This is a genomic window from Streptomyces echinoruber, assembly GCF_014651135.1.
GTDB classification, from domain to species: Bacteria; Actinomycetota; Actinomycetes; order Streptomycetales; family Streptomycetaceae; genus Streptomyces; species Streptomyces echinoruber.
The window spans coordinates 1-57,671 of sequence record NZ_BMWH01000010.1; the positions used below are offsets into that span (position 1 = coordinate 1).

At 73.0% G+C, this 57,671-nt stretch carries 44 protein-coding genes and 1 tRNA gene (1 of these 45 running past the window's edge); 29 read left to right on the forward strand and 16 right to left on the reverse strand.

Going from position 1 to position 57,671, the window contains the following annotated elements:
• Positions 1-172: 172 nt before the first annotated feature.
• Positions 173-847: a DegT/DnrJ/EryC1/StrS family aminotransferase gene (locus tag IE225_RS14100; protein WP_190057960.1), complete on the forward strand. Its 675-nt coding sequence runs from the start codon at positions 173-175 to the stop codon at positions 845-847.
• 40 nt (positions 848-887) lie between these two features.
• A tRNA-Thr gene (locus IE225_RS14105) sits at positions 888-963 on the forward strand.
• 116 nt (positions 964-1,079) lie between these two features.
• Here the strand turns inward: IE225_RS14105 and IE225_RS14110 are convergent.
• Positions 1,080-3,830 carry a SpoIIE family protein phosphatase gene (locus tag IE225_RS14110; protein WP_190057832.1) on the reverse strand — a complete coding sequence of 917 codons (2,751 nt, stop codon included), beginning with the start codon at positions 3,828-3,830 and terminating at the stop codon, positions 1,080-1,082.
• A gap of 371 nt (positions 3,831-4,201) precedes the next feature.
• On the opposite strand from IE225_RS14110, the gene IE225_RS14115 reads away from it, so the two are divergent.
• The 8 genes from IE225_RS14115 (at position 4,202) to IE225_RS14150 (ending at position 18,388) form a co-directional block, all read left to right on the forward strand.
• A complete protein-coding gene (locus tag IE225_RS14115) occupies positions 4,202-9,667 on the forward strand; it encodes a HAMP domain-containing protein (RefSeq protein WP_190057833.1) in 5,466 nt (1,821 codons plus the stop codon).
• 275 nt (positions 9,668-9,942) lie between these two features.
• Positions 9,943-10,623 (forward strand): response regulator, encoded by a 681-nt coding sequence (locus IE225_RS14120; RefSeq protein WP_190057834.1) that lies wholly within the window; start codon positions 9,943-9,945, stop codon positions 10,621-10,623.
• A gap of 306 nt (positions 10,624-10,929) precedes the next feature.
• Positions 10,930-13,704, forward strand: a complete 2,775-nt coding sequence (locus tag IE225_RS14125) for a DNA translocase FtsK (protein ID WP_190057835.1) — start codon at positions 10,930-10,932, stop codon at positions 13,702-13,704.
• A gap of 390 nt (positions 13,705-14,094) precedes the next feature.
• Positions 14,095-14,937, forward strand: coding sequence for a helix-turn-helix domain-containing protein (locus IE225_RS14130; RefSeq protein ID WP_190057961.1), 843 nt, complete (start codon positions 14,095-14,097; stop codon positions 14,935-14,937).
• Positions 14,938-15,029: 92 nt separating this feature from the next.
• Complete coding sequence (gene rimO, locus IE225_RS14135; protein WP_190057836.1) at positions 15,030-16,514, forward strand: 30S ribosomal protein S12 methylthiotransferase RimO; 1,485 nt, start codon at positions 15,030-15,032, stop codon at positions 16,512-16,514.
• A complete protein-coding gene (gene pgsA / locus IE225_RS14140) occupies positions 16,511-17,353 on the forward strand; it encodes a CDP-diacylglycerol--glycerol-3-phosphate 3-phosphatidyltransferase (RefSeq protein ID WP_190057837.1) in 843 nt (280 codons plus the stop codon). Before rimO ends, pgsA begins: the two co-directional genes overlap by 4 nt.
• The gene (locus IE225_RS14145) at positions 17,350-17,895 is read left to right on the forward strand and encodes a CinA family protein (RefSeq protein ID WP_190057838.1); all 546 of its coding nucleotides are present in this window, start codon (positions 17,350-17,352) and stop codon (positions 17,893-17,895) included. The genes pgsA and IE225_RS14145 overlap by 4 nt, the downstream gene beginning before the upstream one ends.
• Before the next feature lie 109 nt (positions 17,896-18,004).
• Positions 18,005-18,388 carry a helix-turn-helix domain-containing protein gene (locus tag IE225_RS14150; RefSeq protein ID WP_190057839.1) on the forward strand — a complete coding sequence of 128 codons (384 nt, stop codon included), beginning with the start codon at positions 18,005-18,007 and terminating at the stop codon, positions 18,386-18,388.
• 951 nt (positions 18,389-19,339) lie between these two features.
• Here the strand turns inward: IE225_RS14150 and IE225_RS14155 are convergent.
• Together IE225_RS14155 and IE225_RS14160 are read right to left on the reverse strand one after the other, a co-directional pair.
• On the reverse strand, positions 19,340-20,182 hold the full coding sequence (locus IE225_RS14155; RefSeq protein WP_190057840.1) for an Fpg/Nei family DNA glycosylase: 843 nt from the start codon (positions 20,180-20,182) through the stop codon (positions 19,340-19,342).
• 155 nt (positions 20,183-20,337) lie between these two features.
• Positions 20,338-25,260 carry an ATP-dependent helicase gene (locus IE225_RS14160; protein WP_190057841.1) on the reverse strand — a complete coding sequence of 1,641 codons (4,923 nt, stop codon included), beginning with the start codon at positions 25,258-25,260 and terminating at the stop codon, positions 20,338-20,340.
• A gap of 396 nt (positions 25,261-25,656) precedes the next feature.
• Between IE225_RS14160 and IE225_RS14165 the strand changes: the two genes are divergently transcribed.
• From IE225_RS14165 to IE225_RS14175, 3 genes are read left to right on the forward strand one after another with little or no spacing between them, the layout of a single operon-like run.
• On the forward strand, positions 25,657-26,607 hold the full coding sequence (locus IE225_RS14165) for an AraC family transcriptional regulator (RefSeq protein WP_190057842.1): 951 nt from the start codon (positions 25,657-25,659) through the stop codon (positions 26,605-26,607).
• Between the two features lie 23 nt (positions 26,608-26,630).
• Positions 26,631-27,377, forward strand: coding sequence for an AzlC family ABC transporter permease (locus tag IE225_RS14170; protein ID WP_190057843.1), 747 nt, complete (start codon positions 26,631-26,633; stop codon positions 27,375-27,377).
• Positions 27,374-27,682, forward strand: a complete 309-nt coding sequence (locus tag IE225_RS14175) for an AzlD domain-containing protein (protein ID WP_190057844.1) — start codon at positions 27,374-27,376, stop codon at positions 27,680-27,682. Before IE225_RS14170 ends, IE225_RS14175 begins: the two co-directional genes overlap by 4 nt.
• Positions 27,683-27,797: 115 nt before the next feature.
• Here the strand turns inward: IE225_RS14175 and IE225_RS14180 are convergent, their stop codons facing one another.
• Positions 27,798-28,850 carry a hypothetical protein gene (locus tag IE225_RS14180; protein WP_229879543.1) on the reverse strand — a complete coding sequence of 351 codons (1,053 nt, stop codon included), beginning with the start codon at positions 28,848-28,850 and terminating at the stop codon, positions 27,798-27,800.
• Positions 28,851-28,928: 78 nt separating this feature from the next.
• On the opposite strand from IE225_RS14180, the gene IE225_RS14185 reads away from it, so the two are divergent.
• Together IE225_RS14185 and IE225_RS14190 are read left to right on the forward strand one after the other, a co-directional pair.
• Entirely contained in the window at positions 28,929-29,123 is a 195-nt protein-coding gene (locus IE225_RS14185; protein ID WP_190057845.1) for a DUF3046 domain-containing protein, read from the forward strand.
• Between the two features lie 123 nt (positions 29,124-29,246).
• Positions 29,247-30,713: an AI-2E family transporter gene (locus IE225_RS14190; protein ID WP_190057846.1), complete on the forward strand. Its 1,467-nt coding sequence runs from the start codon at positions 29,247-29,249 to the stop codon at positions 30,711-30,713.
• A 112-nt stretch (positions 30,714-30,825) separates the two neighbouring features.
• Here IE225_RS14190 and IE225_RS14195 read toward each other — a convergent pair whose 3' ends face one another.
• On the reverse strand, positions 30,826-31,629 hold the full coding sequence (locus IE225_RS14195; protein WP_190057847.1) for a hypothetical protein: 804 nt from the start codon (positions 31,627-31,629) through the stop codon (positions 30,826-30,828).
• 334 nt (positions 31,630-31,963) lie between these two features.
• On the opposite strand from IE225_RS14195, the gene recA reads away from it, so the two are divergent.
• Positions 31,964-33,091, forward strand: coding sequence for a recombinase RecA (recA, locus tag IE225_RS14200; protein ID WP_190057848.1), 1,128 nt, complete (start codon positions 31,964-31,966; stop codon positions 33,089-33,091).
• 3 nt (positions 33,092-33,094) lie between these two features.
• A complete protein-coding gene (gene recX / locus IE225_RS14205) occupies positions 33,095-33,961 on the forward strand; it encodes a recombination regulator RecX (RefSeq protein WP_190057849.1) in 867 nt (288 codons plus the stop codon).
• Positions 33,962-34,268: 307 nt separating this feature from the next.
• On the opposite strand, the gene IE225_RS14210 is transcribed toward recX, so the two are convergent.
• The 8 genes from IE225_RS14210 to IE225_RS14240 all read right to left on the reverse strand — a co-directional run bounded on the left by IE225_RS14210 (position 34,269) and on the right by IE225_RS14240 (position 40,871).
• Positions 34,269-34,679, reverse strand: a complete 411-nt coding sequence (locus IE225_RS14210) for a rhodanese-like domain-containing protein (protein ID WP_229879546.1) — start codon at positions 34,677-34,679, stop codon at positions 34,269-34,271.
• Positions 34,676-35,269 carry a cupin domain-containing protein gene (locus IE225_RS14215; protein WP_190057964.1) on the reverse strand — a complete coding sequence of 198 codons (594 nt, stop codon included), beginning with the start codon at positions 35,267-35,269 and terminating at the stop codon, positions 34,676-34,678. Before IE225_RS14215 ends, IE225_RS14210 begins: the two co-directional genes overlap by 4 nt.
• Positions 35,270-35,355: 86 nt before the next feature.
• Positions 35,356-35,460: a putative leader peptide gene (locus tag IE225_RS34000; protein ID WP_373303186.1), complete on the reverse strand. Its 105-nt coding sequence runs from the start codon at positions 35,458-35,460 to the stop codon at positions 35,356-35,358.
• A gap of 70 nt (positions 35,461-35,530) precedes the next feature.
• Positions 35,531-37,159 carry an FAD-dependent monooxygenase gene (locus tag IE225_RS14220; protein ID WP_190057850.1) on the reverse strand — a complete coding sequence of 543 codons (1,629 nt, stop codon included), beginning with the start codon at positions 37,157-37,159 and terminating at the stop codon, positions 35,531-35,533.
• A 185-nt stretch (positions 37,160-37,344) separates the two neighbouring features.
• Positions 37,345-38,331, reverse strand: a complete 987-nt coding sequence (locus IE225_RS14225; protein WP_190057851.1) for an amino acid ABC transporter permease — start codon at positions 38,329-38,331, stop codon at positions 37,345-37,347.
• The gene (locus tag IE225_RS14230; RefSeq protein WP_190057852.1) at positions 38,328-38,993 is read right to left on the reverse strand and encodes an amino acid ABC transporter permease; all 666 of its coding nucleotides are present in this window, start codon (positions 38,991-38,993) and stop codon (positions 38,328-38,330) included. Before IE225_RS14230 ends, IE225_RS14225 begins: the two co-directional genes overlap by 4 nt.
• 78 nt (positions 38,994-39,071) lie before the next feature.
• Positions 39,072-39,902, reverse strand: a complete 831-nt coding sequence (locus IE225_RS14235) for a glutamate ABC transporter substrate-binding protein (protein ID WP_190057853.1) — start codon at positions 39,900-39,902, stop codon at positions 39,072-39,074.
• Positions 39,903-40,094: 192 nt separating this feature from the next.
• Positions 40,095-40,871, reverse strand: a complete 777-nt coding sequence (locus IE225_RS14240) for an amino acid ABC transporter ATP-binding protein (RefSeq protein WP_190057854.1) — start codon at positions 40,869-40,871, stop codon at positions 40,095-40,097.
• 285 nt (positions 40,872-41,156) lie between these two features.
• Between IE225_RS14240 and IE225_RS14245 the strand changes: the two genes are divergently transcribed.
• Together IE225_RS14245 and IE225_RS14250 are read left to right on the forward strand one after the other, a co-directional pair.
• Complete coding sequence (locus tag IE225_RS14245; protein WP_190057855.1) at positions 41,157-41,843, forward strand: response regulator transcription factor; 687 nt, start codon at positions 41,157-41,159, stop codon at positions 41,841-41,843.
• A gap of 12 nt (positions 41,844-41,855) precedes the next feature.
• Complete coding sequence (locus tag IE225_RS14250) at positions 41,856-43,322, forward strand: sensor histidine kinase (protein WP_190057856.1); 1,467 nt, start codon at positions 41,856-41,858, stop codon at positions 43,320-43,322.
• Here the strand turns inward: IE225_RS14250 and IE225_RS14255 are convergent.
• Positions 43,301-44,296: a TAXI family TRAP transporter solute-binding subunit gene (locus tag IE225_RS14255; protein WP_190057857.1), complete on the reverse strand. Its 996-nt coding sequence runs from the start codon at positions 44,294-44,296 to the stop codon at positions 43,301-43,303. The two genes, IE225_RS14250 and IE225_RS14255, sit on opposite strands and share 22 nt — an antisense overlap.
• 61 nt (positions 44,297-44,357) lie before the next feature.
• Here IE225_RS14255 and IE225_RS14260 point away from each other — a divergent pair, with 61 nt between their 5' ends.
• From IE225_RS14260 to IE225_RS14275, 4 genes are all read left to right on the forward strand, one after another.
• On the forward strand, positions 44,358-44,762 hold the full coding sequence (locus IE225_RS14260) for a pyrophosphohydrolase domain-containing protein (protein ID WP_190057858.1): 405 nt from the start codon (positions 44,358-44,360) through the stop codon (positions 44,760-44,762).
• Positions 44,763-44,985: 223 nt separating this feature from the next.
• A complete protein-coding gene (miaB, locus tag IE225_RS14265) occupies positions 44,986-46,518 on the forward strand; it encodes a tRNA (N6-isopentenyl adenosine(37)-C2)-methylthiotransferase MiaB (protein WP_190057859.1) in 1,533 nt (510 codons plus the stop codon).
• Positions 46,519-46,547: 29 nt separating this feature from the next.
• Entirely contained in the window at positions 46,548-46,814 is a 267-nt protein-coding gene (locus IE225_RS14270) for a hypothetical protein (RefSeq protein ID WP_190057860.1), read from the forward strand.
• A 136-nt stretch (positions 46,815-46,950) separates the two neighbouring features.
• On the forward strand, positions 46,951-47,685 hold the full coding sequence (locus IE225_RS14275) for a class III extradiol dioxygenase subunit B-like domain-containing protein (RefSeq protein ID WP_190057861.1): 735 nt from the start codon (positions 46,951-46,953) through the stop codon (positions 47,683-47,685).
• 169 nt (positions 47,686-47,854) lie between these two features.
• On the opposite strand, the gene IE225_RS14280 is transcribed toward IE225_RS14275, so the two are convergent.
• Complete coding sequence (locus IE225_RS14280) at positions 47,855-48,247, reverse strand: antitoxin (protein ID WP_190057862.1); 393 nt, start codon at positions 48,245-48,247, stop codon at positions 47,855-47,857.
• A 156-nt stretch (positions 48,248-48,403) separates the two neighbouring features.
• Between IE225_RS14280 and miaA the strand changes: the two genes are divergently transcribed.
• The 6 genes from miaA (at position 48,404) to hflX (ending at position 57,170) form a co-directional block, all read left to right on the forward strand.
• On the forward strand, positions 48,404-49,345 hold the full coding sequence (gene miaA, locus IE225_RS14285) for a tRNA (adenosine(37)-N6)-dimethylallyltransferase MiaA (RefSeq protein WP_190057863.1): 942 nt from the start codon (positions 48,404-48,406) through the stop codon (positions 49,343-49,345).
• Positions 49,346-49,451: 106 nt separating this feature from the next.
• Positions 49,452-49,985: a hypothetical protein gene (locus IE225_RS14290; protein ID WP_190057965.1), complete on the forward strand. Its 534-nt coding sequence runs from the start codon at positions 49,452-49,454 to the stop codon at positions 49,983-49,985.
• Between the two features lie 90 nt (positions 49,986-50,075).
• A complete protein-coding gene (dapF, locus tag IE225_RS14295; protein WP_190057864.1) occupies positions 50,076-50,948 on the forward strand; it encodes a diaminopimelate epimerase in 873 nt (290 codons plus the stop codon).
• A gap of 313 nt (positions 50,949-51,261) precedes the next feature.
• Positions 51,262-53,451: a RelA/SpoT family protein gene (locus IE225_RS14300; protein ID WP_190057865.1), complete on the forward strand. Its 2,190-nt coding sequence runs from the start codon at positions 51,262-51,264 to the stop codon at positions 53,449-53,451.
• A 223-nt stretch (positions 53,452-53,674) separates the two neighbouring features.
• Positions 53,675-55,372 carry a M1 family metallopeptidase gene (locus IE225_RS14305; RefSeq protein ID WP_190057866.1) on the forward strand — a complete coding sequence of 566 codons (1,698 nt, stop codon included), beginning with the start codon at positions 53,675-53,677 and terminating at the stop codon, positions 55,370-55,372.
• Positions 55,373-55,667: 295 nt separating this feature from the next.
• Complete coding sequence (gene hflX / locus IE225_RS14310; protein WP_190057867.1) at positions 55,668-57,170, forward strand: GTPase HflX; 1,503 nt, start codon at positions 55,668-55,670, stop codon at positions 57,168-57,170.
• A gap of 236 nt (positions 57,171-57,406) precedes the next feature.
• Here the strand turns inward: hflX and IE225_RS14315 are convergent, their stop codons facing one another.
• A protein-coding gene (locus IE225_RS14315) for a trypsin-like serine peptidase (protein ID WP_190057868.1) crosses the window boundary here: on the reverse strand, positions 57,407-57,671 show its 3' portion. The gene runs 980 nt beyond the window's last position; 265 of the gene's 1,245 nt are visible here — the last part of the coding sequence; its start codon lies beyond the right edge, outside the window; the stop codon is at positions 57,407-57,409.

Sequence of the window (57,671 nt, forward strand, 5' to 3'; positions counted from 1 at the left end):
CTTACAGCGCCGATGGTACTGCAGGGGGGACCCTGTGGGAGAGTAGGACGCCGCCGAACAATTATTCAGAGGGTCGGACCCGAACTTCGGTTCAGGGTCCGGCCCTCTTTTTTTGTGCGTCACCTCGTGTTCACGTTCCGCAACCAGCATCCCCGCCATGGGTACTGCTGCAATGCTCGCAACCGCCGGCGTCGGAGTCGGTGACGAGGTCGTCGTGCCGGCGTTCGGGAACGCCGAGGTGGCCGAGGCCGTGGCGCAGGTCGGCGCGGAGCCGGTGTTCGCGGACATAGATCCGGTCACGTACTGCCTCGACGCGTCCGCGGTGGAGGCGGCGGTGACCCCGCGTACGGCGGCCGTGGTCGTCGTCCACCGCTTCGGGCGGACGGCGGACATGGCGGGGCTGCGCGCCGTGGGGCAGCGGCACGGGCTTCTGGTGCTGGAGCAAGGGGAGTCGGCGGCGCCGTACGACGAGGTGGCGCAGCGCCGGCAGCGGGCCGCGTACCTGGACGCACGGCTGAAGGGCGTGCGGACGCCCGAGGGTGGGGACGGGCACACCTATCAGCAGTACGTCGTGCGGGTGCCCGGGAACGGGCGGCCGGATCGGGACGCGTTCGCACGGGCTCTGCGGACCAGGGGAGTTGACTGCCGGGTGCCGGTCAAGACGCCCGTGCACCGGCTGCCGGAGTTCCGGCGGTGGGTGTCGTTGCCGGAGACCGAGCGGGCCGCGGACGAGACGCTGGCGCTGCCGGTGGACGCTTCGTTGACCAGGCGGGAGATGCAGCGGATCGTGTCGGCGTGCAACGCGCTCGGAGGTCTGGTTGGGAGCACGGCTGTGTTCGGGGTATGATCTATTCCGTTGCCGCGGGGAATCCCGCGAAACGCAACCGGCCCCTATAGCTCAGTCGGCAGAGCGTCTCCATGGTAAGGAGAAGGTCAACGGTTCGATTCCGTTTGGGGGCTCCAGCAGTGAAGAAGACCCCGCCCTTTCGGTCGGGGTCTTCTTCGTTCCTCGCTCTCCGGTTCTCCGGGGGAACTCCCGGGTTTTCCGGAGCTTTTCGGAGCCTCTCGGATCTTCTCGGTCAGTCCTGCTGGATGCCGGCCACGCGCATCGCCAGGATCGCCATGTCGTCGGACGGGGCGTCCGACGCGAAGCGCTCCACCGCGCGCATGACGCGGGCGGCGACCGCGCCGGCCGTGAGGCCCGTGCAGGTGGTGAGCACGTCGGCGAGGCCGTCGTCGCCGAGCATGCGGCGGCCCTCGCGGCGCTCGGTGACACCGTCCGTGACGCACAGCAGGACGTCGCCGGGGTCGAGGACGACCGTCTCCTCGTACAGTTCCAGGTCGTCCATGACGCCGAGCAGCGGCTGCGGTTCGGCGGCCGGTTCCACGGTGCCGTCCTGGCGCAGGCGCAGCGGCAGCGGGTGGCCGGCGCAGACGACCTTCAGGACCGCGCTGCCGTCCTGCTGCGGTCGTACCTCGCCGTAGAGCAGGGTGAGGAAACGGCTGCGTTCGCCCTCGTCGAGGATGGCCGAGTTGAGGCGCTCCAGGACCGCGGGGCCGCCGAAGCCCTCGCGGGCGAGAAGGCGCAGGGCGTGCCGGGCCAGGCCGGTCACCGCGGCCGCCTCCGGGCCCGTGCCGCACACGTCGCCGATGGCGAAGCCGTAGGCGCCGTCGTGGATGGGGAAGACGTCGTAGAAGTCGCCGCCGACCTCGTTGCCCTCGCCGGCCGCGCGGTAGATGACCTCCACCTCGACGCCCTCGATCTCGGGGAGTTCCGGCGGCAGGAGGCTGCGCTGGAGGGACTGGCTGATGGCCGTGCGCTCGGAGTAGAGGCGGGCGTTGTCCAGGGCGAGAGCGGCGCGGCGGCTCAAGTCCTCGGCGAGCTCCAGGATTTCCTGGCGGAAGTGCTCGTCGGTGGGCTTGCCCAGGGTGAGCATGCCGATGACGCGGTTGCGGGCGACCAGCGGCAGGACGACCGTCTCACCGCCCACCGCCTGGGCGGTGGCCAGGGTCGGGCCGACCGTGGCGCCGACGCGGTGGGGGGAGTCGCCGAGGCTGAGGCTGTGCATGGAGCTGCGCAGTGCCGACTGGCGGGCGGCTTCGCCGGGGGCGCTCCACAGGCGGGCGCCGGGAGTGGGCACCGGGTCCGGGGGCGGGATCTTCGACAGCAAGGACTTGATGCCGTCGATGAGTTCCTCGTCCTCGTGCAGAACGTACGACAGATACGGTTCGGAGGCCTGGTCGGCGATCGTGTAGACCGCGCACCAGGTGGCCAGGGTGGGGACCGTCATCTGGGCCATCAGCGCCAGCGTCTGGTCGCGGTCCAGGGTGCCGGCGAGGAGGTCGGAGGCCTCGACGAGGAAGCTGAGCGAGCCGCGGCGCAGGCGTTCCAGCTCACCGAGACGGGCGGACTCGACGGCGAGCGCGATGCGGTCGGCGGCGAACTGCAGGCGCAGCGCATCCTCGTTGGAGTAGCGGCCGGGGGCTTCGGCGGCGACGCCGAGGGAGCCGGTGAGGCGGCCCTCCACCTTGAGCGGGACGGTGACGACCGAGCGCATGCCGGTGCCGGCGAGCAGGGGTACGGCGCCGGGGACGGCGGTGAGGTCGTCGTGGACGGCGGGCATGCGGGCCGAGCCGTAGCGGCCGGGGCCGGCCTCGACGGGGACGCGGGCGAAGCGCTGGCGGGCGGAGGGCAGACCGGTGGAGGCGCGGACCTCCAGCTCCGTCTCGTCGTCGGTCGCCAGCAGCAGGAAGGCGGCGTCACCGTCGAGCATGTCGCGGGCGCGCTCGACCGTGCGCTGCAGCAGGCCGTCGAGGTCGTCGGGGGCCGGGGAGCCGATGAACACCTCGAACGGGTCGCTGCTCTGGCTGTCGGAGGTGGACTTCTGGTCGGCGGAGGTCAGGCGCACCGGCGTCTGCAGGACGGCCCGTTCGTGGTCGCGGACCAGGAGGCAGACGGTGGAGGGCTCGCCGTCGGTGTCGCGGACCCGCAAGTGGGAGGCGTAGACGGGGATGACGCGGCCGGTGGCGGCGCGGATGCCGTAACTGCCCTCCCAGCGGGAGAGCTGGAGGGCCTCGGCGATGCCGGTGCCGGTGCCGGGGGTGTGCGGCCAGGCGGCGAGGTCGGTCAGGGGCTTGCCGATGACCTGGTCGGCGCCGTGGCCGAACAGCTCCTCCGCGTCCTCGTTCCAGGCGGTGATGGTGCCGGCGCGGTCGATCTGCACGACGGCGACGCGGACCCGGCCGTCGGCGAGGGGGAGGAGATCGGCGGGCAGCGGCGGGCCGGCGGCGCGGGTGCCGACCGGGCGCTGCGGAAGGTCGAGTTGGAACCAGACGTTCTTGTGGGTGGGGGTGTACTCCACGCCCCAGCGGCCGGCCAGGGCGGCGCACAGCTGCAGGCCACGGCCGCCCTCGCGGTCGGGGCTGCCCATGTTGACGGCGGTGGACTGGACGGGGATCTCGCGCTCGGGGTAGCGGTCGGAGACCTCGATGCGCACGCCCTCGTCGCTGCGCAGGCAGCGCACCTCCGCGGAGGTGCCGGCGTGTACGACGGCGTTGGTGACCAACTCGCTGGTGAGGACCACCGCGTCGTCGACGATGTCGGCGAAGCCCCAGCCCTGGAGGGTGTCGCGGACGAAGGATCTGGCGCTTGCGACCGATCGGCCGACGGGCTCGAAGGTGGCGGCCGCGCGCGCGGTGATCACAGAACTCCTCGACCGGTTGTCGACGTGCAGGGCTTCCGGACCGACCGGCTCGCGCCGCTGTTCCGGCAGTGCGTCCGTCGGCCGGGGGTCCGAGGGCTGGTCCCCCGGGATCAGTCCGGTGGTCATTGCGGCCGCCCCTCCGATGCCCGCTCGTTCCCGTGCCACCGCCCAGGCCGGACGAACCGGCGCGGCTGGACAGCCGCATGCAAGGTTACTTACCTTCGCCGTCCGAGCGGATGCCGGTCACCGGTGTTTTCCGTTCCGAGGGTGTGCGGACGATGTGCGAAGCTGCCGAACTGTTATGGCCTGGTTCGGCCGGGATGAAACACTGGGCAGGCTTCCGGTAAGGCCAGGGCGGCCTGCGTGCGGCCCGCGCGCGGCGGGCAGGGGCCCGGTGGGGCCCATGGGCCGGACCGGGAGTACGCGGCAGCGAACGGATGCCCGAGCAGTGGTACCCGAACACGGCAGTAACGGTCGATCCCTGCGGGAGGGACACAGTGGAGTCTGGCACAGCGACGCGGAGCACGAAGACGCGCGCGAAGGGCGGACCGTCCCTGGAGAGCCGGCGTGCCCAGCGCGCGGGGACCACCGTGGTGGAGACGGCCGCCCTGAACCGGCTGCTGGCCGCTCTGACGGCGATGCGGGACGGCAACTTCCGCAAGCGGCTCACGGTGTCCGGGGACGGCGTGATGGCGGAGATCGCGGCGGTCTTCAACGAGGTGGCCGACCGCAATCTGCACCTGACGGGCGAGCTGTCGCGGGTGCGCCGCATGGTGGGCCGTGAGGGAAAACTCACAGAACGGCTGGAAACGGGCGCCTGCGAGGGGTCGTGGGCGGCGGCGATCGACGCCTCGAACGCGCTCGTCGACGATCTGGTGTGGCCCGTCAGCGAGGTCGGCCGGGTGCTGTCGGCGGTCGCCGAGGGCGACCTGTCCCCGCGGATGGACCTGCGCACCCAGACGCCGGAGGGGCCGGGGCATCCGCTGCGCGGCGAGTTCCTGAAGGTCGCGCGGACCGTGAACAACCTCGTCGACCAGCTGTCGACGTTCACCGACGAGGTCACCCGGGTGGCCAGCGAGGTCGGCACCGAGGGCAAGCTCGGCGGGCAGGCGCGGGTGCGCGGCATGTCCGGGTCGTGGCGGGACCTGACGGACGCCGTGAACACCATGGCGTCCCGGCTGACCGCGCAGGTGCGCGACATCGCCCTGGTGACCACCGCCGTGGCCAAGGGCGACCTGTCCCGCAAGGTCACCGTGCACGTCGAGGGCGAGATGCTGGAGCTGAAGAACACCGTCAACACGATGGTGGACCAGCTCTCCGCGTTCTCCTCCGAGGTGACCCGGGTGGCGCGCGAGGTCGGCACCGAGGGCATCCTCGGCGGTCAGGCGCAGGTGCCGGGCGTGGCCGGGGTGTGGAAGGAGCTCACCGACTCCGTCAACACGATGGCGGGGAACCTCACCTCCCAGGTGCGGGAGATCGCCGAGGTGACGACGGCCGTCGCCAACGGCGATCTGTCGCGGAAGGTGACCGTGCCGGCCCGCGGCGAGGTGGCGCAGCTCGCCGAGACGATCAACCAGATGACCGAGACGCTGCGCATCTTCGCCGACGAGGTCACGCGGGTGGCCAACGAGGTCGGCGCCGAGGGGCGGCTCGGCGGGCAGGCGAACGTGCCGGGCGCGGCCGGCATCTGGAAGGACCTGACGGACTCGGTCAACACCGTGTTCCGGAACCTGACCACGCAGGTGCGCGACATCGCCGCCGTGACGACGGCGGTGGCCAACGGCGACCTGTCGCAGAAGGTCACCGTCGACGTGGCCGGCGAGATGCTGGAGCTGAAGAACACCGTCAACGGCATGGTGGACCAGCTCCAGGCGTTCGGTGCCGAGGTCACGCGCGTGGCCCGCGAGATCGGTGTCGAAGGCGAGCTGGGCGGTCAGGCGCAGGTGCCGGGCGCGGCCGGTACGTGGAAGGACCTGACGGACTCCGTCAACACCGCGTTCCGCAACCTCACTGGTCAGGTACGCAACATCGCCCAGGTGACGACGGCGGTGGCCAACGGCGACCTGTCGCAGAAGGTCACCGTGGACGTCTCCGGCGAGATGCTGCAGCTGAAGAACACCGTCAACACGATGGTGGACCAGCTGTCGTCGTTCGCCGACCAGGTGACGCGGATGGCGCGGGACGTGGGCACCGAGGGCCGGCTGGGCGGTCAGGCCGTCGTCCCCGGGGTCTCCGGCACCTGGAAGGAGCTGACGGACTCCGTCAATTTCATGGCGGGCAACCTCACCAACCAGGTGCGGCAGATCGCGCAGGTGACGACCGCGATCGCCAAGGGCGACCTGACGAAGAAGATCGACATCGACGCGCGCGGGGAGATCCTGGAGCTGAAGGACACCATCAACACGATGGTCGACCAGCTCTCCGCGTTTGCCGAGCAGGTGACCCGGGTCGCGCGCGAGGTGGGCACCGAGGGCCGGCTGGGCGGTCAGGCGCAGGTGCCGGGTGTGGCCGGCGTGTGGCGGGACCTGACGGACTCGGTGAACGGCATGGCCGGCAACCTCACCGCGCAGGTCCGCAACATCGCGCAGGTCGCCACCGCCGTGGCGCGCGGCGACCTGTCGCAGAAGATCACCGTGGACGCGCGCGGGGAGATCCTGGAGCTGAAGAACACCATCAACACGATGGTGGACCAGCTCTCCTCGTTCGCCGAGGAGGTCACCCGGGTGGCCCGCGAGGTCGGCACCGAGGGCCGGCTGGGCGGCCAGGCGGAGGTGCAGGGGGTCTCCGGCACCTGGAAGGACCTCACGCAGTCCGTGAACGGCATGGCCAACAACCTGACCATGCAGGTGCGCAACATCGCCGAGGTGACGACCGCGGTCGCCAAGGGCGACCTGTCGAAGAAGATCACCGTCGACGCCAAGGGCGAGATCCTGGAGCTGGTCACCACCGTCAACACGATGGTCGACCAGCTGTCGTCGTTCGCCGAGCAGGTCACGCGCGTGGCCCGCGAGGTGGGCACCGAGGGCATCCTGGGCGGCCAGGCGCACGTGCCGGGCGTCACCGGCATCTGGAAGGACCTCAGCGACAACGTCAACCTGATGGCCAACAACCTGACCATGCAGGTGCGCAACATCTCCCAGGTGGCCGCGGCCGTCGCCAACGGCGACCTGACGCGGACGGTGACGATCGAGGCGCGCGGCGAGGTGGCGCAGCTCGCCGACACCTTCAACACCATGGTCAAGACGCTGAGTTCGTTCGCCGACCAGGTCACCAAGGTGGCCCGCGAGGTGGGCACGGACGGCATCCTGGGCGGTCAGGCGTACGTGCCCGGGGTGGCCGGCACCTGGAAGGACCTCACCGAGTCGGTGAACCAGATGGCGTCCAACCTGACCGGGCAGGTGCGCAACATCGCCATGGTCACCACCGCGATCGCCAAGGGCGACCTGACGAAGAAGATCGACATCGACGCGCGCGGCGAGATCCTGGAGCTGAAGACCACGATCAACACGATGGTGGACCAGCTCTCGTCGTTCGCCGAGGAGGTCACCCGGGTGGCCCGCGAGGTGGGCACCGAGGGACGGCTCGGCGGGCAGGCGCGGGTGCGGGACGTCGACGGCACCTGGCGGGACCTGACGGAGTCCGTGAACGAGATGGCCGGGAACCTCACCCGGCAGGTGCGGGCCATCGCGCGGGTGGCGACCGCGGTGACCCGCGGCGATCTGAACCTGAAGATCGACGTCGACGCGGCCGGCGAGATCCAGGAACTCCAGGACTACATCAACAAGATGATCGCCAACCTGCGCGACACCACGATCGCCAACAAGGAGCAGGACTGGCTCAAGGGCAACCTGGCCCGCATCTCCCAGCTGATGCAGGGCCGCCGCGATCTGGAGGACGTCGCCTCGCTGATCATGAGCGAGCTGACGCCGGTGGTGTCCGCGCAGCATGGCGCGTTCTTCGTCGCGATGCCGCTGGTCGACGGCGAGGACCTCGACGACGACACCGACTACGAGCTGCGGATGCTGGGCTCGTACGGCTACTCGATGGGCTCCATGCCGACGTCGTTCCGGCCCGGCGAGGCGCTGATCGGGACGGCCGCGCAGGAGAAGCGCACGATCCTGGTGGAGAACGCGCCCAGCGGCTACCTGAAGATCGCCTCCGGGCTCGGCGAGGCGCCGCCCGCGCAGGTCATCGTGATTCCGCTGCTGTTCGAGGGCAAGGTGCTCGGCGTGATCGAGCTGGCGTCCTTCACACCGTTCACCCAGATCCAGAAGGACTTCCTCAGCCAGATCGCCGAGATGATCGCCACCAGCGTCAACACCATCTCGGTCAACACCAAGACCGAGCGGCTGCTGAAGCAGTCGCAGGAGCTCACCGAGCAACTGCGCATCCGGTCGGCCGAGTTGGAGCAGCGGCAGAAGGCCCTGCAGGCGTCCAACGCCGAACTGGAGGAGAAGGCCGAGCTGCTGGCCCGGCAGAACCGCGACATCGAGGTGAAGAACACCGAGATCGAGGAGGCGCGGCAGGTGCTGGAGGAGCGTGCCGAGCAGCTCGCGGTCTCCATGCGCTACAAGAGCGAGTTCCTCGCCAACATGTCGCACGAGCTGCGCACGCCGCTCAACTCGCTGCTGATCCTGGCCAAGCTGCTCGCCGACAACGCCGAGGGCAACCTCACCCCGAAGCAGGTGGAGTTCGCCGAGACCATCCACGGCGCCGGTTCCGACCTGCTGCAGCTCATCAACGACATCCTCGACCTGTCCAAGGTCGAGGCGGGCAAGATGGACGTCTCCCCGACGCGCATCGCGCTCGTCCAGCTCGTCGACTACGTCGAGGCCACCTTCCGGCCGCTGACCGCGGAGAAGGGCCTGGATCTGTCCGTACGGGTCTCGCCGGAGCTGCCCGCGACCCTGCACACCGACGAGCAGCGGCTGCTGCAGGTGCTGCGCAACCTGCTGTCCAACGCGGTGAAGTTCACCGACTCCGGGTCGGTGGAGCTGGTCATCCGGCCGGCCCGGGACGAGGTGCCGCAGTCGATCCGGGAGCAGCTGCTGGAGTCCGGTTCGATCAGCGACCCGGACGCGGAGCTGATCGCGTTCTCGGTGACCGACACCGGCATCGGCATCGCGGCCAGCAAGATGCGGGTGATCTTCGAGGCGTTCAAGCAGGCCGACGGCACCACCAGCCGCAAGTACGGCGGTACGGGCCTGGGGCTGTCCATCTCGCGGGAGATCGCGCACCTGCTCGGCGGCGAGATCCACGCGCAGAGCGAGCCGGGGCGCGGCTCGACGTTCACGCTCTACCTGCCGCTGCGCCCCGGCGACCTGCCGCCGCAGGGGTCCCCGCAGGCCGCGGAGCCGGAGGGCGAGGAACTGGGCATGCTGGACGCGCTGCCCTCGCAGCTGTCCGGGGCGCAGGTCGAGACGCCGGCCGAGGTGAAGTCGTACCAGGAGACGCAGAACGGCCCCGCGGCGCTCTTCCGGCGCCGCCGCCGGGCCGCTCTGCCGCCCGCCGAGCAGCGCACCGGGCACGACGAGTTGTCGGCCGCCGAGCAGGACACGGCGCCGCAGCCGCACCGCGGGATGCGGTTCAACGGCGAGAAGGTGCTCATCGTCGACGACGACATCCGCAACGTGTTCGCGCTCACCAGCGTCCTCGAACAGCACGGCCTGTCGGTGCTGTACGCCGAGAACGGCCGGGAGGGCATCGAGGTGCTGGAGCAGCACGAGGACGTGGCGGTCGTCCTGATGGACATCATGATGCCCGAGATGGACGGGTACGCGACGACCACGGCGATCCGCCGGATGCCGCAGTTCGCGGGGCTGCCGATCATCGCGCTGACCGCGAAGGCGATGAAGGGCGACCGGGAGAAGGCGATCGAGTCGGGCGCCTCCGACTACGTGACCAAGCCGGTCGACCCCGACCACCTGCTGACGGTGATGAAGCAGTGGATGCGGGGCGAGTGACGTCGTGTCCCCCGTGCATGTGAAGGTGCCGGCGAAAGGGGCGGAGGTCGTGTAGAAGGACGGGATCCGGGGAACCTTCTGGTCTCCCGCTGCGTTTCTGCTACGTGCACAGTGACATCGCGGTGACAGGGTGTGGCGACAGGCAGGGTGCGGCTACGATGACCGGCACAAGGACGGGCGGCGCAAGGGAGTCGTCCCCTGGGGCCGCACCCGCCGGTGCGTCCCCAGGTCCTGCGGACAGGGGCGGCCCCAAGCCGGGTCGAGGAGGGCGGGCCATGGTGCAGAAGGCCAAGATCCTCCTGGTCGATGACCGGCCGGAGAATCTGTTGGCGCTGGAGGCCATCCTCTCTGCGCTGGATCAGACGCTGGTGCGTGCATCGTCCGGGGAGGAAGCGCTCAAGGCACTGCTGACGGACGACTTCGCGGTGATTCTGCTCGACGTCCAGATGCCGGGCATGGACGGGTTCGAGACGGCCGCGCACATCAAGCGGCGGGAGCGGACCCGGGACATCCCGATCATCTTCCTCACCGCGATCAACCACGGCCCGCACCACACCTTCCGGGGATACGCGGCGGGCGCGGTCGACTACATCTCCAAGCCGTTCGACCCGTGGGTGCTGCGCGCGAAGGTCTCGGTCTTCGTCGACCTGTACATGAAGAACTGCCAGCTCAAGGAGCAGGCGGCGCTGCTGCGGCTGCAGTTGGAGGGCGGCAAGGGCGGCTCCGGCGAGGGCAAGGACTCCGCCGGCCTGCTCGCCGAGCTCTCCGCCCGCCTCGCCGCCGTCGAGGAGCAGGCCGAGGCCCTCTCCAAGCAGCTCAACGACGAGTCCGCCGACGCGGCCGCGGTCGCCACGGCGGCCCATCTCGAACGCAAGCTCACCGGCCTGCGGCGGGCCCTGGACGCCCTGGAGCCCGGCACGGGCAGCGCGTCGTCGCTGCCGTCGCAGAACACCTGACGAGCAACTGACGAACACCTGACGGCGACCGGGGACGGGGTGCGCGCCACCGGCCGCACATCCCGGACGGCGCCCCTTCCGCCGCGGGGGCGGCCGGGCGGTGCCTGCGGCGCTCCTGTCCCCGGGTACGCCCGAGGGCGGGGGCGGGAGTCCGTGCCGTGGGCCCGTCCCCGGGAGCGTGCGAGGTGCGCCCGCGCCGGCCGGCGGTGAGGCGGCGTCAGTTCGCGGGCCGGACACGGGCGACACGAACGGGTGAAGCTGTGGGCACACGTGTCCACCGGGGCCTGCGCAGGTAACCTCACACCCATGGCCTCACGTCCCTCCGCAGCCAAGAAGCAGCCCGCGAAACGGGCTGCCGCTCCCGCGAAGGCTCCGGCGAAGAAGGCCCCCGCCAAGAAGGCGCCCGCGAAGAAGGCCCCGGCCAGGAAGGCCGTGGCGAAGAAGCCCGCCCCGAAACCGGCACCGAGCCCCACCGGGGGCGTGTACCGGGTGGTCCGCGCCCTCTGGCTCGGCCTGGCGCACGCCGTCGGCGCCGTCTTCCGTGGCATAGGGCAGGGCGCGAAGAACCTCGACCCGGCGCACCGCAAGGACGGCGTCGCGCTGCTGCTGCTCGGCATCGCCCTGATCGTCGCCGCCGGCACCTGGGCCGACCTGCGCGGCCCGGTGGGCGAGCTGGTGGAGATCCTCGTCACCGGCACCTTCGGCCGGCTCGACCTGCTGGTGCCGGTGGTGCTGGCGGTCATCGCCGGCCGCTTCATGCGGCACCCGGAGCAGCCGGAGGCCAACGGCCGTATCGTCATCGGCCTGTCCGCCCTCCTCGTCGGCGTGCTCGGCCAGGTCCACATCGCCTGCGGCGCGCCCGCCCGCAGCAACGGCATGCAGGCCATAAGGGACGCCGGCGGCCTCATCGGCTGGGCCGCGGCCACCCCGCTGACGTACGCCCTGGGCGAGGCGCTCGCCGTGGCGCTGCTGGTACTGCTGACGGTCTTCGGGCTGCTGGTGGTCACCGCCACCCCGGTCAACGCCATCCCGCAGCGGCTGCGCCGGCTCGGCGTCGGCCTGGGCATCCTGCACGACCCCGCGGACGACGAGGAGTTCCCGGCCGAGGAGCAGTACGACGACGAGTGGCGCGCGGCGCAGCCCGCCCGGTCCCGCCGGCGCCACCCGGCCGCCCCGGCGTCCGGCCAGGCGTACGACCCCGACAGCGCCGAGCAGGAGGCCCTCGCCCGGCGCCGCGGCCGGCCCCGGCGCTCCGCCGTGCCGCAGCCCGAGATGGGCCGTCCGATGGACGCCGTGGACGTCGCCGCGGCCGCGGCCGCCGCGCTCGACGGCGCCGTCCTGCACGGCATGCCGCCCTCTCCCGTGGTCGCCGACCTCACCCAGGGCGTCGGCACGGGCGAGCGCGAACCGACCACCCCGGTGCCCGCCCCGTCCGCCGTACCGGCCGCCCGCCCCCAGCAGGAGCGGCTGCCGCAGGAGACGCCGCGGAGGAACGGCGAGCCGCAGCAGGCCCCGGCCGAGCCGGCCGTCCCCGACCTCACCAAGAGGCCGCCCGCCGAGCCGCGCGACCTGCCGCCGCGTGCCGAACAGCTCCAGCTCTCCGGCGACATCACCTACGCCCTGCCGTCGCTGGACCTGCTGCGGCGCGGCGGACCCGGCAAGGCGCGCAGCGCCGCCAACGACGCCATCGTCGCCGCGCTGACCACCGTCTTCACCGAGTTCAAGGTGGACGCGCGCGTCACCGGCTTCACGCGCGGGCCGACGGTCACGCGCTACGAGGTCGAGCTGGGCCCCGCCGTGAAGGTCGAGCGGATCACCGCGCTCACCAAGAACATCGCCTACGCCGTCGCCAGCCCGGACGTGCGCATCATCAGCCCGATCCCGGGCAAGTCGGCGGTCGGCATCGAGATCCCGAACACCGACCGGGAGATGGTCAACCTCGGCGACGTGCTGCGCCTGGCGGAGTCGGCCGAGGACGACGATCCGATGCTGGTGGCCTTCGGCAAGGACGTCGAGGGCGGCTACGTCATGCACAGCCTGGCGAAGATGCCCCACCTGCTGGTGGCCGGCGCCACCGGCTCCGGCAAGTCGTCCTGCATCAACTGCCTGATCACCTCGATCATGATGCGGGCCACCCCGGAGGACGTCCGGATGATCCTCGTCGACCCCAAGCGGGTCGAGCTCACCGCGTACGAGGGCATTCCGCACCTGATCACGCCGATCATCACCAACCCCAAGCGGGCCGCCGAGGCGCTGCAGTGGGTCGTACGCGAGATGGACCTGCGCTACGACGACCTGGCGGCGTACGGCTTCCGGCACATCGACGACTTCAACGCGGCCGTGCGCGCGGGCAAGGTGAAGCCGCAGGAGGGCAGCGAGCGCGAACTCCAGCCCTATCCCTACCTGCTCGTCATCGTCGACGAGCTCGCCGACCTGATGATGGTCGCGCCGCGCGACGTCGAGGACGCCATCGTGCGCATCACCCAGCTCGCGCGCGCGGCCGGCATCCACCTGGTGCTGGCCACGCAGCGGCCGTCCGTCGACGTGGTCACCGGTCTCATCAAGGCCAACGTGCCCTCGCGGCTGGCGTTCGCCACCTCCTCGCTGGCCGACTCGCGCGTCATCCTCGACCAGCCCGGCGCGGAGAAGCTGATCGGCAAGGGCGACGGGCTGTTCCTGCCGATGGGGGCGAGCAAGCCGGTGCGCATGCAGGGCGCCTTCGTGACCGAGGAGGAGGTCGCGGACGTCGTCGCGCACTGCAAGGCGCAGATGACACCGGTCTTCCGGGACGACGTCGTCGTCGGCACCCAGCAGAAGAAGGAGATCGACGAGGACATCGGCGACGACCTCGACCTGCTGTGCCAGGCGGCCGAACTCGTCGTCTCCACGCAGTTCGGGTCGACGTCGATGCTGCAGCGCAAGCTGCGCGTCGGCTTCGCCAAGGCGGGGCGCCTGATGGACCTGATGGAGTCGCGCGGGATCGTCGGCCCCAGCGAGGGCTCCAAGGCGCGGGACGTGCTGGTGAAACCCGACGACCTGGACGGCGTGCTGGCGATGATCCGGGGCGAGACCGAGGGATGAAAGAGGGATGACCGAGGGCTGGGCGGGCGGAGCCGGGGACGGACGGGGCGCGGCGGGGGCCGGACGGGCCGGGCACGCGGGCCGGGCGGGGCGGAGGCGGGGGACGAACGGGACGGACACGGGGGAAAGAGGGATAGGACGGGCCCGGTGCGGGCAGGCGCGGACTGTGACCCACCCGTTAGAGAGCGCCGAGCAACCGTTTCCCTTTGGCATACGTCAAGTTGAGCGAAACGCCAGCCGCGGGCCGCACCCTGGCCCGTGGCCCCCGCCCTCGGAGTGTCCGGCCATTCCGATGGCGTACAAAGTGCCACCGCCCGCTTGCCCCACCCTTTCGTACCCCGCCTAGACTGAGTCTCCAGCATGGCGGCCATACGCTCGAAAGGCGCCCCCGTGTCCATCGGCAACTCCCCTGAAGACGAGCGTCCGTTCGAAGACGACCGCGAGGAAGTCCGCCCCTCCGTCGGCCATGCCCTCAAACAGGCGCGTATCGCCGCCGGCCTGACCATCGACGACGTCAGCACCGCCACCCGGGTCCGCATCGCCATCGTGCGCGCCATCGAGGCGGACAACTTCGCTCCCTGCGGCGGGGACGTCTACGCCCGCGGACACATCCGCACCCTGGCCCGCGCCGTGCACCTGGACCCGGCCCCCCTGATCGCCCAGTACGACGCCGAGCACGGCGGCCGCCCGGCCCCGACCCCGGCCGCGCCCCTGTTCGAGGCGGAGCGGATCCGGCCCGAGCGGCGCGGCCCCAACTGGACCGCCGCCATGGTCGCCGCCATCGTGGCCGTCGTCGGCTTCGTCGCCTTCACCGCGTTCAAGGGCGGCGACGACGGCCACGGCACCCAGGCCCAGGTCGCCGAGGGCTCCACGCCCACCGGGAGCAAGCCCGCCTCGCCGACCCCCAAGAGCAGCAAGCCCGCCGACCAGAAGGCCGAGCCGTCCGACAGCGCCATCGCGGCCGCGCCCCAGGACAAGGTGACCGTCCAGGTCAGCGCCGCCAACGGACGCAGCTGGATCTCCGCCAAGGACCACAACGGGCGGCTGCTGTTCGACGGGCTGCTGAAGAAGGGCCAGACCAAGACCTTCCAGGACGATTCCAAGATCAACCTGCTGCTCGGCGACGCGGGCGCCATCGACCTGTACGTCAACGGCAAGAAGATCGAGGACGACTTCCGGCCGGGGGCCGTGGAGCGCCTGACGTACACCAAGGGCGACCCGCAGGTCGGATAATCGGGCGGGAAGCGCGCAGGGCGGTACGGGCCGGTCAGGCCGGGCCAACCCGTCGACCGGGGACGTCGGCGGGACGAAGTAGTCTTGAGCCCATGCCTGAACGCCGTACCGTCGCCCTCGTCACGCTCGGCTGCGCCCGTAACGAAGTGGACTCCGAGGAGCTCGCCGGCCGTCTGGAGGCGGACGGCTGGCAGCTCGTGGAGGACGCCGCGGACGCGGATGTCGCAGTCGTGAACACGTGCGGCTTCGTCGACGCCGCCAAGAAGGACTCCGTCGACGCCCTCCTGGAGGCCAACGACCTCAAGGGCCACGGCAGAACCAAGGCGGTGGTGGCCGTCGGCTGCATGGCCGAGCGGTACGGCAAGGAACTCGCCGAGGCCCTGCCGGAGGCCGACGGCGTGCTCGGCTTCGACGACTACGCGAACATCTCCGACCGGCTGCGGACCATCCTCAGCGGCGGCGTGCACGCCCCGCACACCCCGCGCGACCGGCGCAAGCTGCTGCCGATCAGCCCCGTGGAGCGGCAGAGCGCCGGCGCGCAGGTCTCCCTTCCGGGACACGGCCCGGCCGACCTGCCCGAGGGCGTCGCCCCCGCCTCCGGACCCCGCCCGCCGCTGCGCCGCCGCCTGGACGGCTCCCCGGTCGCCTCCGTCAAGCTCGCCTCCGGCTGCGACCGGCGCTGCTCCTTCTGCGCCATCCCCTCCTTCCGGGGCTCCTTCATCTCCCGCCGCCCGGCGGACGTGCTGGGCGAGACGCGGTGGCTGGCCGAGCAGGGCGTGAAGGAGATCATGCTGGTCTCCGAGAACAACACCTCCTACGGCAAGGACCTCGGCGACATCCGCCTGCTGGAGGCGCTGCTGCCCGAACTCGCCGAGGTCGACGGCATCGAGCGGGTGCGCGTCAGCTACCTGCAGCCGGCCGAGATGCGCCCTGGCCTGATCGACGTGCTGACCTCCACCCCGAAGGTCGCCCCCTACTTCGACCTGTCCTTCCAGCACTCCGCGCCCGGCGTGCTGCGCGCCATGCGGCGCTTCGGCGACACCGACCGCTTCCTGGAACTGCTCGACACCATCCGCTCCAAGGCCCCGCAGGCCGGCGTGCGCTCCAACTTCATCGTCGGCTTCCCCGGCGAGACCGAGGCCGACCTGGCCGAACTGGAACGGTTCCTCAACCACGCCCGCCTCGACGCCATCGGTGTCTTCGGCTACTCGGACGAGGAGGGCACGGAGGCGGCGACGTACGACAACAAGCTCGACGAGGACGTCGTCGCCGAGCGCCTCGCGCATATCTCCCGGCTGGCCGAGGAACTCGTCTCCCAGCGTGCCGAGGAGCGCGTCGGCGAGACCGTGCACGTCCTCGTCGAGTCCGTCGACGACGAGGAGGGGGTGTACGGCCGCGCAGCGCACCAGGCGCCCGAGACGGACGGCCAGGTGCTGCTCACGAGCGGCGAGGGCCTGGACGTCGGCCGTATGGTCGAGGCGAAGGTGGTCGGCACCGAGGGAGTCGATCTGGTGGCCGAGCCGCTGCGGGACCCCTTCGAGGACCGGGCCGCGGGCAGTGAGGAGGCGGGCAGATGACCGGAGTCCCGGCTTCCGCGGCGGGGGGCTCCTCCGGCGCGCACGGAGCCGCCGCGGGCGCGGCGTCCGGCGCCGTCGCGGGGACCGCCGGCCGTGCGGCGCCGGGGGCTTCCCACAGCCACGGCGAGCAGAGTGCGACGACGGGCGCGGCGGGACGGACCGGCCCGGCGGACGCCGCGGACGCGGCGACGGGCGGGCAGGCAGCGGTGAAGCCCGCGCGGGGCGGGAAGCTGGCGGCCGCCGCGGTGAACCAGGCGAGCGTGTGGAACGTCGCCAACCTGCTGACCATGCTCCGGCTGGTCCTGGTGCCCGGCTTCGTGGTGCTGATGCTGGCCGGCGGCGGTTACGACCCGGCCTGGCGCTCGCTCGCCTGGGCGGCCTTCGCCATTGCCATGATCACCGACCTGTTCGACGGTCACCTGGCCCGCAGGTACGACCTCGTCACCGACTTCGGCAAGATCGCCGACCCCATCGCCGACAAGGCGATCATGGGGGCGGCGCTGATCTGTCTCTCCGCCCTGGGCGACCTGCCGTGGTGGGTGACGGCGGTGATCCTGGGGCGGGAACTCGGGATCACCCTGCTGCGTTTCCTGGTCATCCGCTACGGCGTGATCCCCGCCAGCCGCGGCGGCAAGCTGAAGACACTGACGCAGGGCGTCGCCGTCGGCATGTACGTGCTGGTGCTGACGGGGTGGCTGGCCACTGTGAGGTTCTGGGTGATGGCCGTGGCGGTCGTCCTGACCGTGGTGACCGGGCTCGACTATGTGAAACAGGCCATTGTGCTGCGCAGGCGAGGAATCGCCGGGAGCGGAAAAGCGTTGGAGGAGTCGGAAGGGTGAGTTCCGCGGCCACCGAACTGGTGCGACTACTGACGGTGAGAGGCGAGACGGTCGCCGTCGCCGAGTCCCTCACCGGTGGCCTGGTCGCGGCGGAGATCACCTCGGTGCCGGGGGCCTCCAAGGTCTTCCGGGGCTCGGTCACCGCCTACGCCACGGAACTCAAACACGAACTGCTCGGTGTGGACGCCGCCCTGCTGGCCACTCGAGGAGCGGTGGATCCGCAGGTCGCGGCCCAGATGGCGGCCGGTGTGCGCAAGGCGCTCGACGCCGACTGGGGCCTGGCGACCACCGGGGTCGCCGGCCCGGACCCCCAGGACGGACAGCCGGTGGGCACGGTCTTCGTGGCCGTGGACGGACCCTTTGGGGCGGACTCCGGAGTCGCCGAAGGCGGGAAAGTGACCTCGCTGCGGTTGAACGGCGACCGGGCGGAAATTCGTAGAGAGAGTGTACGGAGCGTGCTCGCACTGCTCACGGAGCGGATTGCGGGCGAACAGACCGGGAATGAGCGGGCACAGGATACGGAACGGAACGGGGGGTTTTGATGTTTGCAGCCCTGAGTGAACACAGCATCGCTCCCCGCACGGCCGCGGCGCGAGGCGGTACGGTGGGGCGTGAAGGATGCGGCTACGCGGTCCGAGGAGGGAGCCACCGATGATTCTGCTCCGTCGCCTGCTGGGTGACGTGCTGCGTCGGCAGCGCCAACGCCAGGGCCGTACTCTGCGCGAAGTCTCCTCGTCCGCCCGAGTCTCACTCGGCTATCTCTCCGAGGTGGAGCGGGGGCAGAAGGAGGCTTCCTCCGAACTGCTCGCCGCGATCTGCGACGCGCTGGACGTACGGATGTCCGAGCTCATGCGGGAAGTGAGCGACGAGCTCGCCCTCGCCGAGCTGGCCCAGTCCGCTGCGGCCACCCCCAGCGAGCCGGTGCCGTCGGGACCGGTCCGTCCGATGCTGGGCTCCGTGTCGGTGGCCGGCGTCTCACCGGAGCGGGTGACCATCAAGGCGCCCGCGGAAGCCGTGGACGTCGTCGCCGCCTAGCGGTCCCCGCCCCCCGTACGCGGCCTGTGCGGGTCGCGCACCGAACGCCAACCGAAGACGTGTGCAGAAGGCTCCGGTCGGGGCCTCTCCGGTGAGACCCGGAGGGGCGCGGCCGGGGTCTTTTGCGCCTCTTTGGGCTGGTGCGTTCCCTGGGTACCGCTGTTGCTGCTGGGTGCTGCTGTGCGTCGCCGGTCGTGCTTTGCGCTCGGCGCCCTGTCGGGGTCCGGTGGTGCTCGGTGCTCGGTGCTCGGTGCTCGGTGCGCGGTGCGCGGTGCTTCGTGTGCTCCGTGCGGTCCGGTTGTGCTTTGTGCTTCGCATGTTTCGCGCGGTCCGGTTGTGCTCCGTTTGCCGGTGGGGAGTGGGGCGGTCATGGTGAAGGGACGCGGTGCGGGCGGTTCCGGGGCCGCGCGGTCCCCTTCCGGCGGGCGGATGGTGTGTCGGGTGTCCGTCGTGCGGTGTCCTGCCCGGCGGGGCGGCGTGCGGTGTCCGGCGTTCGGCTGGAGGTGGCTGCCATGGCGGGGCGGACGGTGCGCTGGGGGACGGCCGCGGGGCTCGGCGCGGTGTGGTGGTGGGCCGTGCTGCGGCTGGCGCTGGTGCGCGACGCGGGAGCCTGGGAGGGGGCGGTGGCTGCCGGGGGGTGGGGGTTGAGTCTGTTGCCGGTGCACTGTGTGCCGAAGGAGCGCGCGGACGGTGCCGTGAGCGCCGGGAGGTGGGTCCGGGCGGTGCGGACGGTGTTGGGGCCTGCGTTGCCGGGTGGGGACGGGGACGTGGGGCGCGGTGAGAGGCGCGGGACGGGGGGTGAGGAGTCGCGTCGGGGGCGGGATGAGACGTGGCCGGAGTGAGGTGCGTCGCGGCGGACGGCGATCACGGAGCTGACAGGGCGGTGAGGAAAAGGAGCGGCTGGGGGAGAACGTCCGGTGGCTCGGTGGTTGCCCGGTGGTGGCCCGGGCGTCAGCGGGGTGTGCCGGGGCGGAGACGGCGGGGCGCGGAGGTGCCCGGGGCGGGGGCCGGGCCGGGTTGGCAGGTCGGGCACCAGTACGTGGGGCGCTCGCGGGTGCCGTCCCCCTGGTCGGCCACGCGGATCGGCGTGCCGCAGCGCAGGCAGGGGCGGGGTGCGCGGCCGTAGACGAAGAGGTCCGAACCGCGGCGGAAGGTGGTGGTGCGCACCGGGCGGTCGCGGTTGGCCTCCAGCAGCCTCCTGGCGAGCCCGGGCAGCCGCGCGGCACGGTCGGCGGGGAGGGCGCCGACGGGCAGCCAGGGGGTGACACCGAGCAGGAAGCACAGCTCGCACTTGTAGATGTTGCCGATGCCGGCGAGGTTGCGCTGGTCGAGCAGGGCCTCGCCGAGTGGGCGGGCGGGGTCGGCGAGGAGGTTGGCCAGGGCGCGGTCCGGGTCCCAGTCGGGGCCCAGCAGGTCGGGACCGAGGTGGCCCACGGCCCGCTCCTCGTCGCTCGTGCGCATCAGCTCCAGGACCGGGAGGCGGTAGCCGACGGCCGTGTGGTCCGCGGTGCCGAGGATCGCCCGGATCTGGTGTCCCGGGCCGCCGCTCCAGCGCTGCCCGGTGGCGTACACCTTCCAGGCACCGTCCATCCGCAGGTGCGAGTGGAGCGTCAGGCCGCCCTCGACCCGGGCGAGCAGGTGCTTGCCGCGGGGGGTGACGTCCAGGACCCTGCGGCCGGTCAGGTCCGCGGTGGCGTACCGGGGGACCCGCAGGTCGCTGCGGGTCAGCACACGGCCCGCGAGCGCGCCGTGCAGCCGCTTCGCGGCCTGCCAGACCGTGTCACCTTCGGGCATGGGTCAAGGGTCGCACGATGGCGGCACGGAGGTGGCGGGCCGGTGAAGGACGGCGGTGGACGTACGGCGGCCACCGCGCAGGCGCTGCCGGGGACGCCGTGTCCTGGGGTGCCGGCCGTCCGGGCCGTCGGCCATCGAGGCCGCCGGCCGCCCGGTCACGCCCGGATGCGCAGCCCGCGCGGGGTCGGGACGAAGCCGGCTGCTTCCAGGAGGGCGCCGAACGGGGAGGTCAGGGCGGAGACCCCGTTGACGCGCTCCACCGTCACCGTGCCCAGGGCGCCCTCGCGGGCCGCGGCGGCGAGGGCGTCGGCGGCCGCTCTCAGCCGGGGATCGTCGGCGACCCCGGCAGCGGGATCGGAGGGCCAGGCCAGCAGGGTCTTGCCGCCGCGCTCCATGTACAGCGTCAGCTCGCCGTCGACCAGCACCACCAGCGAGCCCGCCTTGCGCCCCGGCTTGTGCCCGGCGCCGGTCGGCGGTTCGGGCCAGGGCAGGGCGGCGCCGTAGGCGTTCGCAGGGTCGGCGGCGGCCAGAACGACGGCCCCGGCGCCGGCGGCGGCACGGCGGCCCGCCGGGCCGTCGCCGTACGGGGTGCGCGAGGTGTACGGGGTGTACGGGCCGTGGGCACCGTAGGGGTTCGGCGACGGGTGGTCCCGCGGGGAGACGTAGGCGTCCCGGGAGGCGGGCGATGCGGGACGGGCACCTTGTGGGCCGGGGCCGAAGTCCTCGTCGAAACCGGCCGGCGCGGGAAGGCCGTCCGGTGAGCCCGGGGCGTCCGCCGGCCACGGGCCGTCGTCCCCGAAGCCGCCGGGGGCGTGCGGTGCCGGCAGCGGCTCCCCCCGCTCGCGCGCGTTGGCCACGGCGCGCAGGCGGTCGACCGCGCCGTCCATGGCGAACTGCGCCGCTCCGAGTCCCTCGACGACGTAGCCGCGCCGGGCCTGGCCGCTCTCCTCGAAGGCGGACAGGACGCGGTACATCGCCGAGAAGCCGCCCTCCACGCCCTCCGCGGCCACGGCCCCGCGGGTGACCACGCCGTGGCGGTCGAGCAGGGTGCGGGCCAGGGCGTGGGCGCGCACGGTGGTGTCGGGTTCGCGCTGCGGCAGCAGGGACCAGCGGCCGGCGACGGTCGGCGGGCCGCTGCGGGAGGCGGGGCGGGCGGCGGCCGTGAGGCCGCCGTAGCGGCCGCGCGGGACGGTGCGCCGGGCGCGGTGGGCCGTGGAGCCGGCGGTGCGGCCCGAGCCGAGGAGGGAGCGCAGCGGCGCGAGGGTGTCATTGGTGAGACGGCCGGACCAGGCCAGGTCCCACAGGGCGTCGGCGAGTTGGGGATCGGTGACGTCGGGATGGGTGGTGGCGCGGACCCGGTCGGCGACCTGACGGAAGAACAGGCCGTAGCCGCCGGAGAGCGCTTCCAGGACCGACTGGTGCAGGGCCGTGAGCTCCAGCGGGTGCGGAGGCGGCAGGAGGAGCGGGGCCGCGTCCGCGAGATAGAGGGCGACCCAGCCGTCCTTGCCGGGCAGCGCGCCCGCGCCCGCCCACACCACCTCGCCGGCGGCGGTCAGTTCGTCGAGCATCGAGGGCGTGTAGGAGGCGACACGGGACGGCAGGACCAGTTTCTCCAGTGCCGAGGCGGGCACGGGGGCGCCCTGGAGCTGCTCGATGGCGCGCACCAGCCCGTCGACGCCGCGCAGGGCGTGGCCGCGGCCGATGTGCTGCCACTGGGGCAGGAACTGGGCGAGCGCGGCGGGCGGCACCGGTTCCATCTCGTGCCGCAGTGCGGCGAGGGAGCGGCGCCGCAGCCGGCGCAGGACGGTCGCGTCGCACCACTCCTGGCCGATCCCCGCCGGGTGGAACTCGCCCTGGACGACCCGGCCGACGGCCGCGAGCCGCTGCAGGGCGCCCTCGGTGACGGCCACGCCGAGCCCGAACCGGGTCGCCGCCTGCGCCGAGGTGAACGGGCCGTGGGTGCGGGCATAGCGCGCGAGGAGGTCGCCGAGCGGATCCTTCACCGGCTCGGTGAAGGCCTCCGGCACACCGACGGGCAGCGCCGTGCCCAGGGCGTCGCGCAGACGGCCGGCGTCCTCGACCGCCGCCCAGTGCTCGACGCCGGCGATCCGCACCCGGATGGCGCGGCGCGCGGCGGCCAGCTCCCCGGCCCAGCCCGGCTCGGCGCCGCGCTCGGCCAACTCCGCGTCGGTGAGCGGCCCGAGCAGCCGCAGCAGGTCGGCGACGCCCTCGGTGTCCTTGACCCGCCGGTCCTCGGTGAGCCACTGCAGTTCCCGCTCGAGCTCGGCCAGCACCTCCGCGTCGAGCAGTTCGCGCAGCTCCGCCTGGCCCAGCAGCTCGGCCAGCAGCCGCGAGTCCAGGGACAGCGCGGCGGCGCGGCGCTCGGCGAGCGGCGAGTCCCCCTCGTACAGGAACTGGGCGACGTACCCGAAGAGCAGGGAGCGGGCGAAGGGGGAGGGCTCGGGGGTGGTGACCTCGACCAGGCGGACCCTGCGGGACTCGATGTCGCCCATCAGCTCGACGAGTCCGGGGACGTCGAAGACGTCCTGCAGGCACTCGCGGACCGCCTCCAGGACGATCGGGAAGGAACCGAACTCGCTGGCCACCTGCAGCAGTTGGGCGGCGCGCTGGCGCTGCTGCCACAGCGGGGTGCGGCGGCCGGGGTTGCGGCGCGGCAGCAGCAGGGCGCGGGCGGCGCACTCGCGGAAGCGGGACGCGAACAGGGCCGAGCCGCCGACCTGGTCGGTGACGACCTGTTCGATCTCGCCCTTGTCGAAGACGACGTCCTGGGCGCCGACCGGCGCCTGCTCCGCGTCGTACTCCGTACCGCCCCGCATCGGGTCCTGGTCCAGCAGGTCCAGACCCATCAGGTCGGCGTCGGGCAGCCGCAGCACGATGCCGTCGTCGGCGTGCATGACCTGCGCGTCCATGCCGTACCGCTCGGAGAGGCGGGCGCCGAGCGCGAGCGCCCACGGGGCGTGCACCTGGGCGCCGAAGGGGGAGTGGACGACGACCCGCCAGTCGCCCAGCTCGTCACGGAAGCGCTCGACGACGACGGTGCGGTCGTCGGGGACGTGGCCGCAGGCCGCGCGCTGCTCGTCCAGGTACGACAGGACGTTGTCGGCGGCCCAGGCGTCGAGCCCGGCGGCCAGCAGCCTCAGGCGGGCGTCCTCCTTGGGCAGGGACCCGACCTCGCGCAGGAACGCGCCGACCGCGCGGCCCAGTTCGAGGGGACGGCCCAGCTGGTCGCCCTTCCAGAAGGGCAGCCGTCCGGGCACGCCCGGGGCGGGGGAGACCAGGACGCGGTCGCGCGTGATGTCCTCGATGCGCCAGGAGCTGGTGCCGAGGGTGAAGACGTCGCCCACGCGGGACTCGTAGACCATCTCCTCGTCCAGCTCGCCGACCCGGCCGCCGCCCTTCTTCGGGTCGGCCCCGGCGAGGTGGACGCCGAACAGGCCCCGGTCGGGGATCGTGCCGCCGGAGGTGACGGCGAGCCGCTGGGCGCCGGGGCGGCCGGTGACGGTGCCGGCGACGCGGTCCCACACCACGCGCGGGCGCAGCTCGGCGAACGCGTCGGACGGGTAGCGGCCGGCGAGCATGTCGAGAACGGCCAGGAACGCCGACTCCGGCAGTGAGGCGAAGGGCGCGGCACGGCGGACCACGGCGAGCAGGTCGTCGACCTGCCAGGTGTCCATCGCCGTCATCGCCACCAGTTGCTGGGCGAGCACGTCCAGCGGGTTGGAGGGGATCCTCAGCGACTCGATGGCGCCGGAACGCATCCGCTCGGTGACCACGGCCGCCTGCACCAGGTCGCCCCGGTACTTCGGGAAGACCACACCCTTGGACACGGCGCCGACCTGGTGTCCCGCGCGGCCGACGCGCTGCAGGCCGGAGGCCACCGACGGCGGGGACTCGACCTGCACGACCAGGTCCACCGCGCCCATGTCGATGCCCAGCTCCAGGCTGGAGGTGGCCACCACGGCGGGCAGCCGGCCGGCCTTCAGGTCCTCCTCGACCAGGGCGCGCTGCTCCTTGGAGACCGAGCCGTGGTGGGCGCGGGCGAGGACGGGCGGGGCTCCCCGGGCGGCACCGGAGCCGCCCATGAGCTGCGCGGGCGCATGGTGCTCGGCCGGCGCTTCGCCGGTGGCCCGCTCGTGGGCGATCTCGTTGAGCCGGTTGCACAGCCGCTCGGCGAGGCGGCGGGAGTTGGCGAACACGATCGTCGAGCGGTGCGCCTGCACCAGGTCGGCGATCCGCTCCTCCACGTGCGGCCAGATGGACGGACGCTCGGCGCCCTCGGTGCCGTCGGCGACGGGGGAGCCGCCCAGTTCGCCGAGGTCCTCGACCGGGACGACGACGGACAGGTCGAACTCCTTGGCCGCCTCGGGCTGGACGATTTCCACCTTGCGGCGCGGGGAGAGGAAGCGGGCGACCTCGTCGACCGGGCGGACGGTCGCCGACAGGCCGATGCGGCGAGCCGGCCTCGGCAGCAGCTCGTCCAGCCGCTCCAGGGACAGCGCGAGGTGCGCGCCGCGCTTGGTGCCCGCCACCGCGTGCACCTCGTCCAGGATCACCGTCTCCACGCCGGTCAGGGCGTCCCGCGCGGCTGACGTGAGCATCAGGAAGAGCGACTCGGGCGTGGTGATGAGGATGTCCGGCGGGCGCGTGGACAACGCGCGCCGCTCGGCGGGCGGGGTGTCGCCGGAGCGGATGCCGACCTTCACCTCCGGCTCGGGCAGACCCAGGCGGACGGCCTCGTGGCGGATGCCGGTCAGGGGGCTGCGCAGGTTGCGCTCGACGTCGACCGCGAGGGCCTTGAGCGGAGAGACGTACAGCACCCGGCAGCGTTTCTTCGGGTCGGCGGGCGGGGGCGCCGACGCCAGTTGGTCCAGGGCCGCGAGGAAGGCCGCCAGGGTCTTGCCCGAGCCGGTGGGGGCCACCACCAGCACGTCCGAGCCCTCCCGGATCGCCCGCCACGCGCCCGCCTGGGCGGCGGTGGGCGCGGAGAAGGCCCCCGTGAACCAGCCGCGGGTCGCGGGGGAGAAGCCGTCGAGGGCCTGGTGGGCGGAGCTGACCATGCGTCCATCGTGCACCCACCCACTGACAATGGGCCTGACCTGGGCATTCGTCCGCGACAGGCGGGTTCGGTGGTGACGGAGGGTGACCAGGTGGTGGCCGAGAGGCGGTCGGGAGGCGGTCGGCGGGACCGTTTGGGGCCGGTCGGAGTGGTGGACTGAGGGGTTGATGGGACGGGCCCGTCGAGTCGGGGCCGCCAGAGGTGGAGTGCGAGCGGCCGGTGGGACGGGTCCGCCGGGGAGGGGCCGCCAGTGGGGGACTCCCCGGACCAGGGACGGCCGGTCCGTCCGGTCCGCGGATAGGGGCCCGGTCCGCGGATAGGGGCCCGGTCCGCGGACGGGGGTCCGGTCCGCGGACGGGGCGGACCGGCTGCCCCAGCTCTGGCGCACAATGGCCGCATGGCGGGTTCGACCACGGAGCAGGCACGGCACTGGTGGTACCCGGACCTGCCGGGGGTGGACCTGCTGCGCGCCCGCTACGTCCGCAAGACGTTCGTCCGGCACACCCACGAGAACTTCGTGATCGCCGCCATCGCCGACGGCGTCGAGGTCTTCCACCACCGCGGGGCCGACCAGTACGCCGGGCCGGGAGCGCTCGCGCTGATCAACCCCGACACCCCGCACACGGGCCGGGCCGGGGTGCCCGAGGGCTGGCGGTACGGCGCCGTCTACCCCACGCCCGAGGTGGTCGCCGGGATCGCCGCCGAGACCACCACGCTGCGCGGGACGCCGGGCTTCGTCAGCCCCGTGCTCGACGACCCGTACGCCGTCGGCCTGGTCCATCAGGTGCTGCGCGCCACCGACGAGGGCAACGCGCTGGCCGCCGACACGCTGCTGCGGGTCGTCGTGACCCGGCTGCTGCGGCTCAACGGCGGCCCGCTGCCGCGCCGCGAGGTGCGCACGGCGGGCGCGCGGACCGCGGCACGCGCGCGTGCGGTGCTGCTGGAGCGGATGGCCGCTCCGCCGAGCCTGGAGGAACTGGCCGCGGGCGTCGGCACCAGCCCTTTCGCGCTGCTGCGGGCTTTCCGGGACGCCTACGGCATGCCGCCGCACACCTGGCTGACCGACGCCCGCGTCCGCCGGGCACGCCGGCTGCTGGATACGGGGACGCCGCCCGCCGAGGTCGCGGTCGCCGTCGGTTTCACCGACCAGCCGCACCTCAACCGCCACTTCACACGCATCGTGGGCGTACCGCCCGGCGTCTACCAGCGCGAGCGCCTCGACCGGCCCGCGCGTCTCGACCAACCCATGCGTCTCGACCAACCCACGCGTCTCGACCAGTCCGCGTCTCTCGATCAGTTCACACGTCTCGATCAGCCCGCGCGCAAGAACGTACAAGACCCGACCTGAGGCCGGCTCCTAACGTCTTGGTCGTGCCAGAACAGACAGCTTCCCCGGACATCCGCACCGAAGACGTGGAACGGCCCGACGCGGCCGTGGTCCGCGACGCCCTCGGCGTCGGGATCGCCGTAGGACTCTCCGGATTCGCCTTCGGGGTGACCTCGGCCGGCAGCGGACTCTCGCTCGCGCAGACCTGCGCGCTGAGCCTGCTCGTGTTCACCGGTGCCTCGCAGTTCGCGCTCGTCGGCGCGCTCGCGGCGGGCGGCACCCCGCTCACGGCAGCCGCCGGGGCGTTCTTCCTCGGCGTGCGCAACGCCTTCTACGGGCTGCGCCTGTCGCAGTTGCTCGCCCTCCCGCGTGCGCTGCGCCCCCTGGCCGCGCAGTGGGTCATCGACGAGACCTCGGCGGTGACACTCGCGCAGCCCACCCGGCGCGCCGCCCGGATCGGCTTCACCGTCACCGGACTGAGCCTGTACGTGCTGTGGAACCTCACCACGCTGCTCGGCGCGCTGGGCGCCCAAGCACTCGGCGACACCGACGCCTGGGGGCTCGACGCGGCCGGACCCGCCGTCTTCCTGGCGCTGCTCGCGCCCATGCTGAAGACCACCACCGAGCGTGCCACCGCCGCGCTCGCCGTCCTCCTCGGGCTCGGGCTGCTGCCCGTGCTGCCCGCCGGGGTGCCGGTGCTGGCGGCCGCGCTCGCGGCGCCGGCGGTGCTGTGGGCCGAAGGCCGCCGCAGGAACGGTGGCGGCGACCACGCGCGCGAGGAGGGCCGGTGAACACCTGGATCGCCATCGCGGTGACCGCACTGGGCTGCTACGCCGTCAAGCTCGCCGGGCTGCTCGTCCCCGCGGGCCTGCTGGAACGGCCGCTCGTCCGCCGGCTGGCCGCCCTGCTGCCGGTCTCCCTCCTCGCGGCGCTCACGGCCCAGCAGACCTTCTCGCACGGGCACGTCCTCGTCCTGGACGCCAGAGCCGCCGGGCTCGCGGCGGCGGCCCTGGCGCTGGTGCTGCGCGCTCCGTTCCTGCTCGTCGTCGCGGCGGCCGTGGTCGTGACGGCCGGGGCGCGGGCCATGGGCGCATGACCCGCGCGGGAGGCGGTTCACGTGTGCGCGAGGCGGCTTGCGTGAGATCGGCGAGTACCGCGAGCGGAACCAGGCGGCTCACGCGTGCGCGAGGCGGCTGCTCACGCGCGGGGGCTCAGCCGATCCGGCGGCCGTACGCCCGGAGAGTGCGCAGTGCCTCGATCGTCACCGCGGGGCGCGCCTCCAGGGCGGGGCCCGGCGCCCACTGGCGCCAGGTCACCGGCCAGCCGCCGTCCGGGCGCTGCTCGGCCGCCAGGAAGTCCAGGGAGCGCGCCATCTCCTCGTCCGTGAACCACGCGCGCGCGAGGGAGTCGGGGGTGCGGGCGTAGTCGTGCGGGAAGTGGTGCTCGCCGGGTGCGTAGCCCGGTGCGACGGGCCAGGTGTCCCGGCGCTCCGGGTCCAGGACGGCCAGCCGTTGCTCGCGCACCAGGCGGCCGAGCCGGTCGGCGGCCGCCTCTGCGCGCGGGCGGTCGGGCACGCCGTCCAGGAAGGTCACGGCGGCCTCGACCTCGTACGGGTGCGAGGTCTCCAGGGACTCCACCGCCTGCCAGCAGAACTCGGTGGCGCGGAACAGCCAGGCGTGCCACACGTTGTTGCGGTGCAGCAGGCCCACCACCGGTCCGGTGGCCAGGAGGGAGGCGGGCGGGTCGTCCACGACCGGCACGAAGGGCGCCGCCGGGTAGCCGCGCTGGCCGGGCAGGACCGCCGGCAGGGCGCCCTCGCGCGTGGAGACGGAGGTCAGGTAGCCGCACACGCGCTCCACCCGCTGCCCGCCGCAGCGCCCGATGAGGTCCAGGACGTGCAGGGCGCGCCCGGTGTGCAGCGGCTGGCTCACCGGGCCGCGCAGATCGGGTTCCAGGGCGTGGCCGAAGCCGCCGTCGTCGGTGCGGTAGGCCTCCAGTGCGGTCTCCACCGGGTCCGGGCGGCCGTGCAGGAACAGGTACGCGAACAGGCGCTGCTCCAGTACGCGCGCGGTGAGCCACACGAACTGCTCGGCGTGCAGGAGCGGGGAACGTTCCGAGGGCTCCTTGGACTCTTTGGACCCCTTGGACTTTTTGGGCTCCTTGGATTCGGCGGGCTCCTTGGACTCGGCGGGCTCCTTGGACTCCGAGGGCTCCGAGTGCGGCGGGGGTGTCGGGGGAAGGGCGGAAGCTCCTGTTTCGGCCATGGGGCGACCGTAGGGTGGAAAGCGGTCTCGAGCGGTGGCCCGGCCATCGGTCACCCCCGCGGGCGGGATACTGGGGGCATGCGGTTGACGGTCTTCTGGCAGCGGATGGCGGAGCACTTCGGTCCGGCCTACGCCGACACCTTCGCGCGCGACCACGTCATGTCCGAGCTGGGAGGGCGCACCGTGCATGAGGCGCTGGCGGCCGGCTGGGACGCCAAGGACGTGTGGCGGGTGGTCTGCACCGTGATGGACGTGCCGCCCGAGAAGCACTGAACCGGCTCCGCGGACGACGCCGCGGATTCGTTCGGCAGCGGGACGGGCGCCCGCGGACCACAAGGATCCACGAAGATCGCCCGGCGGGCTCCGAATGTCGGTGACGTGGGCGAGACTTGCACCGTGACACCCACTGACGAAACCGGGCAGCCGGCCCAGCACGCGACCCCGTTCGGTACGACGCCGCCCACCCGGCCCCCGGCCGGCCGCGGCGCCGGACCGGGCGCGCGCATGCCGCGCTGGCTGCCCCGCGCCATGGTGCTCGCGCTCGCGCTCATCGCCGTGTTCCAGCTGGGCAGTTGGGTCTTCCACCGGCTCACCGGCCTGCTGATCAACATCCTGATCGCGTTCTTCCTGGCGCTGGCCATCGAGCCGGCGGTGAGCTGGATGGCCGCCCACCGCATCCGCCGGGGCGCCGCCACCTTCCTGGTCTTCCTCGGGCTGACCATCCTGGCGGCCGGATTCGTCACCCTGCTCGGCTCCATGCTCGCCGGGCAGATCATCAAGATGGTCGAGGGCTTCCCGGACTACCTCGACTCGGTCATCCACTGGATCAACACGACCTTCCACACCGACCTGCGGCGCGTCGACATCCAGGAGGGTCTGCTCCACTCCGACTGGCTGCGCAGGTACGCGCAGACCAGCGCCGCCGGTGTGCTGGACGTGTCCGCCACAGTGCTCGGCGGCCTGTTCCAGCTGCTCACCATAGGCCTGTTCTCGTTCTACTTCGCCGCCGACGGGCCCCGGCTGCGCCGCACCATCTGCTCCGTCCTGCCGCCCGCCCGGCAGGCCGAGGTGCTGCGCGCCTGGGAGATCGCCGTGGACAAGACCGGCGGCTACCTGTACTCGCGCGGCCTGATGGCGCTCATCTCCGGCATCGCGCACTATGTGCTCCTGCAGGCCCTCGGCGTGCCGTACGCGCCCGTGCTCGGCGTCTGGGTGGGCCTGGTGTCGCAGTTCATCCCCACCATCGGCACGTATCTCGCCGGTGCGCTGCCGATGCTGATCGCCTTCACGGTCAATCCCTGGTACGCGGTGTGGGTGCTGGTCTTCGTCGTGCTCTACCAGCAGTTCGAGAACTACGTGCTGCAGCCCAAGCTGACCTCGAAGACCGTCGACATCCATCCCGCGGTCGCCTTCGGATCGGTCGTCGCCGGCACCGCCCTCCTCGGCGCCGTCGGCGCGCTCATCGCCATCCCGGCGGTCGCCACGCTGCAGGCGTTCCTCGGGGCGTACGTCAAGCGCTACGCCGTCACCGACGACCCCCGGGTGCACGGTCACCGCAGGCGCGGTGCGGCGGCGCCCGGCCTGTTCCGGCGCGCCCGGCACCTGTGGGCGCGGCGTCCGGGGACGGAGCCGGCGCGGCCTGCCGGGGAGGCGGGGGCGACCGGGGCGACCGGAGAAGCGGGGAGGGCCGGTGCACCGGAGGGGACGGGAGAGCCGGGAGGCGCGTCGGGGACGGCGGGAGGGCCGTCGGGGAACGAACCGGGACCGGGCGCATCGGGGACGGCGGGGGAGCCGGAAGCGGACGCGCCGGGAGAGCCGGGGCCGGAAGAGCCCGGCACGTCGGGCCCTGCGGACGGTTCCTGAGGGAGCCGGCCGGACCGGAGGACCTGGCCGGGAGACAGGGCGTTCGGGATCGGGAGGCAGGGGGGCTCGGCGCCGGGAGACAGAGCGCGCTCAGTATCGGGAGGCCGGACGTTCAGTACGTCAGCACCGCCCACACCCCGGCCCCGGCGACCGCGGCCGCGTAGCAGCCCACCCCCGCCGCCACGATCCGCCGCCGCACCGCCTCGCTCCACGAGGTGCGCGACAGCAGCCGGGCCAGCGCCGGCAGCACCAGCACGGCGTGCAGGCTCACGCCGTGCAGCGGCTTCAGCGGCGCCGTCGAGTGGTAGGCGGCCTCCTGGTGACCGGTCCGGGTCAGCACGACACCGCGCGCGATCATCGCGGCGCCCGACGCCAGGGCGACGAGCAGCACGGCGAAACCGGAGCGCACCGCGAGCGGCATGCCGGCCGGGCCGGTGGGCGGGTGCCGGAAGGACGCCACCGCGAAGACGGTGAGCAGCACCACCAGAATCCCGCCGCCCACCGCCAGCGTCATCGACACCGCGGTGTCGAAGGGCGTCTCCGTGTTCAGGTGCGACGGCACCCGGCGCCATGCCTGCAGGGTGATGCCGCCCACCTCCACGACGCAGTCCGCGGCGAGGACGGTCAGCAGCGCCGCCCGCGGCCGCGCCCCGATCCGCACGTACGACGTCACCCAGGTGACCGCGATCAGCGTCACCCCGAAGGACAGCCCGAACGTCACCGGCTTGCGCCAGGAGACGGGGCCGTCCCACGGGCCGCCGTCGACGGCGAACACCACCAGGTGGGCGAGACCGGAGAGGACCAGCAGGACGCCGGTGGCGTGGCAGAGGCGCTCGGCGGGGCGCGGGCCGCGGGCCGGGGCGGGGCCGGCCGACGGACGCGCCGGCGGGTGCGTCGACGGTGTGGTGATTCCCATGCGGCCAGCCTGGCGCCGGGGACGCGGGCCGTCGTCGTCCGGGCGGGGACACCGCGCGTACGCCCCGGGGAGCAGACCGGGCCTCGGGAGCCGTGTGGTGCGCTTGACACAGAAATCGAACAACTATTCTTATGGAGGCTCCGGCAGGGTTCCGGCAGAGCTCCGGGGGACTCCGGTGGGGTCTCCGAGATGGTTTCGAGGGGATTCCGTCAGGTTTCGCCTGGGGGGTGCCCGAGTTGTCCACAGGCCGGACGTGCGTCGGGGCCCATTGTCAGTGGCAGGCGTTAGCGTCTTTGACGTGAAGCGATCGACTCAAGCAAACCGGGTGGAACCCATGGCAGGAACCGACCGCGAGAAGGCTCTGGACGCCGCGCTCGCACAGATTGAACGGCAATTCGGCAAGGGCGCGGTCATGCGCATGGGCGAGCGGTCGAAGGAGCCCATCGAGGTCATCCCGACCGGGTCGACCGCGCTGGACGTCGCCCTCGGCGTCGGCGGCCTGCCGCGCGGCCGCGTCGTGGAGGTCTACGGGCCGGAGTCCTCCGGCAAGACGACCCTGACCCTGCACGCGGTGGCCAACGCCCAGCGGGCCGGCGGCACGGTGGCGTTCGTGGACGCCGAGCACGCCCTCGACCCCGAGTACGCCAAGAAGCTCGGCGTCGACATCGACCAACTGATCCTCTCCCAGCCGGACAACGGCGAGCAGGCGCTGGAGATCGTGGACATGCTCGTCCGCTCCGGCGCCCTCGACCTGATCGTCATCGACTCCGTCGCCGCGCTCGTCCCGCGCGCGGAGATCGAGGGCGAGATGGGCGACAGCCACGTGGGTCTGCAGGCCCGCCTGATGAGCCAGGCCCTGCGGAAGATCACCGGTGCCCTCAACCAGTCCAAGACCACCGCGATCTTCATCAACCAGCTGCGCGAGAAGGTCGGCGTGATGTTCGGCTCCCCGGAGACCACCACCGGTGGCCGCGCGCTGAAGTTCTACGCCTCGGTGCGTCTGGACATCCGCCGCATCGAGACCCTGAAGGACGGCACGGAGGCGGTCGGCAACCGCACCCGCGTCAAGGTCGTCAAGAACAAGGTCGCGCCGCCCTTCAAGCAGGCCGAGTTCGACATCCTCTACGGCGAGGGCATCAGCCGCGAGGGCGGCCTGATCGACATGGGCGTGGAGCACGGCTTCATCCGCAAGGCCGGAGCCTGGTACACGTACGAGGGCGACCAGCTCGGCCAGGGCAAGGAGAACGCGCGCCAGTTCCTCAAGGACAACCCCGACCTGGCCAACGAGATCGAGAAGAAGATCAAGGAGAAGCTGGGCGTCGGCGTCCGCCCGGAGGAGCCGGCCGCGGAGCCGGGCACGGACCCGGCGGTCACCTCCGCCCCGGCCGAGCCGGTCAAGGCCGTACCCGCCCCGGCGGCGGCCAAGGCCGCCAAGCCCAAGGCCGCGGCGGCCAAGAGCTGACCCGTGACCCGGCGAACCGACTGGACCGAGTACCCCCGTCCACCCGCCCCGCAGGGACACGCCCCGCAGAGACCCGTTCCGCAGGGATCCGGGTGGGAGGGCGACGGGAGACACACCGGCGACGGTGCCGGCCGGCCGGACGGTGACCCGCGTCCCGCAGCGGACGGGTACGCCGAGGACTCGTACGGTGGTGAGGGCGCGCCCGCCGGTCGGCTCCGCGGTGCCGGCGGAGCGCGCGCCACGGCCGGCCCGAGCGGCGAGGGCGGCCCACGCCGACGCGGTGGACGACGTCGGCGCGGCTTCGCGGAGCCGTCCGGCGAGGACGGGGGTGCCTCCTCCTTGTCGAGGGCCGAGGCGGGGGAGCCTCCAGGGGACCCGGTGGAGCGGGCGCGTGCCATCTGCCTGCGCCTGCTCACCGGGACCCCGCGCACCCGCAAGCAGCTCGCCGACGCCCTGCGCAAGCGGGACATCCCGCAGGAAGCGGCGGACGAGGTGCTGTCCCGCTTCGAGGAGGTCGGCCTCATCGACGACGGCGCCTTCGCGGATGCCTGGGTGGAGTCCCGGCACCACGGCCGGGGACTGTCCCGGCGTGCCCTCGCCCAGGAGCTGCGCACCAAGGGTGTCGAGACACCCCTGATCGAGGAGGCGGTCGCACAGCTGGACGACGAGCAGGAGGAGGCCACCGCGCGCGAACTCGTCCGGCGCAAGCTGCGTGCCACCCGCGGCCTCGACCGCGACAAACGCATACGCCGCCTCGCGGGCATGCTCGCCCGCAAGGGCTACTCCCAGGGCCTGTCCCTCCGGGTGGTCCGGCAGGCACTGGAGGAGGAGGGCGAGGACACGGAGTTCCTCGGCGACGGGGATTTCTGAGTTCTGAGCTTTGCGTTCCGAGGAAGGCGCAGGACGCAGCCGGTGACCGCGGCCACCCCTGAGGAAGCGGCTTCGGAGGCCGCCCGGCGTGCCGCGTCCCGCCGGAGGTCCCGTCGGAGGGACACAAGGTGCACGTCCCCGTCTCCCTGACCTCTCCCTGACACCGGTGGGTACGGGCCCGGACGGCGACCCGGCCGCCGGAACGCAGGCGACAAGAGCACCGCTCCGCCGTACGGCCCCTCCTGTGCCGCCCCCTTCGCGGGACCGGGCCGGCGCCCGCTGCACCGGCCGGGCCCGCCGTCCCGTCTCACGCCGCCGGCGGCGTCACCGGCAGTCCCGCCGCCCGCCATGCCTGGAAGCCGCCGATCACGTCGGTCGCACGGTACAGGCCCAACTGGCGCAGGGAGGCGGCCGCGAGGCTGGAGGCGTATCCCTCGTTGCAGAGCACCACGATCCGCAGATCGTGCCCGGTGGCCTCGGGGAGGCGGTGGCTGCCCCAGGGGTCCAGCCGCCACTCCAGTTCGTTGCGTTCGACGACGAGCGCGCCGGGGACCAGCCCGTCGCGCTCGCGCAGGGCGGCGTAACGGATGTCGACCAGCAGCGCCTCGCCCGCCCGCGCGGCCGCGTGGGCCTCCTCGGGCGTCACCCGCTCATAACCCGCGCGCACCCGTTCCAGGAACGTGTCGATGCCGACCGGCTCCGGGCGTGCGGCGCTCACTGCCAGTCCTCCGGACGCTCGACCTGCTCCAGGCGCAGCACGAGGCCCGTACGGCTGTAGCGCCGGATGCGCGGCAGCGGCGGGTAGTAGGCGTGGACGGAGATCGCGTGCCGGTCGGGGGACTCGTTGAGGACCTCGTGGACGTGGTGGCGGCCGAAGGCGCGGCCCCGCCCGGCCGGCAGCCGCCGTTCGCGGTCCACGCCCTCGGTCAGCTCGAGGGTCCTCCAGCCGTCGGTGGGCAGCCGCGCGGCGAGCGAGTTCTCCTTCAGTTCCCCGGCGGCCGTGACGAAGGCGCCGACCGAGTCGGCATGGTCGTGCCAGCCGGTGCCGGTGCCGGGCGGCCAGCCGATCAGCCACGCCTCGCTGCCGCGCGGCCCCTCCAGCCGTACCCAGGTGCGCTCCTCGGGATCGAGCGGCAGGGAGGCGACGAGGCCGGCGTCGGCGGCCACGCGGCGGGCGAAGTCGAGCAGTTCCGCCTGCGTGGGCGCCGCCGCGCGGGACGCGGCGGAGGAGGAAGCGGGCGCCGAGGAGGAGGCGGAGACGGAAGAAAGAGCGGAAGCGGAAACGGAGGAAGGCGGGGAAGAGGACACAGACACGTGGACCGTCCTGACGAGGCGTTCGCGGAAGTGCGCGCGACAGCACGGAAGGGGCGCGCGCGGTGGGAGGGGAGGCGAGGTCAGCAGGACGGGCGACACACGCAGCCCGCATAGCGGACCAGGTCCATGTGGACCCTCCGCCACAGGCGCACGCAGGTGTCGGTCATGGCTCCGGAGTACACCATGACCGGCCAGGACGGTCAACTCAGTGTCACCATGCGGACGCACCGTGACGGCGGACTCCGGCAGGGCGCCTCAGCGCGCCCCCGCCCCCGCGTCCGCCTGCGTCTGCGCGCCCGTGTCGGCCCCGCTGCCCGCCGCACCCCCGATCGCCGCCTCCGCCGCCGCGTACAACCCGGCCGGCCGGACCCCGGCGAACGCCGTGACGAGGTGGCCGTCGGGGCGGACCAGCAGCACGGTGTGCGCGGCCGCCCCCGGGTACTCCTCGGCGACCAGGAGTTCGGCGTGGTGCGGCAGCGCGGTCACGGCGGCCGCCAGGCGGGGCATCAGGCCGGCGGACATCCAGTGCTCGCGCGCCCACACCGTCGTACCGGGCGCGACGAGCACCACCAGCAGCGCCCCGCGGCCGAGCCGGTCGCGCAGCGGGACGAGGGAGCCGTCCTCCGCGGTGACCGGGACGTCCGCGACCGGCGCGCCGGGCGGCGTGTCCACGGGCACCTCCCCCTCCAGCGGCTCGGGCGGGGCGAGCGGGGAGTCGGCGTAGGTGCCCGGCTCGCCCACCGGACCGCGCCCGAGGTGGCCGTCGGCGAGCAGCGCGTCGTGGCCGCGGCCCGCGCCGGGGACGACCGCGCGCAGGCCCCGGCCGCCGCGCAGCAGCGGCAGCACCTGGTCGGCGGCGCGCAGCCGGGCGGCGACGGCGGCGCGCCGCTCCGTCTGGTAGCTGTCCAGCAGCGCCTCGCGGGGCCCGTGGTGCCAGGCCGACGCCAGCTTCCAGGCGAGGTTGTCGGCGTCCCGCAGGCCCTCCTCCAGACCGTGGGTGCCGAGCGCGCCGAGGCAGTGCGCCGCGTCCCCGGCGAGGAAGACCCGCCCCGTGCGCCACCGGCGGGCGAGACGGTGGTGGACGATGTGGACGCCGGTGTCGAGGAGGTCGTACGGCGGTGTGGAGCCGCCGGCCCAGCCGGCCAGGGTCTCGCGGATGCGGGTCACCAGCAGTTCCGGCGTGACCAGGTCCTTGCCCGGCGGCAGCAGCCAGTCCAGGCGCCACACGCCGTCCGGCAGGGGGCGGGCGCAGACCTCCCCGGCGGAGGGGCCGGAGGTGCGCCACGGCGGCCGGCGGTGCAGCACGGCCTCGTTGTCCCAGGGCAGTTCGGCGCGCAGCGCGGCGACGGCGTACCGTTCGACCGCGGTGCGGCCGGGGAAGCGGATGTCCGCCAGCTTGCGCACGGTGGACCGCAGACCGTCGCAGCCGACCAGGTAGCTGCCGCGCCACCAGGTGCCCCGGGGGCCGCGCGTGTGGGCGGTGACACCGGCGGGCTCCTGCTCGACGGCGTCCACGCGGCTGTCCACGGCGATGTGCGCCAGCGGCTGCCCGGCCAGGGCCGCGCGCAGGGCGCCGGTCAGCACGTGCTGGGCGACGTGCACGGGGGCGGGCCCGGCGTCGTCGAACACCACCTCGCGCGTCACCTGCCGGCGCCGCAGCGCCCGCCAGCCCCTCCAGCGGATCCCGGCCCCGGCGAGCGGCACGCCGGTCAGCCGCTCCATCAGGGCCGCGGTGTCCTCCCGCAGCACGACGGTGCGGGCGGGGCGCGGCTCCTCCTTGCCGGGCCCCTCGTCGAGCACGACCACCGGCACCTCCTGACGCGCCAGCGCCAGGGCGAGCGTGAGCCCCACGGGCCCCGCTCCGACGACGATCACCGGGTCCATGACGCGGCGTCCCCTGCTCGCGGTGAGGCCGGTGAAGCCGTGGGAAACGTTCGTGAACAGGAGGGTGGAGCAGGGTGCGCGATCACAGAACGTATGCAACCTATTGCCGCTGCTTGCGTCAAGCGACGAAGGGCAGTGGCGATCATGCCACTGCCCTCGGGGTCACCCGACTGATTGACGGATTGTCAGAGGGCGGCCTTGTCGGTCCCGGAGGTCCCGGAGGCCCCGGGGGTCCCGGAGGTTTTGGCGGTCCCGTCGGCCGTCCCCGCGGCCCCGGTCGTTCCGGCGGCGCCGGTGTGCGCCGTACCGGCGATGTCCTCGACCGCCTCGGCGCCCACCACCGCGCCCGTGGACTTCTTGCCGCGCCGCAGCCGGCCCTCCAGCCAGCCGGCGAAGCTGGTCAGCGAGAAGTTGAGGACGATGAAGATCACGGCGACGACGGTGAAGCTGGCGATGGTGTTCGCGCCGTAGTAGCTGCTCATGGTGTTGGCGGAGGACAGCAGGTCCGGGAAGGTGAGGACCGCGCCGCCGAGGGCGGTGTCCTTCACGATGACCACGAGCTGGCTGACGATCGCCGGGAGCATGGCGGTGACGGCCTGCGGCAGCAGGACGGACGTCATGGTCTGCGTCTTGCGCAGGCCGATCGCCTGGGCGGCCTCCGTCTGCCCCTTGGGCAGGGCCAGGATGCCCGCACGGACGATCTCCGCGAGCACCGAGGCGTTGTACAGCACCAGGCCGGTGACGACGGCGTACAGCGGACGGTCGTCCGAGCTGACGCTGGTGTACTGCGAGTACAGCGCCACGCCGAAGATCATCAGGATGAGGACCGGGATGGCCCGGAAGAACTCGACCACGATCGCGGCCGGGACCCGGACCCACACGTGGTCGGAGAGCCGCGCGATACCGAACACGGCGCCCAACGGCAGCGCTATGACCATCGACAGGGCCGCTGCGATCAGGGTGTTCTTCAAGCCGGGCAGGATGTAGGTGGTCCAGGCCTCGGAGCCGGAGAAGAAGGGCTTCCACTTGGCCCACTCGAGCTGGCCCTTGTCGTTCAGCCCCTGGTACACCCACCACAGAAGCGCCAGCAGCAGGGCGAAGAAGACGACCGTGAGGAGGATGTTGCGCCGCTTGGCCCGCGGGCCCTGGGCGTCGTACAGGACCGAGCTCATCGCTTCACCGCCACCTTCTTGCCCACCCAGCCGAGGATCAGGCCGGTCGGGAGGGTCAGGACCACGAAGCCGAATGCGAAGATCGCGGAGATCAGCAGCAGTTGTGCCTCGTTCTCGACCATGTCCTTCATCAGTGCGGCGGCCTCCGCCACACCGATCGCGGCGGCCACCGTGGTGTTCTTGGTGAGCGCGATCAGGACGTTCGTCAGCGGGCCGACCACCGAGCGGAACGCCTGCGGCAGTACGACCAGCCTCAGCACCTGGGTGAAGTTCAGACCGATGGCGCGGGCCGCCTCCGCCTGTCCGACCGGCACGGTGTTGATGCCGGAGCGGACCGCCTCGCAGACGAAGGCGGAGGTGTAGACGATCAGCCCCAGCACTGCGAGCCGGAAGTTGATGTGGGAGAAGCCGTGCGCGCCGAGGCTGATGCCGAGGGTCTGGTTCAGGCCCAGCGAGGTGAACAGGATGATCACCGTCAGCGGGATGTTCCGCACGATGTTGACGTACGCCGTGCCGAAGCCGCGCATCAGGGGCACCGGGCCCACCCGCAGGGCGGCCAGCACGGTTCCCCAGATCAGGGACCCGACGGCGGAGAGCAGGGTGAGCTTGATCGTCACCCAGAAGGCTCCCAGCAGGTCGTAACCTTCAAGAAAGTCGAACACGATCTTCCGCGCTTCCGCGTGTAGGGATGCCCCGGTGCGCCGCCGCCGGGGAGGGCGGCGGCGCACCGGGGCGCTGCCTCAGCTCTTGATGTCGCCGATCTTCGGCGCGGGCTCGTTCTTGTAGCCGGCCGGGCCGAAGTTCTTGTCCACGGCCTTCTTCCAGGAACCGTCGGCGACCATGTCCTGAAGAGCCTTGTTGATCTTGTTCTTCAGGTCGCTGCCCTTCTTGACGCCGATGCCGTAGTTCTCGTTGGTCATCTTGAAGCCGCCGAGCTTGAACTTGCCCTTGAACTGCGGCTGTGCGGCATAGCCGGCGAGGATCGAGTCGTCGGTGGTCAGCGCGTCGACGGCCTTGTTCTGCAGACCGTTCAGGCAGGCCGAGTACGTCGGGTACTTCAGCAGGTCCGCCTTGGGCGCCAGCTTGTCCTTGATGTTCTGCGCCGAGGTCGAGCCGGTGACCGAACACAGCTTCTTGCTGTTGAGGTCGGCCGGCGACTTGATGGAGTTGTCGTCCGCGCGCACCAGGACGTCCTGGTGCGCCAGCAGGTACGGGCCGGCGAAGTCGACCTTCTGCTGCCGCTCCGGGGTGATCGAGTACGAGGCGGCGATGAAGTCGACGTCGCCGCGCTGCAGCATGGTCTCGCGGTCGGCGCTCTTCGACTCCTTCCACTCGATCTGGTCCGCGCTGTAGCCGAGCTTCTTGGCGACGTACGTCGCCACGTCCACGTCGAAGCCGGAGTAGCCCTGCGGGGTCTTCTGGCCGATGCCCGGCTGGTCGAACTTGATGCCGATCTTGATCTTCTTGCCGCCGCCGGAACCGCTGCCGCCGTCGCCCGAGCCGCACGCGGTGGCGGTGACGGCGAGGGCGAGCACGGCGGCCGACGCGGCGGTGACCTTGCGGAGCTTCATGGTGCACATCCTTCGGGTGGTGAAGCCTTCGAGGGGTGAGAGGCGGGCCTGCGGTCCCCGGATCCCGGGGCTGTGGCCCCGCGCGCCGTCCGCCCCGGCCGCGGAGCGCGGTGGGCCGCGGGCTGCGGGCCGTGGGGAACGCGGCGGGTGGCGGGGAGCGTGGTGGACGGCGGGGAGCGCGGCGGCCCGCCGTCAGTGGTGCAGGATCTTCGACAGGAAGTCCTTGGCGCGGTCGCTGCGCGGGTTGCTGAAGAACTGGTCGGGAGTGGCCTCCTCGACGATCCGGCCGTCCGCCATGAACACCACGCGGTTCGCGGCCGACCGGGCGAAGCCCATCTCGTGGGTGACGACGACCATGGTCATGCCGTCCCGGGCGAGCTGCTGCATGACCTCCAGGACCTCGTTGATCATCTCGGGGTCGAGCGCGGAGGTCGGCTCGTCGAAGAGCATCACCTTCGGGTCCATGGCCAGCGCGCGGGCGATCGCGACGCGCTGCTGCTGGCCGCCGGAGAGCTGCGCCGGGTATTTGTCGGCCTGGGCGGCCACCCCGACCCGGTCGAGCAGCGCCCGGGCCTTCTCCTCGGCCTCCTTCTTGTCCTTGCGGCGGACCTTGATCTGGCCGAGGGTGACGTTCTCCAGCACGGTCTTGTGCGCGAAGAGGTTGAAGGACTGGAAGACCATGCCGACGTCGGCCCGCAGCCGCGCCAGCTCCTTGCCCTCCTGGGGCAGCGGCCTGCCGTCGATCAGGATGGTGCCGGAGTCGATGGTCTCCAGGCGGTTGATGGTGCGGCACAAGGTGGACTTCCCGGACCCCGAGGGTCCGATGACCACGACGACCTCGCCACGGGCGATGGACAGGTCGATGTCCTGGAGCACGTGCAACGCGCCGAAGTGCTTGTTGACGTTCCTCAGGACGACCAGATCGCCGGTCGCGGCCACGTCCTGCTTGGCCACCGATACTTCGGTCATCGCTTTCAGGCTCCGTCCTCCTCGATTTCCGCAGGACAGTAATGACCCCGTCCGACCTGCGTCATTACATCTGAGGGAGATCTGAGCATCACAATCCGATAGCAATCGGACACGTGTCGTGGCGGCGCCGTCCGGGCCGCGTACCGGCTGGGTAACGGCGGGCCGCGCCGCGCCGGAACCCCCTTGACGTCCTCGTCATCCATCAGCGTGACTGCCAGGTGGTACACACGCGTGCCTGTCGTTGCACCACGGGATCGAACGACCGGTGAACCGGAGGGGACCGGGATGAGACTGCTTCTCGTCGAGGACGACAATCATGTCGCCGCGGCGCTGTCCGCCGTCCTCAGGCGGCACGGGTTCGACGTCACGCACGCCCGCAACGGCGAGGAGGCCCTCCAGGCGCTCGTGCCCGAGAGCGCCGGTTTCGGTGTCGTCCTGCTCGACCTCGGCCTGCCCGACCAGGACGGCTACGAGGTCTGCAGCAGGATCCGCAAGCGCACCAGCACCCCGGTGATCATGGTCACCGCCCGGTCCGACGTGCGCTCCCGCATCCACGGCCTCAACCTCGGCGCCGACGACTACGTCGTCAAGCCCTACGACACCGGTGAGCTGCTGGCCCGCATCCACGCCGTCAGCCGCCGCACCGTCCACGAGAGCGCGGGCACCGCCGCCGAGACGGAGGTGCGGCTCGGGCCCGTGCACATCGAACTGCCCACCCGCCGGGTCACCGTGGACGGCACGGTCGTCCAGCTCACCCGCAAGGAGTTCGACCTGCTGGCGCTGCTCGCGCAGCGGCCCGGTGTCGTCTTCCGCCGGGAGCAGATCATCAGCGAGGTGTGGCAGACCAGTTGGGAGGGCACCGGGCGCACCCTGGAGGTGCACGTCGCCTCCCTGCGCGCCAAACTGCGCATGCCGGCCCTGATCGAGACCGTGCGCGGCGTGGGCTACCGGCTCGTCGCCCCGGCCGCGTAGCGGGGCCGCCGGGTGCGCACACGACTCCTGCCGCTGCTGATCGTCCTGATGGCGGCCGTGCTGCTGGCGCTCGGCATCCCGCTCGCCGTCAGTGTCGCGGCCGCCCAGCAACAGCGGGTCGTCGTCGACCGCATCGACGACACCGCCCGCTTCGCGGCCCTCGCCCAGTACGTCACCGACCGGCCCTCCGGCTCCCGCCGCACCGTCACCGACGAGCGCCGCGAGACCCTGGACCGGGAACTCCAGGCGTACCACAAGGTCTACGGCATCCGGGCCGGCGTCTTCTACACCAACCAGAGCCCCATGGCCAACGCCCCGTCGGACTGGTCCGTCCCCGCGGCCGGAGAGGTGCGGGACGCCTTCGACGAGGCGCTGCTCAGCCGGCGCAGCCACGACCCGGAGCAGGTCTGGCCCTGGCAGCGGCGCACGCTCGTCGTGGCCTCACCGGTCATCCGGGACGGCGACGTCGTCGCGGTCGTCGTCACCGAGTCGCCGACCGGGCCGATGCGCGCCCGCACCCTGCACGGCTGGCTGCTCATCGGCGCCGGCGAGATCGCCGCGATGCTGCTCGCGGTCGGTGCCGCGCTGCGCCTGACCGGCTGGGTGCTCAGGCCCGTGCGCATCCTCGACGCCACCACGCACGACATCGCCACCGGACGTCTGAAGTCCCGCGTGGCGGTGGCGAGCGGACCGCCGGAACTCAGGCGGCTGGCGAAGTCGTTCAACGAGATGGCGGACCACGTCGAGGACGTGCTGGAGCAGCAGCGCGCCTTCGTCGCCGACGCCTCCCACCAGCTGCGCAACCCGCTCTCGGCGCTGCTGCTGCGCATCGAGCTGCTCGCCCTGGAACTGCCCGAGGACAACGAGGAGATCGCCTCCGTCCGCGCCGAGGGCAAGCGCCTGGCCCAGGTCCTCGACGACCTGCTCGACCTGGCGCTGGCCGAGCACGCCGAGGCCGATCTGCGCCTCACCGACATCGGCCACCTGGCCGCCGAACGCGTCGCCGCCTGGACCCCGGCCGCCGAGGCCAAGGGCGTGCGCCTCACCGGCCGCTGCCCGGCCACCACGGCCTGGGCCGATCCGGTGGCGCTCTCCAGCGCCCTGGACGCGGTCATCGACAACGCGGTGAAGTTCACACCCCAGGGCGAGAGCGTCGAGGTCACCGTCGCCGCGGCCGGCGAGACGGCCACGATCGTCGTCGCCGACCACGGCCCGGGCCTGACCGACGAGGAACTCGCCCGCGTCGGCGACCGGTTCTGGCGCAGCGGCCGGCACCAGAACGTCAAGGGCTCCGGCCTGGGCCTGTCCATCTGCCGGGCGCTGCTCGCCGCGGGCGGCGGCACCATCCGCTACGACCACCACGAGCCGCGCGGGCTGAAGGTGACGCTGACGGTGCCCAGGAGCGCGCCGGCGGAAGCGGACCAGGGGATGGAGCAGGGGTTGGGTCAGGGGCCGGGTCAGGGCTTGACGGAGCGGTAGTAGCGCCGCGCCCCCTCGTGCAGCGTGAGCGGGTCCGTGTAGATCGCGGTGCGCAGGTCCACCAGTTGCGCCGAGTGCACGTGGTGGCCGATGCGGTCCCGGCTCCGGATCACCGTGCGGGTGATCCACTCGGTGAGCCGGGGGGCGGCGTCGGTGCGGGTGATCAGCAGGTTGGACACCGCGATCGTCGGCACGGCGCCGCCGCGCACCTCGGAGTAGGCCGACTCCGGCATGGTGGTGGCCCGGTAGTAGCGCGTGCTCCCGCCCTCGGCGTGCAGCCCGGCGACCAGGTCGGCGTCGATCGGCACGAAGCGGAAGCGGAACGTCGTGGCGAGCTCCTTCAGCCCGTCGGTCGGCAGCCCGCCCGACCAGAAGAACGCCTGGATCGCCCCGCTGCGCAGCCGGTCGGGGCCGGTGTCGATGCCGTCCGGTTCGGGGACGATGTCCTTGCGCGGGTCGATCCCGGCCGCCCGCAGCACCCGCGTGGCGATCAGCCGCACGCCGGAGCCGGGCGGCCCGATGGCCACCCGCTTGCCGCGCAGGTCCGCGACGGTGGTGACGTCCGAGTCGTACGGCACGGCGAGCTGCACATAGTCGTCGTACAGCCGCGCCACCCCGCGCAACCGGTCCGCGCCGGGGGCGTGCCGCAGCCGGTAGGTCTCCACCGCGTCGGCCGCCGCGATCGCGAAGTCGGCGCTGCCCGTCGCCACCCGCTCGACATTCTCCTGCGAACCGTGACTGATCCGAAGATTCACCTTCAAGTCGGGCATATCGGCACGCAGTTCCGTGCGCAGCAGCCGGCCGTACTCCTGGTAGACGCCCAGCGGCGTGCCCGTGCTGATCGAGACCGTCCCGCTCGGCGGCGCGTCCCCCAGGGGCAGCAGCCACCACAGCAGCAGCCCGAGGACGACCGTGCCGGCGCCCGCGGCCTGCAGCGCACGGCGCCTGCCGAGACGGGGGAGGAGCTTGACCATGCGGGCGATCCTGCCAGCCGGGCAGGGAGCTGACCAGGGGCGGCCGCTACAGTCGGGGGCCATGAGTTCCTCGCCTGCCCGCCTGGTCCGCGAGTTCCACCGCGCCTTCGGCCTCGACGTCCGCGACACCCCCACCGAGGTCGCGCCGGAACTCGCCGCGCACCGCGGGGACCTCCTCGCCGAGGAGGCGGCGGAGGCCGTGGAGGTCTCGGTCGCCGGCCCGCTGGACCGCCTCGCGCACGAACTCGCCGACGTCGTCTACGTCGCCTACGGCACCGCCCTCGTCCACGGCATCGACCTCGACGAGGTCATAGCCGAGATCCACCGCTCCAACATGACCAAGCTGGGTCCCGACGGCCGCGTCGCCCGCCGCGCCGACGGCAAGGTCCTCAAGGGCGAGCACTACCGGGCGCCGGACGTGGCGGCGGTGCTGCGGCGGCAGGGCTGGAGGACGGGCGGGGAGTGACGCGCGGGCCCGGGGCCGTTCCCGGTTCCGACGGGGCCCGACGGGGTTTGTGTTCCAGAAACGCACGGCGGTCCAGGAACACACGGTGGTTCTGGGAACGCGCGGCGGTTCTGGAAACATACGGCATCGGCCCCGACGGCCCCGGGCGGCGGTCGGCGGTGGGACCGCCGGCCCGATCCCGAACCGGGGCAGGGGGCCGCGGGGGACCGCCTACCCTTGTGTCATGACCAGCAGCAGCGACCGGAGCCCGGCAGTGGACGTTCACAGCACCAGGACGTACGAGATCCGCACCTACGGGTGCCAGATGAACGTCCACGACTCCGAACGGCTCGCCGGACTGCTGGAGGAGGCGGGCTACGTGCGGGCCCCCGAGGGCACCGGCGAGGGCGAGGCCGACGTCGTCGTCTTCAACACCTGCGCGGTGCGCGAGAACGCCGACAACCGTCTCTACGGCAACCTCGGCCGCCTCGCCCCGAAGAAGGCCCGGCGGCCCGGCATGCAGATCGCGGTCGGCGGCTGCCTGGCGCAGAAGGACCGCGACACCATCGTCAAGAAGGCGCCGTGGGTGGACGTCGTCTTCGGCACGCACAACATCGGCAAGCTGCCCGTCCTGCTGGAGCGCGCCCGCGTGCAGCAGGAGGCGCAGGTCGAGATCGCCGAGTCGCTGGAGACGTTCCCCTCCACGCTGCCGACCCGGCGCGAGAGCGCCTACGCGGCCTGGGTGTCCATCTCCGTCGGCTGCAACAACACCTGCACCTTCTGCATCGTCCCCGCGCTGCGCGGCAAGGAGAAGGACCGGCGGCCCGGCGACATCCTCGCCGAGATCGAGGCCCTCGTCGCCGAGGGCGTCAGCGAGATCACGCTGCTCGGGCAGAACGTCAACGCCTACGGCTCCGACATCGGCGACCGCGAGGCCTTCAGCAAGCTGCTGCGCGCCTGCGGGAGGATCGAGGGCCTGGAGCGCGTCCGCTTCACCTCCCCGCACCCGCGCGACTTCACCGACGACGTCATTGCCGCCATGGCCGAGACGCCCAACGTCATGCCGCAACTGCACATGCCGCTGCAGTCCGGCTCGGACACGGTCCTGAAGGCGATGCGCCGCTCCTACCGCCAGGAGCGCTACCTCGGCATCATCCGCAAGGTGCGCGAGGCCATCCCCGACGCGGCCATCACCACCGACATCATCGTGGGCTTCCCCGGCGAGACCGAGGCGGACTTCGAGCAGACCCTGCACGTGGTGCGCGAGGCCCGGTTCGCGCAGGCCTTCACCTTCCAGTACTCCAAGCGGCCCGGCACCCCGGCCGCCGAGATGGACGGCCAGGTCCCCAAGGAGGTCGTGCAGCAGCGCTACGAGCGGCTCGTCGCCCTCCAGGAGGAGATCTCCTGGGAGGAGAACAAGAAGCAGGTCGGCCGCACCCTGGAGCTGATGGTCGCCGAGGGCGAGGGCCGCAAGGACGACGCCACCCGCCGCCTGTCCGGCCGCGCCCCCGACAACCGCCTCGTCCACTTCACCCGCCCCGAGGAGCCGGTGCGTCCCGGCGACGTCGTCACCGTCCGGGTGACGTACGCCGCGCCGCACCACCTGCTCGCCGAGGGCCCGGTGCTGAACGTGCGCCGCACGCGCGCGGGCGACGCGTGGGAGCGGCGCAACGCCCAGGAGCAGCAGAAGAAGCAGGGCGTCATGCTCGGCCTGCCCAAGGTCGGCGTCCCCGAGCCGCTGCCGGTCGCCACGGGCGGCGGCTGCGGCTGCGACTGAGCAGGGCCGCCGGCGGAAGGGAGTGCCTCATGCCGTACAGCGTGGAGTTCACCGAGCGCGCGGCGCGCGTCCGGGACAGTCTTCCCGCCGAGCGCCGCGAGGTGCTGGAGCGCGGGCTGGCGATCCTGCTCGCCGACCCGCGGCACAAGTTCTCGCACCCGGTCGGGGACGACGAGTCGACCCGCGAGGTCGCGCTGTCGCGCAACCTGTTCGTCGAGTACGTCATCAGCGACGGCAAGCTCGTGGTGCTCGTCCTGACGGTCCTCGACCTGACGGACGTGCTGATCGAGGACTGAGCCGGCCCGCCCGACGGACCGCCCTGCCGCGGGATCCACGCGGGCGGGCCCCTGCCGTCGGGCCGTCGGGCCGTCGGTCCTCCCGCCGTACGGGCTGCCCGGCGGCCCGGCCCTGCGCCGGGTTACCCTGCCGATCATGCTCGTCGCCGCCGCAGTCTGCCCCTGCCCGCCCCTGCTCGTGCCGGAGGTCGCCGCGGGAGCGGCCCCCGAACTCGACGCCGCGCGTGCCGCCTGCCTGGACGCCCTCGGTGTCCTCGCCGCCGCGCGGCCCGACCGGGTGGTCGCCGTCGGCCCCAGCGATCCCGCGGGCCCCGGCGAGGACGCGCCCGCCTCCTACCCGGAGGGCGCGGGCGGTTCTTTCCGCGGCTTCGGCGTGGACCTGGACGTACGGCTCGGGCACGCGCCCGGGCGGGAGACGGCTCCCGGGCCCGAACTGCCGCCGTCCCTCGCCGTCGCCGCCTGGCTGCTGCGGCGCGCCCACTGGACGCACGCCCCCGTCCAAGGGCTCGGCGTGCCGCGGTCCCTGCCCGCCGAGCGGTGCCTGGCCGCCGGCCGCGACCTCGCCGCACGGCCCGGACGGACGGCCCTGCTGGTCATGGGGGACGGCACCGCCTGCCGAAGCGTCAAGGCGCCGGGCTATCTCGACGAGCGGGCGGCCCCCTTCGACACGGCGATCGCCCGCGCCCTCGGCGCCGCCGACACCGCGGCCCTCGCGGCCCTGGACACGGCCCTGGCGGCCGAGCTCAAGGCAGCCGGCCGCGCCTCCTGGCAGGTACTGGCGGGCGCGGCCGAGGACACCGGCCTGAACGGCGCTCTGCTGTACGAGGACGCGCCCTACGGGGTGGGGTACTTCGTGGCCGTCTGGTCCTGAGCCGGACGAGTCGGCAGCGCCGGTCGTGTGCACGCGCGTGCACACGACCGGCGCTGCACGAGTGTGCGCGCGGGCCGCGGCGGCAGGGCCCGGCGGCGTGCAGAGCCGGACCGGGACGTCTGGGACGTCCGGGGCCGTCCGGGTGCCGAGCCCTTTGGCGCCCGGCGCCTCACGACGTCGGCGGAGGCGGCTCCGACGACGACGTGGGCGTGTCCGGAGAAGACGGGGGTGTGTCCGGAGAGGACGTGGGCGGGGCCGTCCCCGGCGGCGGCGCGGCCGCGGGACCGCCGCCCGGCGCCTCCCTGGTGCCTGCGGGACCGCCGCCCGGCGCCCCCGTGGTGTCCGCGGGGCCGCTCTTGTGCGCCAGCCGGTCCATGGCCTGCTTCGCCTTCCCCGTGCCCGCCTGGATCCGCCGGCTGTACTTGCCCTTGGTCTTCTCGTCGACGAGCTTCGCGGCCCGGTCCAGACCGTGCTCGATCTTGCCCCCGTGCCGCTGCGCAAGATCCGAGACCTTGTCCCTGGCGGGACCCATCCTGGCCTTCACGTTGTCCAACAGGCGCATGGTCCACCTTCCCTCGCAGGCCCCCGTGGGCATTCGCGCAAAAGCGCCCATATCACCTCACTACGGTACTCGTGCACGGGGGCGGCCCGCACGGGATCGGCCGTCGGCCTGCCGAGCGGTTCGGGGCACGGCAGGCGCATTTGCGAGACTGGTGCCGTGAGCAGCAGCGCATCCGCCACCCCCCGCGTCATCGCCGTCGTAGGCCCCACCGCGGCCGGAAAGTCCGACCTGGGCGTCTTCCTGGCCCAGCAACTCGGCGGAGAGGTCATCAACGCCGACTCGATGCAGCTCTACCGGGGGATGGACATCGGCACCGCCAAGCTCACGCCGCAGGAGCGGGGCGGGGTGCCGCACCACCTGCTCGACGTGTGGGACGTGACGGTCACCGCGTCCGTCGCCGAGTACCAGCGCATGGCCCGGCGGAAGATCGACGAGCTGCTCGCCGCCGGGCGCTGGCCGATCCTGGTCGGCGGCTCCGGCCTGTACGTGCGCGGCGCCGTGGACAACCTGGAGTTCCCCGGCACCGACCCCGAGGTGCGGGCCCGGCTGGAGGAGGAGCTCGCCCTGCGGGGACCGGGCGCGCTGCACGCCCGCCTGGCCGCCGTCGACCCGCAGGCCGCGCGCGCGATCCTGCCCAGCAACGGCCGCCGCATCGTGCGCGCCCTGGAGGTCGTCGAGATCACCGGCAAGCCGTTCACCGCCAACCTCCCCGGGCACGACGCCGTCTACGACACCCTGCAGATCGGCGTCGACGTCGCCCGCCCCGAGCTCGACGAGCGCATCGCCCGCCGGGTGGACCGGATGTGGGAGGCGGGGCTGGTGGAGGAGGTGCGCGCCCTGGAGGCGCAGGGGCTGCGCGAGGGACGTACGGCGTCGCGCGCGCTCGGCTACCAGCAGGTGCTCGCGGCGCTCGCCGGGGAGTGCACGCTGGAGGAGGCGCGCGCGGAGACGATCCGCGCCACCAAGCGCTTCGCGCGCCGCCAGGACGCGTGGTTCAGACGCGACCCGCGGGTGCACTGGCTCAGTGGGGCCGCGACCGACCTCGCGGAACTCCCGCGGCTCGCGTTGTCGTTGGTCGAACGACCGGTTACAGCCTGATCACGTCATGGCATCGGGACGCCCAGGCCGCCATTCCGGCCTCCGCCGCCGTGCCATCATCGAGCTTCGATCGACCAGTGGAGTCCAGTTGGGAGGGCGCGTGGCGATGGAGGCCGGCCCTCGCGACACCGCACACGGCACCGACACCGCGCACGGCAGCGACCGCGTCGTCGCCGAGCGCGGGGGCGAGGACGGGGACCGGGGCCGACTGAGCCCGGACGGCCCCGAGCAGACACCGGACGGCGTCACCGCCGACGGTCCGGAGCCCGAGGGCCTGTTCCCCGGGCCCGAGGTTCCCGGGCCCGAGGTCGAGGTGGAGCTGCGCCCGCAGCGTCGGCTGCGCCTGTGGCAGCTCGCCCCCATCGTCGGGCTGGCCGCGGTCGGCTCCCTGATGTTCGCCTTCCCGCTCGCCTTCGACTTCGGCGACAGCGGCGCCGTGATCGCCATGCTCGGCCTGCTGATCTGCTCCTGCGCGGCCGGCTGGGGCATGATGGCCGCCCGCCGCGTCGGCTACACCTGGCCCGGCCTGCCCCCGCGCGGCTCCGGGCGCCGCCCCGACTGGCGGGTGGTCCTCGCCTACGCCCTGGCGGTCGCCGCGGTCGTCGTGCTGGCCGTGTGGCGGGTCGCCCGCCTGCGCTGACGGCCGGCCGCGTGCGCGGGGGCCGGACGGGCCGTCGTACGGGGCGGGGCGCGACAGCCCGTACGATCCGACAGCCCGTACGATCGAGGAATGAGCACGCGGATCGCCTTCCTCAAGGGGCACGGCACGCAGAACGACTTCGTGATCGTCCCGGACCCCGAGAACGCCCTCGACCTGACCCCGGCCGCCGTCGCCGCCCTGTGCGACCGCCGCGCCGGCCTCGGCGGGGACGGTCTGCTGCACGTCGTGCGCTCCGCCGCCCACCCCGAGGCACGGCACATGGCGGGCGAGGCCGAGTGGTTCATGGACTACCGCAACGGCGACGGCTCGGTCGCCGAGATGTGCGGCAACGGCGTGCGCGTCTTCGCGCGCTACCTGCAGCGCGCCGGACACGCCGCCGAGGGCGACCTGGCGGTGGCCACCCGCGGCGGCGTCAAGAGCGTGCACATCGCCAAGGACGGCGACATCACCGTCGGCATGGGCCGGGCGCGCCTGCCCGAGGGCGAGGTCACGGTCACCGTCGGCGAACGCAGCTGGCCCGCGCGCAACGTCAACATGGGCAATCCGCACGCGGTCGCCTTCGTCGACGACCTCGCGCACGCCGGCGACCTGCTCTCCCCGCCGTCCGTCAGCCCGGCCGCCGCCTACCCGGACGGGGTGAACGTCGAGTTCGTCGTCGACCGCGGTCCTGGGCACGTGGCGCTGCGCGTGCACGAGCGCGGCGCCGGCGAGACCCGCTCCTGCGGCACCGGCGCGTGCGCCGTCGCCGTGGCCGCCGCCCGCCGTGACGGCCTCGACCCCGCCGTCACCGGCCTCCCGGCGACGTACACCGTGGACGTGCCCGGCGGCCGGCTGGTGATCACCGAGCGCCCCGACGGCGCGATCGAGATGACCGGCCCCGCGGTGATCGTCGCCGAGGGCGAGATCGACACCGAGTGGCTGCGCACGGCCGCCGCCGGCTGAGCAGCCCACGGGGCCGAGGCCGAGGCCGGGACCGCGATATCGGCGCCGCGGCGCGGAAGCCGGGCCACCGGTTCCCACGGCGGCGCACCCGCCGGCCCGTCCCGAACCCGCTGTCGCACACCGCACGGACGTAAACCCCCAAATCGTCGCTCGAATGGGTGATCCGTTTCACGCTCGGCGGGAGGCGGCCGGACGCGCGTGGTGGGCTCGATAGCATCAAGCACCGGCCCGGACGGGGGAATCCGTCGCCATCCCCTGAGCCGCGTACGCCCCGGGGCGCCCCGTCCGCCGGTCCACGCAGCCGGAGGTGCCCTTGAGTGCGGATGCGACGAACCCTGCGACCCCAGGCCCGGTAGTGCCCGCGGCGCCCCGCAGGAAGGGCCGCCCCCGGATCGACCTGCGCCGCCTGGGCCGGGCCGCCCTGCTCGGGCCCGCCGCCCGCGACCGGCTGCCCGACGCCATCGGCCACGTCGTCGAGGCGCACCGCGCCCACCACCCCGACGCCGATCTCGAACCCCTGCGCCGCGCCTACCTGCTCGCCGAGTCCTCGCACCGCGGCCAGATGCGCAAGAGCGGCGAGCCCTACATCACCCATCCGCTCGCCGTTACCCTGATCCTCGCCGAACTCGGCGCGGAGACCACGACGTTGACCGCCTCCCTGCTCCACGACACCGTTGAGGACACCGATGTGACGCTGGATCAGGTCGGGGCGGAGTTCGGTGAGGAGGTGCGCTACCTCGTCGACGGCGTCACGAAGCTGGAGAAGGTCGACTACGGCGCCGCCGCCGAGCCCGAGACCTTCCGCAAGATGCTCCTCGCCACCGGCAACGACGTCCGCGTGATGTCGATCAAACTCGCCGACCGGCTGCACAACATGCGCACCCTCGGCGTGATGCGCCGGGAGAAACAGGTCCGCATCGCCCAGGTCACCCGCGACGTCCTCATCCCGCTCGCCGAACGCCTCGGCGTGCAGGTCCTCAAGACCGAACTGGAGGACCTGGTCTTCGCGGTGCTGCACCCCGAGGAGTACGAGCGCACCCGGGAGCTGATCGCCGAGAACGCCGCCCGCCCCGACGACCCGCTCGCCGCCACCGCCGACCGCGTGCGCGCCGTGCTGCGCGAGGCCGGCATCGCCGCCGAAGTCCTCATCCGGCCGCGGCACTTCCTCTCCGTGCACCGCGTCTCCCGCAAACGCGGACGGCTGCGCGGCACCGACTTCGGCCGCCTGCTGGTGCTGGTGGCCGAGGACGCCGACTGCTATGCCGTCCTCGGCGAACTGCACACCTGCCTGACGCCCGTCGTCTCGGAGTTCAAGGACTTCATCGCCACCCCCAAGTTCAACCTGTACCAGTCGCTGCACACCGCCGTCGTCCTCCCCGCCGAGGAGACCGACGACCGCGCGGGAGACTCCCCGGACCGCCAGATCGTCGAAGTCCTCATCCGCACCCACCAGATGCACAAGGTCGCCGAGGCCGGCGTCATCGCGCTCGGCAACCCCTACGCGGCCCCCGCGGAGGAGCAGAACGCCGCCGACGGCGAACGCACCGACCCCACCCGGCCCGGCTGGCTCAACCGGCTGCTGAAGTGGCAGGAGGCCGCGCCCGACACCGACACCTTCTGGTCCTCCCTCCGGGAGGACCTCGCCCAGGACCGTGAGATCACCGTCTTCCGGCGCGACGGCGGCACCCTGACCCTGCCTGAGGGCGCCACCTGCGTCGACGCCGCCTACGCGCAGTACGGCGAGGACGCGCACGCCTGCCTGGGCGCCCGCGTCAACGGCCGCCTCGTCACGCTCGGCATGGTCCTGAGGGACGGCGACACCGTCCAGCTCCTCATGGGGCAGGACGCGGCTTCCGCGCCCTCCCGCGAGTGGCTGGAGCACGCCCACACCCCCGCCGCCCGCCTCGCCATCCAGCGCTGGCTGGCCGCGCACCCCGCGCCCGAGGAGACCGACCGGACCCCCGGCACACTCCCGTCGCCGCCCCTCTTCCGGCCCACCGCCGTGAACCCCGCCCGGCGTCCCGCCCCGCCCGAGGGGGAGTCCCCCGCCCGCGCCAACGCCGTCACCGACCTGCCCGGCGCGGCCGTACGGCTCGCCGGCTGCTGTACGCCCGTACCGCCCGACGAGGTCACCGGGTTCGCGGTGCGCGGGGGAGCGGTCACCGTGCACCGCGTCGAGTGCGCCGCGGTGGCGCGCATGAAGAGCGCCGGGCGCGCGGAGGTCGGCGTGCGCTGGGGCGACACCACCGAGTGCCGGGTCACGCTCGTCGCCGAGTCGTTCGGCCGCCCCCACCTGCTCGCCGACCTCACCGAGGCCATCGCCCTGCAGGGCATTTCCATCGTCTCCGCCACCGTCGCCCCGCCCGCCCAGCAGCGCGTCCGCCACACCTACACCCTCCAGCTCCCCGACGCCGCCCGCCTGCCCGCCGTGATGCGCGCCATGCGCGAGGTGCCGGGCGTGTACGACGTGCGGCGGGCGCAGGCGCGCGCGGCAGACGCCTGAGGCACACGGCGGCGCGGGGCGCGCGGTAGGCACCTGAGGCATAAGGCGGCGTGGGGCGCGCAGTCGGCGCGTGCCGGGCATCCGAGCGCTCCGGGCACTCCGGGCGCCCGAGGGGGCGCGCACACCGGACGCACGTGCCACCGGCGGCTTCCGAAGGCCCCGTTCGAGTGGCCCGGGCGCGCGCCGCCGTCGAAGGGCGGGCGGGCGCTGATAGCGGTGGGGCATGCCGCTCAGCTCCCGTCACCTCCCGCTCGGGCTTCTCCGGTTCCGGACGGTGGCCTCCCGCCCGTCCCGTATCTCCAGCCCGCCCCCTCCCGCTCACCGGTCCCGCAGCTCCCACCTGACCCACCTGCCCCGTCGCGCCAAGGCCGCGCTGCTCGCCTCGGCCGTCTCCGTGTGCCTCGTCGCCGCCGGCACGCCCCCGGCCCCGCTCGGCGTGGGCGACCGCCTCTACCCGCAGCTCGGCAACCCCGGCTACGACGTGACGGCGTACGACCTGTCCCTCACCTACACCGGCCGCAACACCGAGCCGCTCGCGGCCGTGACCACCGTCGACGCCCGGACGACCGAGCCGCTGGAGCACCTCAACCTCGACTTCGCGCACGGCACCGTCAAGTCCGTCGAGGTCGACGGGCGGCCCGCCGCGTTCGCCGGCGCCGGCGAGGACCTGGTCGTCACCCCGGACACCCCGCTGCCCGCGGGCAGCCGGACGCGGATCACCGTCCGGCACACCAGCGACCCGGTGCCCGCGCGCGGCCGGGACGGCGGCTGGGTGCGCACCAGGGACGGCCTCGCCATGGCCAACCAGGCCGACGCCGCCCACCTGGTGTTCCCCTGCAACGACCACCCTTCCGACAAGGCGCTGTTCACCGTCCACGTCACCGCGCCCGACGGCTACACCGCCGTCGCGAACGGACTGCCGGCCGGTGCCTCCCGGACCGGCGGGCGCACCACGTGGACGTACCGCACCCGCCACCCCATGGCCACCGAACTGCTGCAGGTGGCCGTCGGCCGCTCGGCCGTGGTGCACCGCGCCGGCCCGCACGGACTGCCGCTGCGCGACGTCGTGCCCACCGCCGACCGCCGGCGCCTCGAACCCTGGCTCGCGCGCACGCCCGGCCAGATCGCCTGGCTGGAGAGCAAGGTCGGGCCCTTCCCGTTCGAGACGTACGGCCTGCTCGTGGCCGACGCCGACACCGGCTTCGAACTCGAGACACAGACCCTCTCCCTGTTCGAGAAGGGCCTGTTCACCAAGCCCGGCCACCCCGGCTGGTACATCGAGTCGATCATGGTGCACGAGCTGTCCCACCAGTGGTTCGGCGACAGCGTCAGCCCCCGCACCTGGTCCGACCTGTGGCTCAACGAGGGACACGCCACCTGGTACGAGGCCCGCTACGCCGAGGAGAAGGCGCACCAGCCGATGGAGGCCCGCATGAAGGCCGCCTACGGCGCCTCCGACCGCTGGCGCGCCTCCGGCGGCCCGCCCGCCGCGCCCAAACCCCCGGTGCCCGGCCAGAAGATCGGCATCTTCCGCCCCAACGTCTACGACGGTGCCGCCCTCGTCCTGTACGCGCTGCGCCAGGAGATCGGCCGGGTCGCCTTCGAGCGCGTCGAGCGGGCCTGGGTCCGGCTGCACCGCGACGGCACCGCCGGCACGGACGACTTCGTCCGCCTCGCCTCCGAGATCTCCGGCCGCGACCTCGGCACGTTCTTCCAGGACTGGCTGTACGGCGCGAAGACCCCGCCGATGCCCGGCCACCCGGACTGGAAGCCGGCGCCCGCCGCCGCGAAGTCGGCCCCCGGGCCGTCGGTGGGGAAGGGGAAGAGGCACGCGGTGCAGGGCAGGGAGCAGGGTGCGACGCAGGGCAGGGAGCAGGGCGCGGCCCGGAGCGGGTCACCGCACGGCCGGCACGGGAAGTGACCGGTGCGGTCGTGACCGGCGCGGCAAGCGACCGGCCCCGGGAGGCCGTCGGCGCGAGAGAAGCGGCCGGCACGGAAATCCGGCACGGAAATAAGGCAGTGGAAAGGCAGTGGAGGGGACGGGGCGTCCCATGGGACCATCGTCGGGTTCGCACGGACGGGAAGCGGGAATCTCCCGGGGTACCCGTGCGTTGTGAACGGTGACGGACCAGCTCCACGGCTCCGCGGCCCCCGGGCCCGCGACCTGCGCGGCCGCTCCGTCGCCGCAGACGCATCCCCATCGACGTAAGGACCCAATGACCTCTTCCTCCTCCTCTTCCCAGGCCGCCGCTCGCGTCGCCGAGCGTCTGGCACGCGCCTATCCCGAAGGTCTTCGGGCCGATGCCCTGATGGAAGAGGACGTCGCCTGGAGCCACGAGATCGACGCGGAGCGTGACGGCGACCAGTTCGACCGCTTCGAACGCGCGGCGCTGCGCCGTGTGGCCGGCCTCTCCACCGAGCTCGAGGACGTCACCGAGGTCGAGTACCGGCAGCTCCGTCTGGAGCGGGTCGTGCTCGTCGGCGTCTGGACCTCGGGGACCGTGCAGGACGCGGAGAACTCCCTCGCGGAGCTCGCCGCCCTCGCCGAGACCGCGGGCGCGGTCGTCCTCGACGGCGTCATCCAGCGCCGTGACACGCCTGACGCGGCGACGTACATCGGCTCCGGCAAGGCCGAGGAGCTGCGGGACATCGTCGTCGACACCGGCGCGGACACCGTCATCTGCGACGGTGAGCTCAGCCCCGCCCAGCTCATCCACCTCGAGGACGTCGTCAAGGTCAAGGTCATCGACCGGACGGCCCTGATCCTGGACATCTTCGCCCAGCACGCCAAGTCCCGCGAGGGCAAGGCGCAGGTCGCGCTCGCGCAGATGCAGTACATGCTGCCGCGGCTGCGCGGCTGGGGTCAGTCGCTGTCCCGGCAGATGGGTGGTGGCCGCGGCGGTCTCGCCACGCGCGGCCCCGGTGAGACCAAGATCGAGACGGACCGGCGCCGGATCCGCGAGAAGATGGCGAAGATGCGCCGGGAGATCGCGGAGATGAAGACCGGCCGCGAGATCAAGCGCCAGGAGCGGCGCCGCAACAGGGTGCCGTCGGTGGCCATCGCCGGCTACACCAACGCGGGCAAGTCCTCCCTGCTCAACCGCCTCACCGGCGCCGGCGTCCTGGTCGAGAACGCCCTGTTCGCGACCCTGGACCCGACCGTGCGCCGGGCCGAGACCCCGGGCGGGCGGCAGTACACGCTGACCGACACCGTCGGTTTCGTCCGGCACCTGCCGCACCACCTGGTCGAGGCGTTCCGCTCCACCATGGAGGAGGTCGGCGACGCCGACCTGATCCTGCACGTGGTGGACGGCTCGCACCCGAACCCGGAGGAGCAGCTGGCCGCCGTGCGCGAGGTGATCCGGGACGTCGGCGCCACCGACGTACCCGAGATCGTCGTGATCAACAAGGCGGACGCGGCCGACCCGCTGGCCCTGCAGCGGCTGCTGCGGATCGAGAAGCGCTCCATCGCCGTCTCGGCCCGCACCGGCCAGGGCATCAAGGAGCTGCTCGCGCTCATCGACAACGAGCTGCCCCGGCCCGCCCTGGAAGTCGAGGCGCTCGTGCCCTACACGCACGGCAAGCTGGTCGCCCGCGCCCACGACGAGGGCGAGGTGATCTCCGAGGAGCACACCCCGGAGGGCACCCTGCTCAAGGCCCGGGTGCACGAGGACCTCGCGGCGGACCTCGCGCCGTACGCCCCGGCTCCCGCGCTCTGACGCACCGCACGCGACAGCGCGACCGAAGGCTCCGTCCCCCGCACCCCGCGGGGGACGGAGCCTTCGCGCGTACGGCGGCCGGTGCGTCAGTGGCCGCCGTACGCGCGGCTCATGCGCCGGTGACTCACGTTCTTGTGGCTCGGATCCGGTGGTTCGAGTTCCCGTGGCTCGGGTTCCCGTGGTTCACGTTCCCGGCAGCGGCCGCGCCTCCGGGCCCGGCCCCGCCGCCGGTCGTGTCACTGCCCGGCGAACTTCTTGCTGACTGACAGGTACACGCCCTTGGCCACGGATCCCAGCCGCGGCCCCGCCAGCCAGCCCGACGTCACCGGGCCGATGGAGGTGTTGGAGATCAGCGCCGGCCTGCCGTCCGCGCCCGTCGCGATCCAGCCGCCGCCGGAGGCACCGCCGGTCATGGTGCAGCCGATGCGGTACATCGTCGGGTCGGCGGCGTCGATCGACAGCCGCCCCGGCCGGTCCTGGCACCGGTACAGCAACTGCCCG

Excerpts from the sequence above, each read along its gene's own strand:
- IE225_RS14120 (WP_190057834.1), top strand. The coding sequence starts at position 9,943 with ATGGTGCAGAAGGCCAAGATCCTCCTGGTCGATGACCGGCCGGAGAAT.
- IE225_RS14125 (WP_190057835.1), top strand. The coding sequence starts at position 10,930 with ATGGCCTCACGTCCCTCCGCAGCCAAGAAGCAGCCCGCGAAACGGGCT.
- IE225_RS14160 (WP_190057841.1), bottom strand. The coding sequence starts at position 25,260 with ATGGTCAGCTCCGCCCACCAGGCCCTCGACGGCTTCTCCCCCGCGACC.
- IE225_RS14100 (WP_190057960.1), top strand. The coding sequence starts at position 173 with ATGCTCGCAACCGCCGGCGTCGGAGTCGGTGACGAGGTCGTCGTGCCG.
- IE225_RS14155 (WP_190057840.1), bottom strand. The coding sequence starts at position 20,182 with ATGCCCGAAGGTGACACGGTCTGGCAGGCCGCGAAGCGGCTGCACGGC.
- recA (WP_190057848.1), top strand. The coding sequence starts at position 31,964 with ATGGCAGGAACCGACCGCGAGAAGGCTCTGGACGCCGCGCTCGCACAG.
- IE225_RS14305 (WP_190057866.1), top strand. The coding sequence starts at position 53,675 with ATGCCGCTCAGCTCCCGTCACCTCCCGCTCGGGCTTCTCCGGTTCCGG.
- IE225_RS14220 (WP_190057850.1), bottom strand. The coding sequence starts at position 37,159 with ATGGACCCGGTGATCGTCGTCGGAGCGGGGCCCGTGGGGCTCACGCTC.
- IE225_RS14165 (WP_190057842.1), top strand. The coding sequence starts at position 25,657 with ATGGCGGGTTCGACCACGGAGCAGGCACGGCACTGGTGGTACCCGGAC.
- IE225_RS14290 (WP_190057965.1), top strand. The coding sequence starts at position 49,452 with ATGGAGGCCGGCCCTCGCGACACCGCACACGGCACCGACACCGCGCAC.
- IE225_RS14185 (WP_190057845.1), top strand. The coding sequence starts at position 28,929 with ATGCGGTTGACGGTCTTCTGGCAGCGGATGGCGGAGCACTTCGGTCCG.
- hflX (WP_190057867.1), top strand. The coding sequence starts at position 55,668 with ATGACCTCTTCCTCCTCCTCTTCCCAGGCCGCCGCTCGCGTCGCCGAG.
- IE225_RS14235 (WP_190057853.1), bottom strand. The coding sequence starts at position 39,902 with ATGAAGCTCCGCAAGGTCACCGCCGCGTCGGCCGCCGTGCTCGCCCTC.
- dapF (WP_190057864.1), top strand. The coding sequence starts at position 50,076 with ATGAGCACGCGGATCGCCTTCCTCAAGGGGCACGGCACGCAGAACGAC.
- IE225_RS14260 (WP_190057858.1), top strand. The coding sequence starts at position 44,358 with ATGAGTTCCTCGCCTGCCCGCCTGGTCCGCGAGTTCCACCGCGCCTTC.
- pgsA (WP_190057837.1), top strand. The coding sequence starts at position 16,511 with ATGACCGGAGTCCCGGCTTCCGCGGCGGGGGGCTCCTCCGGCGCGCAC.
- rimO (WP_190057836.1), top strand. The coding sequence starts at position 15,030 with ATGCCTGAACGCCGTACCGTCGCCCTCGTCACGCTCGGCTGCGCCCGT.
- IE225_RS14110 (WP_190057832.1), bottom strand. The coding sequence starts at position 3,830 with ATGACCACCGGACTGATCCCGGGGGACCAGCCCTCGGACCCCCGGCCG.
- IE225_RS14245 (WP_190057855.1), top strand. The coding sequence starts at position 41,157 with ATGAGACTGCTTCTCGTCGAGGACGACAATCATGTCGCCGCGGCGCTG.
- IE225_RS14150 (WP_190057839.1), top strand. The coding sequence starts at position 18,005 with ATGATTCTGCTCCGTCGCCTGCTGGGTGACGTGCTGCGTCGGCAGCGC.
- IE225_RS14180 (WP_229879543.1), bottom strand. The coding sequence starts at position 28,850 with ATGGCCGAAACAGGAGCTTCCGCCCTTCCCCCGACACCCCCGCCGCAC.
- IE225_RS14225 (WP_190057851.1), bottom strand. The coding sequence starts at position 38,331 with ATGAGCTCGGTCCTGTACGACGCCCAGGGCCCGCGGGCCAAGCGGCGC.
- IE225_RS14255 (WP_190057857.1), bottom strand. The coding sequence starts at position 44,296 with ATGGTCAAGCTCCTCCCCCGTCTCGGCAGGCGCCGTGCGCTGCAGGCC.
- IE225_RS14240 (WP_190057854.1), bottom strand. The coding sequence starts at position 40,871 with ATGACCGAAGTATCGGTGGCCAAGCAGGACGTGGCCGCGACCGGCGAT.
- IE225_RS14270 (WP_190057860.1), top strand. The coding sequence starts at position 46,548 with ATGCCGTACAGCGTGGAGTTCACCGAGCGCGCGGCGCGCGTCCGGGAC.
- IE225_RS14280 (WP_190057862.1), bottom strand. The coding sequence starts at position 48,247 with ATGCGCCTGTTGGACAACGTGAAGGCCAGGATGGGTCCCGCCAGGGAC.
- IE225_RS34000 (WP_373303186.1), bottom strand. The coding sequence starts at position 35,460 with ATGGTGTACTCCGGAGCCATGACCGACACCTGCGTGCGCCTGTGGCGG.
- miaB (WP_190057859.1), top strand. The coding sequence starts at position 44,986 with ATGACCAGCAGCAGCGACCGGAGCCCGGCAGTGGACGTTCACAGCACC.
- IE225_RS14195 (WP_190057847.1), bottom strand. The coding sequence starts at position 31,629 with ATGGGAATCACCACACCGTCGACGCACCCGCCGGCGCGTCCGTCGGCC.
- IE225_RS14275 (WP_190057861.1), top strand. The coding sequence starts at position 46,951 with ATGCTCGTCGCCGCCGCAGTCTGCCCCTGCCCGCCCCTGCTCGTGCCG.